The sequence below is a fragment of the Aeromonas sp. genome (genome assembly GCF_051657805.1).
GTDB lineage: Bacteria > Pseudomonadota > Gammaproteobacteria > Enterobacterales > Aeromonadaceae > Aeromonas.
Map to the genome: position 1 here is coordinate 1 of NZ_JBOFLJ010000061.1, position 55,529 is coordinate 55,529.

Genomic DNA, 55,529 nt, shown 5'->3' on the forward strand with positions numbered 1-55,529 from the left:
AGCCTCGATGCTGGCATGCAGAAGAAATTTGCCGAACAGGCCCAGACCATCACCGAGCTGACCAGCAAGCTGGACGCCACAGCCAAGGCGCTGGCAGACATCACCACCCAACTGGAAGGCCAGGAAGATTTCAGCCACAAGCGCCAGCCCGCCACCGGCGCCCAAGGCACCACCATCGAAACCGACTGCTAAGGACCCCATTCATGCGTAACGAAACCCGCCAGAAGTTCAACGAGTTCACCGGCAAGGTGGCAAAGCTCAACGCCATCACCAGCGCCATGGTGCAGTTCAACGTGCAGCCCAGCGTCCAACAGACCCTGGAAACCAAGATGCAGGAGTCGGTCGCCTTCCTCTCCATGATCAACATGGTGCCGGTAGATGAACTCAAGGGGCAAAAAGTCGGCATCGGCATCAGCAGCACCATCGCGGGCCGTACCAATACCGATAACAAGGACCGTCAGCCCAACAACCCCGCCGCCCTGTATGACCACAACTACGAGTGCGCCCAAACCAACTACGACACCATGATCGGCTACGCCCAGCTCGATTCGTGGGCCAAGTTCCCTGACTTCCAGACCCGGATCCGCGACGCCATCATCACCCGGCAGGGGCTGGACCGGATCATGATCGGCTGGCACGGCACCAGCGCGGCGCCCGACACCGATCGCAATGCCAACCCCTTGCTGCAAGACGTCAACATCGGCTGGCTACAGCACATCCGCACCGATGCCCCGGCCCAGGTCATGAGCGAAGGCACCGATGGAAGCGGCAAGATCTACGTGGATGCCGCCGACGGCGACTACAAGAACCTCGACGCGCTGGTGTTCGACGCCGTCAACGAGCTGATCAAGCCCTGGTTCCAGGACGACACCGAACTGGTGGTCATCTGCGGCCGCAAACTGCTGTCCGACAAGTATTTCCCCATCATCAACGACGCGGGCGACAACCAGAACAAATTGGCCGGGCAGGTACTTGTGAGCCAGAAGCAAATTGGCGGCCTCAAGGCCGTGCGCGTCCCCTTCTTCCCCGACAATGCCCTGCTGATCACCAAGCTCAGTAACCTCTCCATCTACTGGCAAGACGGTGCCCGCCGTCGCCACATCGAGGAAGAACCCAAGCGCAACCGCATCGTCAACTACGAAAGCTCCAACGACGCCTACGTGGTGGAGGATTACGACTGTGTCGCCCTGGTCGAAAACATCGTCATGGGGCCGAACCCGGCCCCCGGCGCATAAGGGGGTGACATGACTCCCGCTCGTCGCCACCGGGAAAAAGCACTGGCCGCCCTGCAAGGGGCGGCCTCTCCCCAATTCGACCAGGTACGCGCCAACGCCTACGAGCTGCAGCTGATGCAGCTGGCCGAACACCGCCGCACCCTCAAAGGCATCCAAAGCATCGAGCGCAAGATCGACGCCAAACGCCCCATGCTGGCCGTCTACCGACCTTGGATTGATGGCGTACTAGCCGCCGACCGGGGCGGTCAGGATGACGTCCTGGTGACCGTCATGCTCTGGCACCTCGACACCGGCGATCTCGAGGGAGCCCTCCCCATGGCGGACTACGTGATCCGCCACGGCCTCAGCACCCCCGATCGCTACGAGCGCACCGCCGCCACCATGATCGCCGAAGAGGTGGCCGACACCGCTATCAAGCAGCAAGAAGCCGGCGCGGGCCCCTCCCTGCACCTGCTCAATAGCTACCAGGCCCTGTTGGCCGACTCCGACATCTTCGACCAGGTGCGCGCCAAGCTGCACAAGGCGCTGGGCCGTGCCTGCCTCGCCGATGGGCTCAAGCAGCAGGCCGCTGAGCACTACCGGCGCGCCATAGAACTACACGACAAGGTGGGCATCAAGAAAGAGCTCGAAGTGCTCGAGCGTGCCCTGAAAAACGAACAGCAGCCCGACGCCAAAGGCGGCGGTAGCTAACCGAGCGAACCCCGCACCCTGGGCGGCTCGGGCCTGACGAATGCCAACGGCATACCAGACGGCCCGACCACCGCCCAACAAGCGGAGAAGGAACAACATGACCACCGGATTCATTGCCAATGCACCAACGTCGCCAGCCGAAGGGGAGATAACCTCCAGCCCCTTCTGGCCGGCGATCTCGCTGACTGACCTGCGCGAGACCGTCCGGCTGGATGGCACCGTCACCACCGCGCGCCTCACCCATACCGTGATCGACGCCATCACCAGCGTCAACCGAGATCTGGCCGAATGGCGCAGCGCCCGCCAGGCAGAAGGCCACGCCACCCTGACCGCCGTGCCGGGCGAACTCATCAACAACGAATCGGCGCACCTTCACAGCTACCGGCGCGCCGTCTATGCCATGACCCGCGCCAACCTGCTGGAACGCTACACCGACTACAGCGCCACCGGTGACGGCGTCAAAGGGGCCGATGCCAAGGTCATGAGCTCTGACGACCTCTACCGCGACGCTCGTTTTGCCATCCGCGATGTCCTCGGCACCACCCACAACACCGTGGAGCTGATCTGATGCAACTGCGCAGCCAACAGGGCGACACCCTCGATCTCATCCTGTTTCGGCATTACGGCTACACCGCAGGCATCACCGAGCAGGTGCTCGAACTCAACCCCGGTTTGGCCGAGCTCGGCCCCATCCTCCCGACCGGAACCCTCATCACAATGCCAGCGGCCCCGACTCAGGCCGAGCAGCCGCTGATCCAGCTATGGGACTGACCATGAGCCGCCTCGACGACGAACTCGAACGACTGGCCGACATCAGCGAGCAGCAGCTCGCTGCCCGTATCCACGCCGCCCGTATCAGTGGCACCGGCCCGCACTATTGCATCGACTGCGAAAACCCCATCCCGCAGGCGCGCCGTGAAGCTATCCGGGGCTGCGAACGCTGCGCAGAGTGCCAGACCATCCACGAATTCCAAACCGCTCGCCACTACGGCAGCAAACGATAAAAACAGGAGAGCACGATGCCAGAACCGATCTCATCCAGTGCAGCAACCAGCACCCTCACCGGTCTGGCGCTGCTGTCCCTCTTCCCGGGCGTTGATCCCGGCGTCCTGCTAGGTGCATTCGCCGGGGCGCTGGTGTTCATCGCCACCACCGCCGAGCTTGGCAACCTGCGCAAGGTGGGCCTGTTCGTTGCCGCCTTCGTGGCGGGCGCGCTGGCGGCGCCGCTGGTTGCCGCCATGCTGGCCAGCGTGCTGCCGCTCAATGTCGAAGTCCCCAGGGCTGTCGGCGCAATGCTGGCCTCGGCACTGGCCGTCCACCTGCTGCAGTGGGTCCTGCGCAAAACGCCAGAAGACCTGCTCAAACTCCGCAAAGGGGGCTGACATGCTGACCATCCTCTACGCCATGATCTGCGCCGCGATCGCCATGCGCATCGCCACCTTCAACCGCAACGGGGGTGACTATCGCCCCCTGCCGGCCCTGCTGGCATGGGTCATCACCGTCGCCGCCGGGTCTGTGCCGCTGCGCGTCCTGCTCGGTGTCATGCCCGCGCCCGATCCAGCCGCTGTGCTGCTGGCCGCCGTGCTGCTCACCGCCCTGATCGGCTCTCGCGGATCCGTCATGCGCCTGCTGCCACGCCGCCGCCAGCAGGCGACCACCGCCAGCCACCTGAACGGGAGGTTTCAACCATGAGCCTGAAAAAGGGGGATACCGGCACCGCCGTCGCCGATCTGCAGCGTCGCCTGACCAATGCCGGCTATCCGGTCGAGCCTGACGGCTGGTTTGGCGCTGACACCGAGCGCGCCCTGCTCGCCTTTCAGCAGGACTACATGATCGCCGCCATCGGCCAGGCAGGCCCCCGCACCATGACCGCCCTGCTCGGCAGCGAACGCGGTAACCAGCTGACCATCAACCACATGCAGAGCGGGGCTGACATGCTGGGCCTGCCGCTCGCCACCATGGCCACCGTTGCCCAGGTCGAGAGCATCGGCGAAGGCTTCACCAATGCCATGCGCCCAGTGGTGCTGTTCGAGCGCCATGTGTTCTACAAGCAGCTCACCAAGCACCAGGGCAAAGCCGTCGCCGACCAGATGGCCGCCAATTACCCCAATCTGGTCAACCCCAAACGCGGCGGCTATGCGGGCGGGGCGGCAGAGTGGGAGCGGCTGCAACTGGCCATCAGCCTGCATCGAGATGCCGCCATCGAGTCAGCCAGCTGGGGCATGTTTCAGGTCATGGGTTACCACTGGCAGGCCCTGGGCTTTGCCTCCGCCAGCGACTGGCAGGAGGCTATGCAACGCAGCGAGGTCGAACACCTCACCACCCTGTGCCGCTTCATCCAGCAAGACCCAGCCATGCACAAGGCCCTGCTGGGGCGTAAATGGGCCGACTTCGCCCGCCGCTACAACGGCCCGGCGTTCAAGGAAAACGACTACGACACCAAGTTGGCCAAGGCATATGACCACTTTGCCAAGGTTTATCCGGTGCAGGAGGTGGCAGATGCCTCGGCCTAAGTGCGGTCACTTGTCAGGGAAAACCTGCATCAAGCTGGATGCGAAGTGTCTGGAATTACGTTGGCTTGGTGGCTGCGTGGTCTGCCCGTTCAGGGGATGTAGCCAGAATCAGCCGCAACTCACACCTCCACCGAGGAAACCGTAATGGCATTACTGCGCTCCCCCCTCACCTGGTTGTTGCTGGCCCTGGCCATCGCCTTGGGCGGCTGGGGCTGGGCGGCCACCTCGGCGGCGGCCGCCAAGGGTAAGGTCACTACCCTACAACGTGACCTCAAGGCTGCCGACGACAAGGCCAACGAAGCCGAGCGGCGGGAAAAGCTCAAAGACGGGACCATCAGCACCCTCAACAGTGAGCTGGACATCCAGGCAACCGCTGCCGCACAGCTGCAGCGCCAGCTTGGCGATCTGACCATCACGGCCGCCACCCGGGCCGACACCATCAAGAGGCTCAAACGTGAAAATGCCGAGCTCCAAGCCTGGGCTGATAGCCCTCTGCCTAACCCTGTTATCCGGCTGCTCCAGCGCCCCGCCCTCACCGGCGCCGCAGATTATCAGGCTCACCTGTCAAAGCCTGACACCCTGCCAGCTGCCACCGGCCAGCCCGGCCAATAACGGCGATCTGCTCGACCAACTGACCCAGACCGAGGCCGCTTGGGCCAGCTGCGCCGCTCAGGTCAATATTCTCATCACCTGCCAACAACGGCAGAAGCAACAAGGGAGTGAAGATGGAAAAGCCAAAACAGATCCGTGAGGTGCTGCAGCAATGCGTCCCGCTACTGCGCCAGAACCCGGATCACATGATGATATTCGTCGACAAGGGCAAGCTGGTTGCCACCGGCGCCGCCAGCCTGTCGTTTGAATACCAGTACGAACTGACCATCATCGTGGCCGACTTTGCTCAGAACGTGAACACTGTCATGGTGCCACTGTTGGCATGGATCAGGCAGAACCAGCCGGAACTGATGATGAACAACGACAAGCGTGAAAACGCCATGCGGTTCGAAGTAGAGATCCAGAACAACGAAACCTGCGACATCGAAATCAAACTGACGCTGACCGAACGGGTCAAGGTCTGGAAGGATGAGCAGGGCATGCACTACGAACACCTGCCAGAGCCGCCAGAAGACCCCTACGACGGCATCACCTGGGAACTGGCTATCAGCGGAGAATAATTACCATGGCCGCCGATCTCGACCGACTGACCCACTTTGCCGCTAGGGTAGAATTGATCCGGGCCAACCTGTCACAGCAGGAGCTGGCCCGCTTTGCCGATCAGATGGCAAAAGAGATGCGCGAGAGCAACGCCCAGCGCATCAAGGCCAACGTCACCACGGAAGGTGACCAGATGGATCCGCGCAAGCCGCAACATGGCAACCGCGAAATCAAATTCATCTACACCACCAGTGACAACGAAGTCCGCCACCTGAAAAGCTGGCGCGGTACCCGCAGCTACATCATCGGATTTGACATCATGCGGGGCGGGATCCGCACCTTCAAACGCTCCCGTATCAAACGCTTCATCAAGGTCGATGCCAGCAAGGCTGACACCATCAACAAGAGCAAGATTAAGCGCAAAATGTTCTCCCGCCTGATCAAGTCAAAATGGCTCAAGGCCAAGGGCTACAGCGATCGCGCCGAGGTCTACTTTGCCAGCACCGCCGAAAAGGTGGCCCATATCCATCACTACGGCCTGAAAGACAAAGGCAGCAAGGGACAAGATATCCAGTACCCGGAACGGCCCCTGTTGGGCATGGATGCCAAAGACATCGACAAGGTCGAAGACCTGTTGCTCGTTCAACTCACCAAAGGCCTATAACCACCAATGCCATTGTGAAACAGCATTACACAATGGCGCCTGCTCGCCTTCTCGGCCATTGCCCAAAACAATGGCCCCATGCAACCGACCCTGACCGAGCTCCAACGCCTGATCGACAACCTGATCCGCATCGGTACTGTAACCGAAGTGCGATCCAAGGCATGTCGCGTCAAAACCGGCGACATCATCACCAACTGGCGGCCCTACACCACAGGAAGGGCCGGGGCTAACCGTACCCGTCACCGCCTGAGCATCGGTGAACAGGTCATCTTGTTGTCAGTCAGTGGCGATCTGCGCAATGCGTACGTCATCGCCTCCCTCAATGCCACCGCCGCAGACGAGCCACTGGCTGACGATGACAACCCAAATCTCGATCGCACCGAATACAGCGATGGCGCCGTCATCGAATACAACCCGCAAACCGGCGAGCTCAATGCCACCGGCATCATGGCGGCCAGGATCAAGGCCAGCGTCAGCGTGACGTTCGACTCCCCCAAAGTAATCTGCACCAACCTGCTGCAGGCCAAGCGCGTGATCAGCGAAACAGCCAAAGTCGGCGCAGTCGAGGTCACTACCCACGGCCATGAAAAGGTACAACCAGGCAGTGGTCAGTCAGGGGGGCCGGTATGAACTGGTTTGGCATGAATGCCGCCACTGGCCGCGCCATCAGCGCCACCGACCACATCATCCAGTCGGTGCGCGACATCCTGATCACCCCGGTGGGTTCCCGGGTCATGCGCCGCGACTACGGCAGCGAGCTGTTCTACCTCATCGACCAGCCCCAGCATCAGGCCACCCGCCTGCGTCTGATGGCTGCCACCGTGCAGGCCCTCATCAACTGGGAACCCCGCATCACCATCACCCGGGTCGATGTGCTAGGCGGCGGCATGAATGGCGCCCTCACCGTCGAGCTCACCTGGCAGCGCAAAGATGGCGGCGCGCCGGAGTCTGCCTCAATCACCATCCCAACCGGAGCCGCCCAGTGAGCACCATCACCCTCTCCCAACTACCCCAGCCCGATGTGATTGAGTTGCTGGATTACGAAGCCATCCTGGCCGAGCGCAAGGCGTATCTCATCAGCCTCTACCCGGCAGACCAGCAAGCCACCATCGCCGCGACCCTGGCGCTCGAGTCCGAGCCCATCACCAAGCTGCTGCAAGAGAATGCCTACCGGGAGCTGATCCTGCGTCAACGCATCAACGATGCGGCAGTGGCCAACATGCTGGCGTGGGCCAAGGGGAGCGACCTCGACAACCTGGTGGCCAACTGGAATGTGCAGCGCCTCATCATCCAACCGGGTGACCCCACCGCCAGCCCGCCGGTACCGGAAATCCAAGAAGATGACGAAGCCCTGACCCTGCGAGCTCTGATGGCGTGGGATGGCCTCAGCGTAGCGGGTCCGACTGGCGCCTATGAGTATTTTGCCCTCTCGGCAGACGGCAAGGTGGCTGACGCCAAAGGATCCAGCCCTGCGCCAGCAGAAGCACTGGTCACCATCCTCAGCACTGAGGGGGACGGCACTGCCGACGCGGCGCTGATCGCCAAGGTCACCCAAGCCCTGAGCCATGAAGACAAGCGGCCGGTAGCCGACCGGCTCACAGTGCAGAGCGCCGGCATCATCCACTACACCATCACCGCCATGCTGCACATCAGCAGCCAGGGGGCAGAGGGTGACGTGATCCTGCAGGCTGCCCGCGACAAGCTCGCCACCTTCATCAACCCACGCCGCCGCATCGGGATCGAAGTGCCCCGCTCTGCCATTGATGCCGCCCTGCACGTGCAGGGGGTGAGCAAGGTTGACCTGATCGGCTGGGCGGACATCACCCCTAGCGCCACCCAAGCCGCCTACTGCACCGGCTTCACGGTTGAGCGAGCCCTATGAATACCATGCTGCCACCCAGCACCAGCCTCACCGAACGCAACCTGGCCACGGCGGGCGTAACCGCCCAGCAGTTGCCGATCCCGTTTCGCACACTCTGGTCCCCCTGGACTTGCCCAGCCCACCTGCTGCCCTATCTGGCTGCCAGTTGGAGTGTCGATCGCTGGGATGACAAATGGTCAGAAGCCACCAAGCGCCAGGTCATCGCCAACAGCTACTTTGTGCATAGCCGCAAAGGTACCATCGGTGCCATTCGTCGGGTGGTGGAACCCCTCGGCTTTCTGATCAAGGTGCTGGAGTGGTGGCAAGAAACCCCACAAGCAACGCCAGGCACTTTCAAGCTCGACATCGGCGTACTCGACACCGGTATCACCGAAGCCATGTATCAGGAGCTGGAGCGGCTGATTGCCGACGCCAAGCCCATGACCCGCCAGCTGACCGGCCTTGCCATCAGCATGGAAACCCGTGGCCAGCTCTATCTGGGGGCCGCCTGCTACCTGGGGGACGAGCTAACCATCTACCCCTACAGCCCCGAATCCATCGAAATCCACGGCCAGCAGTGGCACGGCGGCATTCTGCACAGCATCGACACCATGACCATTCACCCGCAACCGACAGGAGGTGCTGCTTGAGCGCCATCTATTTCGCCATCCCCACCCATGCGGGGCAGGCCAAAATTGCCAACGCCATCGCGCTGGGTATCCCGCTGAAAATCACCCACATGGCAGTGGGCGACGGTAACGGCCAGCCGGTCACCCCCAACCCAGCACAGCTCTCACTGGTTCGGGAGCAACGCCGCGCCCCGCTCAACACCTTGTTTCAAGACCCGCTCAACCCGGCGCAACTGGTCGCGGAACAGATCATCCCTGAGACCGTTGGCGGGTGGTGGATCCGTGAAGTGGGTCTGTTCGATGACAGTGGCACCCTGATCGCCATTGCCAACAGCCCGGACACCTACAAGCCTCAGCTGTCGGAAGGTTCAGGCCGCACCCAGACCATCCGCATGGTGCTGATCGTCAGCGACACCAGCGCGGTAGAGCTCAAGATTGACCCGTCCGTGGTGCTGGCCACCCGCAAATATGTCGATGATGTGATGGCGGCCCACAAACTGAGCCGTGACCACCCTGCTGGAACCAAAGCCGAGAAGGGCATGTTGCGATTAGCCACAACGGAAGAGGCTGTGGCTGGAGTAAAAGATGATGTTGCCGTGGCACCAAAACAGATGCGAGAAGCAATGGAGGCGCTGTTCGACATAATTTGCCCGATTGGACAGCTCATCTACTACGACGGACCAACCGTGCCGAATGAGCGATTCATCGTCTACAAAGCCCAGTCGTTTGACCCCGCTCGTTACCCAAAACTGGCAAAAAAGTGGCCTACAGGGCGTTTGCCTGCGGACTTGCGAAGCGAATTTATCCGGGGGGCTGACGAGGGGCGCGGCATTGTGGCCGGTTTGTTTCCTATGATGAGCAAACCAGATCAGCTTCGCTCACACTCTCACTTGGTACGAAAGGGCTATGACAGAACAAACCCAGGTGGCGGTAACTACATACAGAAAGACGAGGAATGCCTCATTTTCGGCAAGGGGTTTTCATCAGCAACCCCTGATTATGACCACTCAGCTGGCAACGGATTTCATAGTGATGTCACTCCCACCGGTGGGTCGGAGACAAACCCACGTTACGTTGGTGCACTCATCCTCTGCCGCTGCGAATAGGTGATTTATGACAATCGAGTTTGATAAAAACGGATATGCGCTATCGTCTGGTTATATGTCCGTTCACCGCAGTGATCCTGAGACAAAGCGCTGGCTCGGGGCACACAATGAGTTTATGAGCGTTGGCACTGGACTTGCACCAAACAGCTATTTGGACGGCCCGAAAGGTGACTCAGGTGATAGCTATGCCTGGTGCCGAGATAGCGACGATGCAGATTGGTGCAGAGTGGAAGACCATTGCGGTAAAACCGCCTATGGCAAGGCAACTCGAGCCAAGATGGAAATCACCGAGCTTGGCCCGATACCTGACACTCACACACTGTTGGCGCCGATATCCCCATTTGACAGCTGGAATGAACAAGCTCAAATATGGGAACCTGACTCGACAGCAGAGCAACAAGCTAAGCTGAAAGCAGCCAAGACTGAACAATCAACACGACTTGCTAATGCCAACCAGCAAATAGCCATCCTCAAACCCGCTGTCGATGGCGGCTACGCCAAGCCGGAGCACAAGCAATTATTGGCCGACTGGCAGCGCTGCCGCTACGAGCTGACGCTGGTGCCGGAGCAACTCGGCTGGCCAGCGGAGCCGCAGTGGCCCGCCGAACCGGAGAAGGTCATCTAACCAACCACCCCGCCCCGTGCGGGGTGTTTCGTTACTGCCGCCGTCAGTCACCTTGTCACCGCCGGGCCATTGTGTAACGCCAATACACAATGGTGGCCGCTCGCCTGCCATCCCCGCCCCCTGCATCCTGACCCTGCTCACATCACCTTGCAAAAGCTCCGTCCGGACAACAGGAGAACCTATGGCACTGGACCAATTTCACCACGGCGTGCGCGTCGTGGAAATCAACGAGGGCACCCGCACCATCCGCACCGTCGCCACGGCGGTGATCGGCATTGTCTGTACCAGCGAAGACGCGGACGCCACCTACTTTCCCCTCGACAAACCCGTGCTGATCGCCAACCTGCCGGTTGCCATCGCCAAAGCGGGCAGCGAGGGCAACCTCAAGAAGTCGCTGCAAACCATCTATGACACCGTCAACACCATCGTCATTGCCGTGCGCGTGGCCAAGGGGGCCGACGCCGCCGCCCTGACCAGCAATATCATCGGCACCATCAAGCCGGATGGCAGCTACACCGGCCTCAAAGCGCTGGAACGAGCCGCCCCAATGACCGGCGTCAAGCCGCGTATCCTCAGCGTGCCGGACAACTGCACCCTGCCGGTATCCACAGCTCTGGGCGGTGTGGCCAAGAAGCTGCGCGCCTTCGCCTACGTGCCGACCATCGCCGACACCATCGAAGCCGCCCTGGCCTTCCGCGAAAACTTCTCCAGCCGTGAGCTGATGCTGATCCATGGTGACTGGACGGCGTGGGATGTTGCCACCAATGCCAGCGTAAAACTCGATGCCTGCCTCAAGGCAGCCGCCATGCGGGCGCTCATCGACAAGGAGATCGGCTGGCACAAGACCCTGTCGAACGTCGGCGTGACCGGGGTGGACGGCATGACCAAGGCCCTGTTCTGGGATCTGCAAGACCCCGACACCGAGGTCGGCCTGCTCAACGCCAACGAGATCACCGCCCAGATCCGGGCCGATGGCTTCCGCTACTGGGGCAACCGCACCTGCTCCGATAACCCGCTGTTCGCCTTCGAGAACTACACCCGCACCGCCCAGATCCTGGCCGACACCATGGCCGAGGCGCACATGTGGGCCAACGACAAGCCCATGACCCCCACCCTGGTGAAAGACATCATCGAGGGTATCAAGGCCAAGGGTCGCGAACTGGTAACCGGCGGATACCTGCTCGGCTTTGACTGCTGGTACAACGAGGAGCTCAACGACAAAGACACCCTCAAGGCTGGCAAGCTGCGCATCGATTACAACTACACCCCGGTGCCACCGCTTGAAGACCTCGGCTTCCAGCAGCGCATCACCGACCACTACCTGATCGACTTCGGCGCCCGCGTCGCGGCCGCAGCATAAGGAGCCACCATGGCACTGCCTAAAAAACTCAAGCACCTGAACGTGTTTCTCGATGGCGGCAACTGGCTCGGCGTCGCCGAAGACTTCACCCCGCCCAAATTGAGCCAGAAATTCGAAGCCTACCGTGGCGGCGGCATGATAGGCGCCGCCAACATCCACATGGGGCTGGAAGATGGCGCCCTCGACACCTCCTTCACCTTCGGCGGCCTTGAGGCCGATCTGGTCAAGCGTATGGGAACGCCGAAGATTGACGGGGTCTCCCTCCGCTTTGCCGGCTCAGTCCAGCGCGACGACACCAGTGAGGTGGTTGCTGTCGAAATCGTCCAGCGCGGCCGCTTCAAAGAGCTCGACCGGGGCACCCTCAAGAGTGGCGACAACTCCCAGAGCAAAGTCAGCATGGTCAACACCTACTACAAAGAGACCATGAACGGCCTCGACCTGGTCGAAATCGACCTGCTCAACATGGTCTGGATAGTCGATGGCGTCGACCTGATGGCCGAGCACCGCAAAGCCATCGGCCTCTAACCCACCCAACAACCCAATGGGTGGCGAACCGCCGCCCTCACCACATCAACGTCAGGAACAAACACCATGGAAAACAAGACCGTTACCCTCGACCAAGCCATCCAGCGCGGCGACACCACCATCACCGAGATCCAGCTGCGCAAGCCCAAGGCGGGCGAAATGCGCGGCCTCAATATGACCGATGTAGTGCAGATGGACGTCAACGCCCTCACCAAACTGCTGCCCCGCATCACCACTCCCATCTTGACCGAAGCCGAGATTGGCAACCTGGACCCTGCTGACCTGATGCAGCTGGGCAGCGAGGTAAGCGCTTTTTTGGTACCGAAGAAAATGGCCTACCTCATTGCGTAGACGAGGTGATGGCCGATCTGGCCATCATCGCCCACTGGCCGCCGTCCGAGATGGCGGTCATGGGAATCAGCGAGCTGATGGGCTGGCACCAAAACCTCGTTGAGACTCACAACCGCATCAACGGGGCAACAGAACAATGAACCCTCTCAAACTTCAAATCCTGCTCGGGGCGGTCGACAAGCTCACCGCCCCACTCAAGGCAGCCAGCGGCCAGAGCCGTATCACCGCCAAAGACCTGGTCGAAACGAAAAAGCGCATCAAGGAGCTGGAAGCCCAGAGCAGCCAGATTGATGGCTATCGCACCCTCGGCCAGCAAATCGGTGCAACCCGCGCCCAGCTAACCGCTGCCCAGCGCGAAGCCCAGCAGATGGCCCAGCAGTTCGCCAAGGTCGAACAACCAACCAAGGCCATGACCCGCGCCATGGAGCAAGCCAAGCAGAAAGTACGCGACCTCTCCCAACAAGAGAGGGAAATGGTCGCCCGTCACAGCAGCCTGAAACGGGCCATGGGCGAGGCAGGCATCAACACCAAACAGCTGGGCCAGCACCAGCGCCAGCTCAAGAGCGATCTGGCCGCAGCCAACAGCCAGCTCGACCAGCAGCGGGCCAAGCTGGGCCAGCTGGCCGACCAGCAAAAGCGCCTTAACCAGATCAAAGCCAACTACGACAAAACCATGTCGATGCGCAGTTCTATGGCGGGCTATGGCGCTGCCAGTATGGCCACCGGGGCCGCCGCCATCTACAAGGGGACCAATATTGCAGGCAAGGCGATGGGCTTTGATGTCGATATGTCCAAGGTGCAGGCGATCACCCGGCTGGACAAAGGAAGCGGCGAACTGGCCGCCCTGCGGGCCCAGGCACGAGAACTCGGCGCCAATACCGCCTTTACTGCGGGTGAAGCGGCGCAGGGCCAGGGCTTTCTGGCCATGGCAGGTTTCACCCCCAAGGCGATCCGTGACGCCATGCCAGGGGTGCTCGATATCGCCAAAGCGGGCGGCGTCGAGATTGCCGCCGCTGCCGATATCGGATCCAACATCCTGACCGGCTTCAAGCTGCCGGCCAACCAGATGAACCGCTTGGGGGATGTGATGGTCGGCACCTTCACCCGAGCCAACGTCGACTTGCAGATGCTGGGTGAAACCATGAAATACGTGGGGCCGGTGGCGGCAGGGCTCGGGGTCGACCTTGAAACCGCCTCCGCCATGGCAGGCAAGCTGGGGGATGCGGGTATTCAGGGCAGCATGGGCGGTACCGCGATCCGCGCCATTCTCGGCCGCTTGGCCTCCCCGCCCAAGGCGGCGCACGATGCGCTGGCCGCCCTCAACGTCAAGACCGCCGATGCGGCGGGCAACCTGCGCTCGTTGCCGGATATCCTGGACGAGCTCTACAAGAAAACCAACAAGATGGGGGACGCCACCCGCTCGGGCTACTTCAAGGCCATCGCGGGCGAAGAGGCATTTGCCGCCCTGACCGTGCTGACCGAACAGGCAGGTTCCGGCAAACTGCAGGAGCTGATCGCCACGTTGAAGCAAACTCAGGGGGAAGCGGGCAAGGTCGCCAAAGTGATGGCCGATAACGCCATCGGCGATCTGGACAACCTCACCTCTGCCTGGGATGACGTAGGAATCCAGATGATGGAGACCGAGAACGGCCCACTGCGCGGCATTATCCAGCGCGTCACCGAGATCATTCAGGTCACTGGCGACTGGATGCGGGCCAACCCAGAGCTGACCTCTACCCTGACCCGTATCGCGGCGGTCACCGCCGTAGCGGCTGCCGCTGGCGGGTCACTGCTGCTGATTGTGGCGGGTCTGCTGGGGCCGCTGGCCGCCATCAAAATGGGGCTTTCAACCCTGCTGGTTTATAGCGGCCCGCTGCTGACCTTCATCAAGGCGCTGACCATGGGCATGGTCAGGCTCGGGATTGCCATGCTCACCACCCCGCTCGGCTGGTTCATCATGGGGATTGCGGCAATCGCTGCCGGGGCCTTCCTGCTCTACAAAAATTGGGATGGGGTCACCAAGTGGTTCAGCGAACTCTGGGCACAGTGCAAGGCCCCTGCTCTCGCCTTCTGGGATCTGTTAAAGGAGCTCTTCTCATGGACCCCCATCGGCATGCTGATCATGCACTGGAACGAGATCTGGGCCTTCTTCGATACCCTGCCAGCAGGGGCCGCCAACAAGGGTAAGGCTATCATCGACGGCCTGATTGGTGGCATCAGTGCCAAGTGGGAGAGCTTGAAGAACAAGATCAAGGCCCTCACCGACCTGCTGCCGGACTGGATGAAGGGGGGCGGCTCGGTCACCGCCAATGTCAATCCGTCAGGCTACCTCACCGGTAACTACAACCCCCCGGCCACGGCGGGCGGGTCGGGCTATGGCCCGCGCATCGTCACCCCGGTGCGACCAGTGGCCAGAGGCAACAGCACCACCCAGATCCAAGCCCCGATCTATATCACCCAGCAGCCGGGACAGTCAGCCACCGATGTGGCGCAAGAGGTGCGCCGCGAACTGGACCGACGCGAACGCCAGGCGGCCGCAAGTGGCCGTGCTTCCCTGACCGACCGCAACTAAGGAGCAACCACCATGATGATGACCCTGGGCTGGTTCGTGTTTATGCGCTCGACTGTGGCCCCCCAATCCCAACAAGACGAAAAATCATGGCGCCACCCGGGCAATAACCGGATCGGCGCCCGCCCCTCATATCAGTACCTCGGGCCTGATGACGAGCTCAGCACCCTAAGCGGTGTGCTCTATCCAGAGCTCACCGGTGGGCCAGTCTCCCTCGACATGCTCAATAGCATGGGCGACAGCGGCCAAGCCTTCCCCCTGATCCAGGGCGATGGCGTGATGCGCGGTTCGTTCGTGATAGAGGGGATCAGTACCACCCGCAGCGAGTTCTTTCAGGATGGCAGCGCCCGAAAAATCGAGTTCAGCATCAAGCTCAAGCGTGTCGATGACAACGACAACTCCCTCGGCAATACCTTGTTCGGTCGCACCGCGGGCAACCTGCTCGGTCGATTGGGCGTTGGCAAGCTGCTGAACACGGTGGGCGGCAAACTCGGGGGGCTGCTCTGATGGGGGCATTCGACCAGTTCGGTACCCGCTTGGCTGAAAACCTTGGTATCACCAGCCAGCTGGATGCCCTGCGCCAGCAGCATCCGGCGCCTGCCTATCAGGTGCGGGTCGATGGTTCTGACATCTCGGGAACCCTGCGCCAGCGCCTGATGCACATGACCATTACCGATAACCGGGGCTTTTCTGCCGATACCATCGAGATCGCCCTCGATGACAGCGACGGCAAGCTGGCCATGCCGCGCCGTGGGGCCACCCTGCAAGCCAGCATCGGCTGGCAAGGCGGCTCACTGGTCGATAAAGGCACCTTCAACATTGACGAGGTGGAACACGGCGGCGCCCCGGATGTACTCACCATCCGGGGCAAGTCGGCTGATCTACGCGGGGGCATGAACAAACTGCGCGAGCGCAGCTGGCACCAGACCACCGTCAGCAGCATTGTCGAGCAGGTGGCCGCCAACTACCAGCTCACCCCCTGCGTGGGTGACTCGCTCAAGGGGCAACTGATCGACCACATCGACCAGGCCAACGAAAGTGATCTGGCCTTTCTCACCCGCCTGGCGGGCCAGTGCGATGCCATCGCCACCGTCAAATCTGGCCGCCTGATGTTCATCAAGGCAGGCCAGGGCACCACCGCCAGCGGCCAGCCGCTGCCGGCCATCACCATCACCCGCCAAGATGGCGATCAGCACCGTTTCTCAGTGGCAGACCGCGACGCCTACACCGGCGTGACGGCCTACTGGCAAGACAACAAGGCCGCAGAGAAAAAGAAAGTCGAGGTGAAGCGCAAGAGAAAGACCAAGCCGAAAACAGAACGGCCAGTGCCACCAGGCGTCGTGGTCAACAAGAAAGAGAACGAGCTGCTGGTCGGCAGCAGCGAGAACGTCAAGGAGCTGCGCCACGTCTACGCCAACCAGGCCAACGCCATGCGGGCGGCCAGGGCAGAGTGGGAACGGATCCAGCGCGGGGTTGCCGAGTTTGACATCACCCTGGCCAAGGGCCGGCCAGAGCTCTACCCGGAACAACCAACCACGGTCAGGGGCTTCAAACCACAAATCGACGAGGCCGACTGGCTACTTACCCAGGTGGTACACGACCTCACCGATCAGGGCTACACCAACCGCCTGCAACTCGAAGTGAAACTGGAAGAACTACCGGAGTGACAACCGGATGCGAAAAAGGCCCCACAATGTGGGGCCTTCCTCATTCTGACTGACAACGCACCGAGACATGGCCAGGGAAAGGCGCCGCATGAAGTGCGCCATCAGGCAGAGCGGCATCATACAAGAGGGTGCTATCAGCACCAAAAACAAGAGAGTGGCTTATCCGGCTTAAATTTCTGCCGCCATTTTGCCGCCACTTGGGACCAGAAAAACTTAAGGCCACCCGCTTGGGTGGCCTTAAGTCATTGAATTCTAAATGGTGCCCGGGGTCGGACTCGAACCGACACGTCTTGCAACGGCGGATTTTGAATCCGCTGCGTCTACCGATTTCGCCACCCGGGCAACTGCGAGGGATTATACGAATGGCGTTTTGGCATGCAAGGTGTTTTTCTCTCGCCCACTGTTGTTTGCTCATTTATTCAACGCCTTGCCGACGCTTGGCCAGTTACATAGAATGCCCCCATCGTATTAATGGAATAAACACCATGGCCAAGCGCAAGACAGTTCCCCCTCTCCAGCCTCCCCCCCAGCACAAGTACCCCTCGGCCGGCTTGCTGCGCCGCCTCGGCGCCCTGCTCTATGACTATCTGGTGGTCATCTCCCTGCTCATCATCGCGGGCTTCATCGGCATGGGGGTGGCACACCTGTTGCTGGCCACCGGCATGGCGACCGTGCCCGAGGGCAAGGATGCGTCCTGGCTGCTCACCAGCCCGCTCTACAGCGCCTGGCTGGCCCTGGTGATCTGCGGCTTCTACACCTGGTTCTGGACCCGCGCCGGCCAGACCATCGGCATGCGCGCCTGGCGCCTGCGCATCCAGAACGTGGATGGCAGCAACATCCGCATCACCCAGGCCCTGATCCGGCTCGGCACAGCTGCCTTCGGGCTCGGCAACCTGTTGTGCGTCTTCAACCGCGAGCGGCCCCGCGCCTTCCAGGACATCTGGGCAGAGTGCGAGGTGGTGGTACTCGGCAAGCAGGACAACCTGGATCAGCTGAACAAATAAGGCAGCCGGTTTAAAGAGCCGAGGCGGCAAGCAGTCCATGCACATACAGAAAAAAAGGGCCCATCGGGCCCTTTTTCTCGTCTGAGGCGCCAGCGCCACTTGTCGCAACGCCCAATAAAAAAAGGACCCGTCGGATCCTTTCGATTTCCATTCAGTGCTCGCCGCTTGCGGGGCAGGATGAGGGGAGGCATCGCCCCCGCCTCATATCGCTACTGCTTGCGGCTCAGGATATAGAAGGAGATACCGCCAAACAGCAGGCTGGGGGCGATGGCCGCCAGGATAGGCGGCACCGCATAGACCAGGCTCACCGGGCCGAACACCCGATCGCTCACATAGACGGCAAAGCCGGTCATGATCCCCATCAGCATCCGCGCCCCCATGCTCACCGAGCGCAGGGGCCCGAAGATGAAGGAGGAAGCGAGCAGTATCATGGCCACCACGGAGAGCGGCGACAGCAGCTTGCGCCACATCTCCAGCTTGTAGCGGCCGGCATCCTGCTTGTTCGCATCCAGATAGCCGATGTAGTCCCTCAGCCCGGAGATGGGCAGGTTTTCCGGATCCACGCTGACCACCCCGAGCTGCTTGGGAGTCAGTTCAGAGCTCCACTCCATCTGGGCGTGCTGCTCGTCCTGGATCTGTTTGGGATCGTCGAAGCGGGTGATGTGCACCCCCTTGAGCAGCCAGTGATGCTGCTCGAACACCCCCTCCTGCGCCTGGATCACGTCGATGAGGTTGCGGGACGGGGTGAACCGGTACAGGGTGATGCCGGTCAGGGCACCGTCGTTGCGCACCCCGTTGATGTTGACGAAGTTGTTGCCATCCCGGGCCCAGACCCCGTAGGCCGAGACCGTCAGCCGGCCTTCGGACATGGCGCCCGCCTTGATATCATCCGCCATCCGCTTGGCGACGGGGGCCACATACTCCCCCATCAGCCCCACCAGCAGCATCAGGGGGATCGCCGTCTTGAGGGCCGCCATGACGATGCTGATCTTGGAGCGGCCCGCCGCCTGCATCACCACCAGTTCCGAGGTGGTCGCCAGCTGGCCGAGGCCGATGAGGCCGCCGAGCAGGGCCGCCAGCGGGAAGAAGAGCACCGCCTCTTTCGGCATGGAGAGCACCACGAAATAGAGGGCGTTGATCATGTCATAGTTGCCCTCCCCGACCGCCTTGAGCTGCTCCACATACTTGATGAGCGCCGCCAGCCCGACCAGGGTCAGCTCGCACAGCAGGATCGACATGAAGATGACCCGGCCGATGTATCTATCGAGAATGCCAAACATCAGCAGTAATTCCTATGTTGCAGCATCATGCTGATTTGCCTTTGAAAAAGTGGCCTTTCACCCCGTTCCACCAGCTGGTCCCCTGCAGGTTCAAAGGCAGACCGATGAACAGCAGATAGGCCAGGGGCACCAGGAACATGCCGGGCCAATGGGGCAGACGACCGCTGTCGATGGCCGAGCGGGCGGCACTGAGCAACAGGAAGTAGGAGAGATAGAGCAGGATGGCCGGCAGCAGCTTGGCGTAACGACCCTGACGCGGGTTGACCCGGGCCAGGGGCACCACCAGGAAGGTAAGCACCAGGATGGAGAGCGGCAGCGACAGGCGCCACTGCAACTCGGCCATCAGCTGATTGTCCTGGGTGCCGAGCAGTTCCATGGTCGGCTTGGCCGCCGCCTTGCGGTTGGAGCGCTCCATCTCCTGCTGGCGGATCACCAGGCTGTACTCGCTGAACTCGGAGACCTGGAATTTCTTGCCGGTGAACTGCCCCTCGTAGCGGGAGCCGTCGATCAGGGTCAACCACTGCAGGCCGTTGCTGTCGGCGGTCACATGGCCTTCGCTGGCCACCACCACGGAAGGAGGGGAGGTCCCTTCGGCCCGCTGCAGCACGAAGATCTTCTGCAGCTCTGAACCCTTGTCATTGAGGTCCTGGATGTAGGCGACCAGCCGGCCCTTGTCGAGCTCCATGAAGCGGCCCGCCTGCAGGAAGGATATGCCGGGATCCGCCTTGAATTCGTCGATCACCTGGTATTCGCGCTCCTTGGCCTGGGGGGCGACCCAACCCGTGTTGAAGGCCGCCACGGCGGCGGTCAACAGGGCCAGCACCAGGGCGCTGCGCATCACGAAGCGGTGGCTGAAGCCCACCGCATGCATCACCGTCATCTCGCTTTCGGCATACAGGCGACCGTGAGCAAACAAAATGGCTAAAAACAGGCTGATGGGCAGCATCAACAGCGCCATGTTCGGCAGGTTGAGCAGCAGCAGGGTGGAGACCAGGCGCGTCGGCACCTCGCCATCGGCGGCATCGCCGATGATCTGGATAAATTGCTGGCTGACGAAGATAAGCAGCAGGACGAATAACACCGCCAGCTGGGTTTTCAGGGTTTCCCTGAACAAATATCGGAAAACGATCACAGTCATTCCCAAGTAAACTTGTGTTTTTAGTCGAATGCCTGAAAAATAGGGCCCTATATTGGATTTTTACCAGTTTGAACTGCGGAGCCTGTGGCTGTTCGCTCCGCCTCTGATACCCCAACAAGCACCGCATTATTCAATAATTGGTGCCTTTTGTCTTTAGGATGTAGGAGATTCCATGGAGTTCAGTGTAAAGAGTGGCAGTCCTGAGAAGCAACGCAGTGCCTGCGTCGTGGTCGGCGTGTTTGAACCCCGTCGCCTCTCTCCGGTTGCCGAACAACTGGACAAGATCAGCGACGGCTACCTCAGCTCGCTGCTGCGCCGCGGCGATCTGGAAGGCAAACCAGGCCAGATGCTGTTGCTGCATCAAGTACCGGGCGTGCTCAGCGAGCGCGTGCTGCTGGTGGGTTGTGGCAAGGAGCGGGAACTCGACGAACGCCAGTACAAGCAGATCATCAACAAGACCATCACCACCCTGAACGAGACCGGGTCCATGGAAGCCGTCTGCTTCCTGACCGAGCTGCACGTCAAGGGTCGTGACACCTACTGGAAGGTGCGTCAGGCGGTGGAAACCACCAAGGCGGGCCTCTACAGCTTCGATCAGTTCAAGACCAACAAGGCCGAGCCCCGTCGTCCCCTGCGCAAGCTGGTGTTCAACGTGCCGACACGTCGGGAATTGACCATAGGCGAGCGCGCCATCACCCACGGCCTGGCCGTGGCGAAAGGGGTGCGCGTCTGCCGCGACGTGGCGAACATGCCGCCCAACGTCTGCAACCCGGCCTACCTGGCCTCCCAGGCCCGTCGTCTGGCGGATGCCTATGACAACATCACCACCAAGGTGATCGGCGAGCAGGAGATGGCCGAGCTCGGCATGAACTCCTACCTGGCGGTGGCCCGCGGCTCCGAGAATGAAGCCATGATGGCCATCATCGAGTACAAGGGCAACGGCGACGCCAAGCCCGTGGTCCTGGTGGGCAAGGGTCTGACCTTCGACTCCGGCGGCATCTCCATCAAGCCGGCCGAGGGCATGGACGAGATGAAGTACGACATGGGTGGCGCCGCCTCCGTGCTCGGCACCATGCACGCCCTGGCCCAGTTGCAGCTACCCATCAACGTCATCGGCGTGCTGGCGGGCTGCGAGAACATGCCGGGTGGCAACGCCTATCGTCCCGGTGACATCCTCACCACCATGTCAGGCCAAACCGTCGAGGTGCTCAACACCGACGCAGAGGGTCGCCTGGTGCTGTGCGATGCCCTCACCTACGTGGACCGCTACGATCCCGAGACCGTCATCGACGTGGCCACCCTGACCGGCGCCTGCATCATAGCCCTAGGTCACCACACCTCCGGGCTGCTGGCGAACCACAACCCCTTGGCCCACGAACTGCTGAACGCCTCCGAGCAGGCCGGCGATCGCGCCTGGCGCCTGCCCCTGTTCGAGGAGTATCAGGAGCAGCTGGAGAGTCCGTTCGCCGACATGGCCAACATCGGTGGTCGTCCGGCCGGCACCATCACGGCCGCCGCCTTCCTGTCGCGCTTCACCAAGAAGTACAACTGGGCCCACCTGGATATCGCCGGGACCGCCTGGAAGAGCGGCAAGGAGAAGGGCTCCACCGGTCGCCCCGTGCCCCTGCTGACCCAGTTCCTGCTCAATCGAGCCGGTGTGGCGGACGTCGAAGACAAGGAATAAACCTTCTCTTCTACGCCCCGTCAGGAGAGTGGTATCACAAGGAAGAGGCTCGCCTCTTCCTTGTTTCATTGAGAACATTGGGAAACCGCGCACCGCACGGCGCCCCAGAAGACGGCCAATCGCTGTCCGTCACAGCCAAACGGGACTGACCTGATGAGCCAAGTGACCTTTTATCTGATGAACAAACAGGATGACGAACGCGGCAGCGCCTGTGAGCGCCTCGCCTGTCAGCTGGCAGCCGACAGCTGGAGTTCGGGCCATCTCTACCTGTTCTGCGCCGATGACGCCCAAGCACAGCGCCTCGACGAACTGCTCTGGCAGTTGCCGCCGGATCGCTTCGTGCCCCATCAGCTGCAGGGGGAAACCGGCCAGGCGCCGGTGGAGATAGGCCATCAGCCGCCGAAGCGGCGCTACGCCCGCCTCATCAACCTGACCGAGCAGACACCTTTGTTTGCAGGACACTTCGCTCAAGTGGTAGATTTTGTCCCCACTGAGGAAACGCAGAAGCAGCAAGCCCGCGAGCGCTACAAGCAGTATCGCCAGGCGGGGCACACCCTCGAGATGAGGGATCAGCCCGCTGCCGCACCGGATCCGGCGCAGCCCTGACGGCCGCCCCCGCGTATCCCGAATCCATTCACACCAGCATCCATCCAGAATACGGCGAGACCATGGAAAAGACCTTCAATCACAACGCCATCGAACAGGCGCTCTACCAGCACTGGGAATCCCAGGGTTACTTCAAGCCCCACGGTGACACCAGCAAAGACTCCTTCTGCATCATGATCCCGCCGCCGAACGTCACCGGCAGCCTGCACATGGGCCACGCCTTCCAGCAGACCCTGATGGACACCTTGATCCGCTACAACCGCATGCAGGGCAAGAACACCCTGTGGCAGGCGGGCTGTGACCACGCCGGTATCGCCACCCAGATGGTGGTGGAGCGCAAGATCGCCGCCGAAGAGGGCAAGACCCGTCACGACTACGGCCGCGACGCCTTCATCGACAAGATCTGGCAGTGGAAGGAAGAGTCCGGTGGCACCATCACCCGCCAGATGCGCCGCCTCGGCGACTCCGTGGACTGGGAGCGCGAGCGCTTCACCATGGATCCGGGCCTCTCCGAAGCCGTGCAGGAAGTGTTCGTGCGCCTGTACGAAGATGGCCTGATGTACCGTGGCAAGCGCCTGGTGAACTGGGATCCCAAGCTCAACACCGCCATATCCGATCTGGAAGTGGAGAACCGCGAGATCAAGGGCCACATGTGGCACCTGCGTTACCCGCTGGCGAACGGCGCCAAGACCGCCGAGGGTCAGGATCACCTGATCGTCGCCACCACCCGCCCGGAGACCATGCTGGGTGACACCGCCGTCGCCGTGAACCCGGAAGATCCGCGCTACAAGGCACTGATCGGCCAGCACATCCTGCTGCCGCTGACCAACCGTCTGATCCCCATCGTCGCCGACGAGCACGCCGACATGGAGAAGGGCACCGGCTGCGTGAAGATCACCCCGGCCCACGACTTCAACGACAACGAAGTGGGCAAGCGCCACAACCTGCCGATGATCAACATCTTCACCCTGGACGCCCACGTGCGCGCCGAGGCCGAAGTGGTCGACACCAACGGCAACCCGAGCACCGCCTACGATGCGGCCCTGCCGAGCGAGTTCGCGGGGCTTGAGCGCTTCGCCGCCCGCAAGGCCATCCTGGCCAAGCTGGACGAGCTGGGCTTGCTGGCCGAGACCAAGGATCACGTGCTGCAACAGCCCTACGGCGATCGTGGCGGCGTGCCCATCGAGCCCATGCTGACCGACCAGTGGTATGTGCGTGTGGCCCCCATGGCCAAGACCGCCATCGAGGCGGTGGAAGATGGCCGCATCCAGTTCGTGCCCAAGCAATACGAGAACATGTACTTCTCCTGGATGCGCGACATTCAGGACTGGTGTGTCTCCCGTCAGCTGTGGTGGGGTCACCGCATCCCGGCCTGGTATGACGAGGCCGGCAAGGTCTATGTCGGCCGCGACGAGGCCGAGGTGCGCGCCAAGCACAATATCCCGTCCGTGACCGTGCTGCGTCAGGACGAAGACGTGCTGGACACCTGGTTCAGCTCCGCCCTGTGGACCTTCTCCACCCTGGGCTGGCCGAACAACACAGAGGCGCTCAAGACCTTCCACCCCACCGACGTGCTGATGAGCGGCTTCGACATCATCTTCTTCTGGATCGCCCGGATGATCATGATGACCATGCACTTCATCAAAAACGAAGATGGCACTCCGCAGGTACCGTTCAAGACCGTCTACATCACCGGCCTCATCCGGGATGAAGAGGGCCAGAAGATGTCCAAGTCCAAGGGCAACGTGCTGGATCCCCTCGACATGATCGATGGCATCTCCCTGCCGGACCTGCTTGAGAAGCGCACCGGCAACATGATGCAGCCGCAGATGGCCGAGAAGATCGCCAAGCGTACCGCCAAGCAGTTCCCGGAAGGGATCGACGCCCACGGTACCGACGCCCTGCGCTTCACCCTGGCGGCGCTGGCCTCTACCGGTCGTGACATCAACTGGGACATGAAGCGCCTGGATGGCTACAACAACTTCTGCAACAAGCTGTGGAACGCCTCCCGCTACGTGCTGATGAACACCGAAGAGCAGGATTGCGGCCTGAACGGCGGCGAGATGCAGTTCAGCCTGGCGGATCGCTGGATCCAGTCCCAGCTGCAGGTCGCCATCCGCGACTTCCGCACCGCCCTCGACACCTATCGCTTCGACATGGCCGCCGGCGTGCTGTACGAGTTTATCTGGAACCAGTTCTGCGACTGGTATCTGGAGCTGACCAAGCCGGTGCTGGGCAAGGGCTCTGCGCCTGAGCAGCGCGCCACCCGCCACACCCTGGTGAACGTGCTGGAAACCCTGCTGCGCCTCGCGCACCCCATCATCCCCTTCATCACAGAGACCATCTGGAAGTCGGTGGCCCCGCTGGCCGGCGTGCATGCCGATACCATCATGCTGCAGGCCTTCCCGGAGTTCGACGGCGCCAAGCTGGACGAAACCGCCATGGCGGATCAGGAGTGGGTGAAGGAATTCATCGTCGGCATCCGCAACATCCGTGCCGAGATGAACGTGGCGCCGAGCGTGGGGCTGAACGTGCTGCTCAAGTGCGACGCCAAGGATGCCGGCCGTGCCGCGGACAACGAGGCCTTCCTGAAGTCTCTGGCCCGTCTGGAGTCCATCCGCGTGCTGGGCGAAGGTGAAGCCGCCCCCCTGTCGGTGAAGAAGCTGATCGGCGCCACCGAGTTGATGATCCCCATGGCGGGCCTCATCGACAAGGAGGCCGAGCTGGCCCGTCTGGCGAAAGAGCTCGCCAAGCTCACCGGCGAGTGCGCCCGCATCGAAGGCAAGCTCGGCAACGAGGCCTTCGTGGCCAAGGCGCCGGATGCCGTCATCGCCAAGGAGCGCGAGAAGCTGGAAGACTACCGCCTCCAGCTGGTCAAGCTGGAAGCCCAGCAGGCCGAGATCGCCGCCCTCTAAGCGACGCCATCACCAGCCAAAAGCCCCCGCCTTGCGGGGGCTTTTTTATTTACCACCCTCCCCTGCGCCGAGTTGGTCCGCCTCCACACCTGCTTCTATTCTCGTCTCCAGCCCCTGCCCCAGCACGGCTGGGCCGAGCCGATCCCCCCTCTCTTCTGCCCATGCCACGCATGAAATTCAAAAATTCACGAGCCGGATCCCCTGCTTTCACAAGCGTATCGCCCGCAAATTCATTACACTGCCAGCGACCTTTTCTATCAGGAGTGCTGTCGCAGTATGGAAATATTGATCCTGCTTGGATTGATTTTGCTCAATGGCGTCTTCGCCATGTCGGAAATCGCCATCGTCACCGCCCGCAAGGCGCGCCTTGGCAAAATGGCCAGCGAGGGGAGCCGCTCCGCCGCCATCGCCCTCAAACTGGGGGAGAATCCGACCCATTTCCTCTCTGCCGTCCAGATCGGCATCACCAGCATAGGCCTGCTCAACGGTATCTACGGAGAATCCCTGCTGGCCCAGCCGTTCGCGCTCTGGCTGCAGGAGTGGGGGCTCTCCCCCAAGAGCAGCAGCCTGATCTCCACCGTCGTCGTCGTGGTGCTGGTGACCTATCTCTCCATCGTGGTGGGGGAACTGGTGCCCAAGCGTCTCGGTCAGCTCAGCGCCGAGCGCATCGCCTGCCTGGTGGCCCGCCCCATGCTGTGGCTGGCGACCCTGACCCGTCCCTTCGTCTGGCTGCTCTCCGCCTCCACCCATGCCAGCCTGCGCTTACTACGGGTGGATCAGAGCAACAGCAACAACGTCACCCAGGAGGAGATCCACGCCATGCTGGTGGAGGGCTCCGAGGCCGGCATCATCGAAGACCACGAGCACACTATGCTGCGCAACGTGTTCCGCCTTGACGAACGCAGCCTGGCCTCCCTCATGGTGCCCCGCAGCGACATCCGCTACATCGACCTCTCCCTGCCGCTGGAGGTCAACCTGCAGCGTCTGGTGGAGTATCGCCACGGCTTCTTCCCGGTCTGCGACGGCAGCCTGTCGGATCTGGTGGGCATCCTCAACGTCAGCCGGGTGCTGCACGCCTACATCAAGGGGGAACCCATCGATCTGGCGGCCCTGACCCAGGACGGCAGCCTGCTGCCGGAGACCCTCAACGGCCTGGAACTGCTCAACCATTTCAGAACCCACTCGGAGCACATGGTGCTGGTGGTGGACGAATACGGGGAGCTGCAGGGGCTGGTGACCCAGCAGGATCTGCTGGAGACCCTGGCCGGAGACTTCCAGCAGGAGGGGGCCGAAGACAACTGGGCCTTCCAGCGCGCGGACGGCAGCTGGCTGCTGGATGGCCTCATCCCCCTGCCCGAATTGAAGGACTGTCTGGAGCTGGTTCGCCTGCCGGAAGAAGAAAAACATCACTATCACACCCTCGGAGGGCTTATCATGCTGCTCCTTGGCCGCCTGCCCCAGACCGGAGACATCGTCACCCTGGAGCAGTGGCAACTGGAAATCGTGGATATGGACGGCCTGCGCATCGACAAGGTGCTCGCCATGCCGCTGACCGACCAACCCAGCTAACCTGCGGAGTTTGCTTGTATGGAGCAGTTTTACCACCTGGCTCACGCCTTCATTAATCAGGATCTGGCGGCCCTGTCCGATCCCAAGATGGTCTTCATGGTCTATGTCGTCCTGCTGACCTTCCTGGTGCTGGAGAATGGCTTCATCCCGACCGCCTTCCTGCCAGGGGATACCCTGCTGATCCTGACCGGCGTGCTGATCTATCAGGGGGTACTACCGCTCGCGGTGATCCCGCTGCTGATCCTGGCCACCTTCGTCGGTACCTGGCTCGGCTACATGCAGGGGCGCTTCCTCGGCCATACCCAGATGTACCACAGGCTGATGTCTCATCTGGAAGAGCGGCACAAGGAGAAGGTCTACTACCTGCTGAACAAGTACGGCATCATCACCCTGATCACCGCCCGCTACATCGCCTTCGTGCGCACCGCCTACCCCTACATCGTCGGGGCCAACGAGATCCCCCAGGGCCGCTTCCTGGTGGTGAACCTCATCAGCTCCATCATGTGGATCTGCCCCCTGGTGGGCCTGGGCTACTACCTGAGCCACACCAAGCTGGCCGCGCAGTACGAGTCCCAGTTCCTCAGCATCATCCTCTGCCTGCCGCTGGTGCTGCTGGTCGGCGGCCTGATCGCCCTGGTCTGGCGCTGGTGGAGCAAACGCAAGGCCACCGTCTCCAAGCCGTGAGGCTACGAAAAGGGGTCGCCAGAGGGCGGCCCTTTTTTATGGAAATAAATAACGAATTCCCCCCTCGCGCTCTTGTAAAGCAAGGGCAAAAATGAGTGAATCTAGCGCCTTTTTTTCGCCGTGGATGGAGTCGTTGTATGGGGTGTCGGATTCGCGCAATCGCGCTGGTGTGTGGCCTGATGGGCATGCTGGGGCTGCCCGCAGCCATGGCGGCCCCCAACCCGGCCAAGCTGCAACTGAAATCGGGCAGCGCCCTGGTGATGGACGTCAACACGGGCAAGACCCTCTACCAGAAGAACCCCACTCAGGTGCGCCCCATCGCCTCCCTCACCAAGCTGATGACGGCCCTGGTGGTGCTGGATGCCAAGCAGAACCTGAGCCAGACCCTGACGGTGGATCATAACGACAGGGACAACCTCAAGCACACCTACTCCCGGGTGCGCTTCGGCACCAAGGTGAGCCGCCGGGATGCCCTGCACCTGGCCCTGATGTCCTCCGAAAATCGCATGGCCTCGGCGCTCGCCCGCCACTATCCCGGTGGCCGCGCCGCCTTCGTGCGGGCCATGAACAACAAGGCCAGGCAGCTTGGCATGCGCAACACCCGCTACTATGACTCCACCGGCCTGTCGACCCGCAACGTCTCCACCGCCCAGGATCTGGCCAAACTCATCTCGGTGGCCTATCGCCAGCCGCTGATCCGCCAGTTCACCCAGAACGACAGCATGGAGATGCGCTTCTCCAACCCCTCCTACAGCCTGATGTTCAACAACACCAACCCCCTGGTGAAGAACCCGGACTGGGACGTGCGCCTCTCCAAGACCGGCTACACCGACGAGGCGGGCCGCTGCCTGCTGATGCGCGCCAAGCCGGATCGCCAGGAGCTGGCCATAGTGCTGCTCAACTCGGTGGGCAAGCGCACCCCCATCGGCGATGCGAACCGCATTCGCAAGTGGCTCAAGAGCTGAGCGGACGCTGAAACGTAAAAAAGGATGCCAAGGCATCCTTTTTTATTGCGCGGACGCCCTCATCGACCATCCAGACCCGCACAGATGATGGGAGGGTCAAGAGATGAAGTACACTCGGCCCCTGTCCAAACCTACCTTGAGGCATGACAGACCCTGCCAGCGTACGGGAGGCGGGGCGCACAGGCCTCCCCAGCCTGTCTGGGTCGCGATCAGGGGATGGGGACGGCATGGGGGGCGTGGGCAGTGAGAATGCGCTCAGCGCTGTGGTGGGCGTCTTAGGCGGCATGGGAAACACCGGGAGATCGTGACCAGACGGCAGCGCTGCTCGCAGAGCGGAGGAAAATAGGGACGAGCAGGCAGATAGCTGCATGCCAGGGGGAGAATTTTGACACATAAAAAAACAGCCCCGACCTGAGTCGGGGCTGTCTATATGGTGCGCCCGAGAGGATTCGAACCTCTGACCACCTGGTTCGTAGCCAGGTACTCTATCCAGCTGAGCTACGGGCGCTCATAAATCATTGATTTCACTTTAAATGGTGCGCCCGAGAGGATTCGAACCTCTGACCACCTGGTTCGTAGCCAGGTACTCTATCCAGCTGAGCTACGGGCGCCCTGATTTAAAGCGATAAAAAAAGCTTACTCAACAGTAAGCCTTTTATAGCGTACCGACGTGCTGAAGGTCGATACATGACTCATCGTGAGTCTAATATGGTGCGCCCGAGAGGATTCGAACCTCTGACCACCTGGTTCGTAGCCAGGTACTCTATCCAGCTGAGCTACGGGCGCAAATGGCGGAGAAGGGGGGATTCGAACCCCCGATGCGGGTATAAGCCGCATACTCCCTTAGCAGGGGAGCGCCTTCAGCCTCTCGGCCACCTCTCCGTTTGCGGGGCTGATAATACTTCACAGGGATTTTTAGTCAAACACTTTTTTGGAGAAAACAGAGCGTTCGCTCAGCATTTGGCCAAAGAGTGGAATATTCAAGCAATATGGGCACTTACCCACGACTTTCGCGCCCTGCAAGCCGTTTGCAAAGCCCGGAAAAACAAAAGGCGACACATGATATGTCGCCTTATAGCAGCTTGGGGATGCGGCTTAGAAGTTCGGTTGACCCGGCACTTTCTCGGCCTGTATCCGCATGTAGATCTCTTCGCGGTGCACGGAGACCTCTTTCGGTGCGTTCACACCGATACGTACCTGATTGCCTTTCACACCCAGTACGGTCACGGTCACTTCGTCACCGATCATCAGGGTTTCCCCTACTCGACGAGTCAAAATAAGCATTCGCTTGCTCCTGTATCCTGTTTTGTATTTATATCGATATGGCCATTATCTTACAAAGATACCGATATGGTAAATGGTTGAAACTAAATCAATCAGGGATTGTTGCCCAAGGGCTGCTCATGGGGCTCTTGATCCAACCCGAATGCGGCGTGCAACGAGCGCACCGCCAGCTCCAGGTACTTCTCGTCAATCACCACGGATATCTTGATTTCAGAGGTGGAGATCAGCTGCATGTTGATCCCCTCCTCACCCAATACCTTGAACATGGTGCGCGCGACGCCCGGGTGATTCCACATGCCGACCCCGACGATGGAGACCTTGGCGATCTCCCCGTTGCCCTGTACGCAGGCAGCCCCCAGTTCGGTGGCGGTCTGCTCCAGCAGGGCACGGGCCCGACGGTAGTCATCGCGATTCACCGTGAAGGTGAAGTCGGCGGTGCCATCCCCCAGGGTGTTCTGCACTATCATGTCGACATCTATGTTGGCATCGCTGATCGGATTCAGGATCTGCGCCGCCACCGTGGGTCTGTCCGGCACACCCAGAATGGTCAGGCTCGCCTCGTTGCGGTTGAACGCAATGCCGGAAACCAGGGGTGCTTCCATCCTCTCATCTCCATATGTGATTAAGGTTCCCTCTCCGTCGACGAAACTCGACAGCACCCGCAGCGGTACGCGGTACTTGCCCGCGAATTCCACCGAACGGATCTGTAGCACCTTGGCCCCCAGACTAGCCATCTCCAGCATCTCCTCGAAGGTGATGGTAGAGAGGCGTCTGGCCTTGGGCTCGATGCGCGGATCCGTGGTATAGACCCCATCCACATCGGTAAAGATCTGGCATTCATCGGCCTTGATGGCCGCCGCCACCGCCACCGCAGTGGTATCCGACCCACCCCGGCCCAGGGTGGTGATGGCATTATGCTCATCACGCCCCTGGAAACCGGCGATCACCACCACCTTGCCCTCACCCAGTGCGGCCTGCACCTGCTCGGTATCGATGTGGGTGATACGCGCCTTGCCATAGGCGGAATCGGTGTGAATGCGCACCTGATCACCGGTCATTGAGACCGCGGGGCAACCCCGTTGGTTCAATGCGATGGCCAGCAACGCTATGGTGACCTGCTCACCGGTGGAGACCAGCACGTCCATCTCGCGCCGGTTGGCATCCGGATCCAGCTGCTGGGCCATGCCCAGCAACCGGTTGGTCTCACCCGACATGGCGGAGACGACCACCACCACATCATGTCCCTGGGCGCGGGTCAGGGCCACCCGTTCGGCGACAGCCGCTATTCGTTCCAGCGTGCCGACCGAGGTGCCGCCGTACTTCTGTACATAGAGTGCCACAGATCACCTCGCCCGTTTACAGGCGCTCTTCCAGCCAGGAGTGTACGGATTGCAGTGCCGCCGGCACGGCCTCGGGCTGGGTACCCCCCGCCTGCGCCATGTCGGGACGACCACCGCCCTTGCCACCCACCTGCTGGGCCACCAGGTTGACCAGCTCGCCGGCCTTCACCTTGGCGATCAGATCGTTGGTGACACCGGCGATCAGATTGACCTTGTCATCGCTGCTGGTCGCCAGCAGCACGACACCGGATTTCATCTTGTTCTTCAGCTCGTCCAGCATGCCGCGCAGGGACTTGGGATCCGCGCCGTCCAGGGCCGCAACCAGCACCTTCTGGCCGTTGATCTCGATCACCTGGCTCAGCAGGTCGCTGCCCGCCTGGGCCGCCAGCTTGGCCTTGAGCTGTTCCAGCTCGCGCTCCATCAGCTTGGCCTTGTCCATCAGCTGGCGTACCTTGTCGGCGATGGAGAACTGATCCCCCTTCACCAGAGCGGCCGCCTCTTCGATCTGCTCACCCAGCTGGTGCATGAAGTCGATGGCACCCTTGCCGGTCACCGCCTCGATGCGACGCACCCCGGCGGCGATGCCGCTCTCGGCGATGATCTTGAAGAAGCCGATATCACCGGTGCGCTTGGCGTGGGTACCGCCACACAGCTCGGTGGAGTAGTCACCCATGCGCACCACGCGCACGTCGTCTTCGTACTTCTCGCCAAACAGCGCCATGGCGCCGGCGGACTTGGCCTCCTCCAGATCCATGACCTGGGTAGTGACGTCGTGGTTCGCGCGGATCTGGGCGTTGACCAGCTCCTCGATGCGGCGAATGGTCGCCATGGTCAGGCCTTCGAAGTGAGAGAAGTCGAAGCGCATGCGCTCGGCCCCCACCAGAGAACCCTTCTGGGTCACGTGATCCCCCAGCGCCTGGCGCAGGGCTGCGTGCAACAGGTGAGTGACCGAGTGGTTCAGGGCCACGGCCTGACGGCGTTCCCCATCGACCTCGGCTTCCACCTCGGCGCCCTTCTCCAGGGTACCCAGTTCCAGGTAGCCCTTGTGGATGATGGCCTTGCCCGCCTTCTGGGTATCTGTCACGGCGAAGATGCCGTCGTCCACCTTGAGCACACCGCTGTCACCCACCTGACCGCCGGACTCGGCGTAGAAGGGGGTCTCTGCCAGCACCACCACAGCCTCTTCGCCGGCGATCAGGCCATTCACCTCGACGCCATCCTTGTAGATGCCGACGACAGTGGTTTTTTCGCTGAGCTGCTTGTAACCGGTAAATGGTGTCTCGAAGTCGAGTTTCAAGACATCGTTGTAGTTTACGCCGAAGCTGGAGGCCTCTTTGGCACGGGCACGCTGCTTGGCCATCTCGACGTGGAAGCCTTCCTCGTCGATGCCGATCTCGCGCTCGCGCACCACGTCTGCGGTCAGATCGGCCGGGAAGCCGTAAGTGTCATACAGCTTGAACACCACCTCGCCCGGGATCACCTTGGCATCCCCCAAGTTGGCCAGCACGTCTTCCAGCAGCAGCAGACCACGGTCCAAGGTGCGGACGAACTGCTCTTCCTCGATGCGCAGCACGCGCTCCACCAGGGGCAGCTGGGCGATGAGCTCGGCGGCCACGTCCTTCATCTGCACCGCCAGTTCGGCGGCCAGCTTGTAGAAGAACACCTCGGTGGCGCCCAGCTTGCGACCGTGACGCACGGCACGGCGAATGATGCGGCGCAGCACATAGCCACGGCCTTCGTTGGAGGGCATGACACCGTCAGCCACCAGGAAGGCGCAGGAGCGGATGTGGTCGGCGATGACGCGCAGGGATTGATTGCTCAGATCTTCGGTGCCGACGATCTCGGCGGCCTTCTTGATCAGCGCCTGGAAGATGTCGATCTCGTAGTTGGAGTGCACCCCCTGCAGGATGGCGGAGATACGCTCAAGGCCCATGCCGGTATCCACGGACGGGCGGGGCAGCGGCTCCATGGTGCCGTCGGCCTGGCGGTTGAACTGCATGAAGACCACGTTCCAGATCTCGATGAAGCGGTCGCCGTCCTCATCCGGGGAGCCGGGAGGGCCACCCTGGATGTGATCGCCGTGGTCGTAGAAGATCTCGGTGCAGGGGCCGCAGGGGCCGGTGTCACCCATCTGCCAGAAGTTATCGGAGGCAAAGGCCGCGCCCTTGTTGTCACCGATGCGCACGATGCGATCGGTGGGTACGCCGATTTCGTTGGCCCAGATGTTGAATGCTTCGTCGTCCGTCTCGTACACGGTCACCAGCAGACGCTCTTTGGGCAGCTTGAGGGTACCGGTCAGGAATTCCCAGGCAAAACGGATGGCGTCCTGCTTGAAGTAGTCACCGAAGCTGAAGTTGCCCAGCATCTCGAAGAAGGTGTGGTGACGGGCGGTATAGCCCACGTTTTCCAGGTCATTGTGCTTGCCGCCGGCCCGTACGCAGCGCTGGGCCGTGGTGGCACGATGATAGGCACGCTTGTCTGCGCCAAGGAACACGTCCTTGAACTGGTTCATCCCTGCGTTGGTGAACAGCAGAGTCGGGTCGTTGTGGGGGACCAGGGAGCTGGAGGAGACAACCTGATGCCCCTGGGAGCGGAAATACTCGAGAAACGCGGCGCGTAACTCTGACGTGGACATATACATGGAAAATCCTGCTTGATTCGGATACGGACTTTTAATCGCAATAATGTAAGTTTTCTGCGGGGTAAAGTAAAACGTGCCGGCCCCTGATGGGTGAAAAAGCCCCGTTCGGGAAGGATGCTGACAGGCCCTCGTGAATGGCGGGGCGAGAAAGAGGAAAATTGGGGGCAAAAACCGCGGTCGCAGGCCACGACAACCGCTGCAGGCGGCGACTCTATATGGATTGCGAGCGCCCTGTGACGGCAAGGGCGCTGGGCAGATCACTCTGGCGATAGCTGGTGATAGAGAGACGGCCAAGGCACCAAGCCAGAGGCCGTCACTGACTCGCCCTCAGGGGCTACTCTTCCTGCTCCTGCATCTGGGCGATGGCATACCGGGCCTGCTCCTGATTGAAGCCCCGCCTCAGCAGGTTTTTGAGCCACTTCATGCGCAACTTGAAGTCCGCGAGATCGGCCACCCTGGCGCGCCGCTGCAGCAGCTCGGCCGCCAGTTCGAACCAATCCAGCTCGGGTTGCTCGAACGCCGCCTCTATCTGGCCGTCGTCCAGCCCCTTGCGGCGCAGGTCGAAGCGGATCTTGATGGGGCCGTGCCCCTTGGCGGCACCGGCCCGCACCGCCATGGCACCGTAGCGTTCGTCATCGACCCAGCGATGGCCGCGACAGTAGTCGAGGACGGCCTCCACCACGGTCTCATCGAAGCCCTGCTTGCGCAGCCGGTTCGCCAGCTCGGACTCGGCGCTCTCCCGCCGCGCCAGACTGCGCATGGCAAAGGCGCGAGCCGCGGCAAACTGCTCCTCAAACGAGAGTTCGGGGAGTGGGGGATCTACGGGTTCTGACATGGATGCACCGACCATAAATGAGAAGGCCGGGTATCAACCCGGCCTCTTTGTTACTCGTATTCTTGCTCGTTTTCAGGCTCGAACTCATCGGCCTCGACCACCTCGGCCTTGCCTTCCTGCGGGATGGCTCCCGACAGCAGCAGCTCGCGCAAACGGGCTTCCACTTCCGCCGCCATCGCCTTGTTCTCGGAGAACAGCTTCATCACGTTGGCCTTGCCCTGACCAATTTTCTCGCCGCTGTAGCTGTACCAGGCACCGGCCTTGTCGATCAGCTTGTGCTTGACGCCCAAGTCCACCAGCTCGCCTTCCTTGGAGATACCGGCCCCGTAGAAGATCTGGAACTCTGCCTGCTTGAAGGGAGGCGCCACCTTGTTCTTGACGACCTTAACTCGGGTCTCGTTACCGACCACTTCGTCCCCTTCCTTGATGGCGCCGGTGCGACGGATGTCGAGGCGTACGGAGGCGTAGAACTTCAGGGCGTTACCACCCGTGGTGGTTTCCGGGCTGCCGAACATGACGCCGATCTTCATCCGGATCTGGTTGATGAAGATGCACAAGCAGTTCGCGTTCTTGATGTTCGCGGTCAGCTTGCGCAGGGCCTGGGACATCAGGCGGGCCTGCAGGCCGACGTGGGAATCCCCCATCTCGCCTTCGATTTCCGCCTTCGGAGTCAGGGCGGCCACGGAGTCGACGATGATGACGTCAACGGCGTTAGAGCGCACCAGCATGTCGCAGATCTCGAGAGCCTGCTCACCGGTGTCCGGCTGGGAGATCAGCAGATCATCGACGTTGACCCCGAGCTTGGCAGCATAGATGGGGTCCAGCGCGTGCTCCGCATCGACGAAGGCACAGGTCTTGCCCTTCTTCTGGGCCTCGGCGATCACCTGCAGGGTCAGGGTGGTCTTGCCGGAAGACTCCGGACCGTAGATCTCGACGATACGGCCGCAGGGCAGACCACCGATCCCCAGCGCCACGTCCAGGGAGAGGGAGCCGGTGGAGATGGCTTCGATGTCCATGGTCTTGCTGTCGCCCAGACGCATAATGGAACCCTTGCCGAACTGCTTCTCGATCTGCCCCAGCGCAGCCGCCAGTGCCTTCTGTTTGTTCTGATCCATGCCAATCTCCGCTGGGAATCGTGATAAAGAAATGAAGTTGGGCTAAGTATACTGTTTATGCATACAGTATCAAGCCCAAATTATCTGAGCAGGGCCAACAAACCGGAGAGGGCCTGTCTAACGGCCTGTTGCCGCACCTGCTGCCGGTCGCCGTCGAAGCGGGCCAGCAGGGAGTGCTGGCGACCGCTCTTGTCCGCCCAGGCGAACCAGACGGTTCCGACCGGCTTATCGTCGCTGCCGCCCCCGGGGCCGGCGATGCCACTGATGGCCACGCTGATGCCCGCATCGGAGCGTGCCAGGGCGCCCCTGGCCATCTCCAGCACCACGGCCTCGCTGACGGCACCGTGGCGCAGCAGGCTGTCGATGCTGACCCCCAGCATCTGCTGCTTGGCCTCGTTGGTGTAGGTGACGAATCCTCGATCGAACCAACCCGAACTGCCGGCGATGTCGGTGATGGCGGTGGCCACGCCGCCGCCGGTACAGGACTCCGCCGTGGCGGCCAGCCAGCCCCGCGCGGTCAGCGCCTCTCCCAGATCCCGGGATAGGCGGGCGATCTCTGCATCAAGCCCCATCATCATGCCCTCGTTGGCCCGTTCGGGCGAAATATGGGCCTCATTATGCAATTGCCCCCACCCGTGGACAACCCGCCAGGCCATCGCTGCGTCAGCCTGGTTCAGGTGCCCCCCGTGGCCACTATCCGGATGAGCCTGGTGAACGCCTCGGCAAATGACCGGCGCTTAAGCTCCAGTACATGGGGGGCTCTCTATAATCAACAGGCACCGCCTCGTTGGCGGTATCCATTTGATGAATACATGCCTATGAAAACATGGAGAAAGACAGATGAAGCATCAGTTTAAAGTTGCCATGGCCGCGCTGGCGATCTGTGTGAGCACCCAGACCTTCGCCGCGGAGAACGCCCCCGAGTTGCAGACCGAAACCACCCTGGCCCAGGAGCTGAACCTCTCCAGCGCCCAGGTTGAACAGATCAAGGGGCTGCGGGAGCAGGCGGCCAAGGAACTGGGCTCGGTCAAGCTCGATGCCATCGGTCAGGACGTCATCATCAACATGATCAAGAGCGGCAAGTGGGACGAGGCGGCGGCCAAGAAGCAGCTGCAGACCATCAGCAACGTCCAGGCCGAGGCTCGCTACTACCGTGCCCACTACCTGTTCGAGGTGAGCAAGGTGCTGACCGCCGAGCAGAAGGCCAAGCTGCACGAGATGCTGAGCGGCGGCGAGGCCATGTACTAAGGGCGGCTCTCCCCCGTTTCCCCCATCCCCGCATCCGTGCGGGGATCTTATTTCCCCTCCCCCACGACTCTCTCGACCTGACGCCGGCCCAGGCCCACTCAGGTCAGCTTCTCCGGATGCACAAATCCGCGACGGGACGCCACTTTGCCCCCAAGACGGAGATTCCCCCTCACCATCCGCCCCCGAGCATGTAGAATGGCTGCCAGATTCAGACCCAAGATGGCAGACGCTTCCCTGCCAGAGCACCTTCTGGAATAGCACATGACAGCACAGCACCCAGTCAGCGGCGCCACCCTCAGCGCCCATACCCCCATGATGCAGCAGTACCTGACCCTCAAGGCCGAGAACCCGGAGATACTGCTGTTCTACCGGATGGGCGACTTCTACGAGCTCTTCTACGACGATGCCCGCAAGGCCTCCCAGCTGCTCGACATCTCCCTGACCAAGCGCGGCCAGTCCGCCGGCAGCCCCATCCCCATGGCCGGGGTGCCCTATCACGCCATCGAGGGATATCTGGCCAAGCTGGTGCAGCTCGGCGAGTCTGCCGCCATCTGCGAGCAGGTAGGGGATCCCGCCACCAGCAAGGGGCCGGTGGAGCGCAAGGTGGTGCGCATCATCACCCCAGGTACCGTCTCCGACGAGGCGCTGCTCAGTGAACGTCAGGACAACCTGATCGCCGCCGTCTATCACGACGGCCGTCGCTTCGGCTACGGCACCCTGGACATCGGCTCCGGCCGCTTCTTCATCAACCAGTTCGACAAGGAAGAGACCCTGCTGGCTGAGCTGCAGCGCACCAACCCGGCGGAGCTGCTCTACCCGGAATCCTTCGAGTTCCTGCGCCACGTGGAGGGCCGCCGCGGCCTGCGCCGCCGTCCGGAGTGGGAGTTCGAACTGGGGACTGCCCGCAAGCTCTTGTGCCAGCAGTTCGGCACCCAGGATCTGGTGGGGTTCGGCGTCGAGCAGAGCGAGACCGCCCTGTGCGCCGCCGGCTGCCTGATGCAGTACGTGAAAGACACCCAGCGCACCGCCCTGCCCCACATCCGCGGTGTGCGCCTCGAGCAGCCGGATCACGCCGTCATCATGGACGCCGCCACCCGCCGCAACCTGGAGCTGACCCAGAACCTGGCGGGCGGTTACGACAATACCCTGGCCGAGGTGCTGGACAGGACCGCCACCCCTATGGGCAGCCGGTTGCTCAAGCGCTGGATCCACCAGCCGATCCGGGATCGGGTGATCCTCAAGGGGCGCCAGAGCACCATAGCCGAGCTCATCGAGCAGAACCTCTACGACGACCTGGGGGGTCTGCTGCGCCAAGTCGGCGACGTGGAGCGAGTGCTGGCGCGCCTTGCCCTGCGCAGTGCCCGTCCCCGCGATCTCACCCGGCTGCGCCAGGCCTTCGGCCAGTTGCCCGAGCTGCAACGGCTGCTGGCGGACAGCGAGCACGAGGCGGTGCAACAGCTTGCTGAGCGTGCCAGCACCTTCCCCGAGCTGCTGGAGCTGCTGGAGCGGGCCGTGATGGAGGTGCCGCCTGTGCTGATCCGCGATGGTGGCGTCATCCGCGACGGCTTCAACCAAGAGCTGGACGAGCTGCGGGATCTCGCCAACGGCGCCACCGCGAGCCTCGCCCGTATCGAGGAGCGGGAGAAGGCGCTCACCGGCATCAATACCCTCAAGGTCGGCTACAACAAGGTGCACGGCTTCTACATCGAGGTGAGCCGCGCCAACAGCCACCTGGTGCCGGCCCACTACATCCGCCGTCAGACCCTCAAGAACAACGAGCGCTACATCATCGATGAGCTCAAGAAGTACGAAGACAAGGTGCTCACCGCCCAGGCCCAGGCGCTGGCGCTGGAGAAACGGCTCTACGAGGAGCTGCTCGACAGCCTCTTGCCCCACCTCGGCGAACTGCAGGAGTCCGCCGCCGCCCTCGCCGAGCTGGACGTGCTGGCGAACCTGGCGGAGCGGGCCGAGACCCTGGACTACCGCTGCCCCACCCTGATCGAGGAGGATCAGATCCTGATCGAGGCGGGTCGCCACCCCGTGGTAGAGCAGGTGATGACGGATCCCTTTATCGCCAACCCGATAAACCTGCAACGCAGTCGTCGCATGCTGATCATCACGGGCCCGAACATGGGGGGTAAGTCCACCTACATGCGCCAGACTGCCCTCATCGTGCTGCTGGCCCACATCGGTGCCTATGTGCCGGCGAGCAGCGCCCGCATCGGCCCCATCGATCGCATCTTCACCCGCATCGGCGCGTCGGACGATCTGGCATCGGGCCGCTCCACCTTTATGGTGGAGATGACCGAGACCGCCAACATCCTCAACAACGCCACCGCCCGCAGCCTGGTGCTGATGGACGAGATCGGCCGCGGCACCAGCACCTACGACGGGCTGTCGCTCGCCTGGGCCTGCGCCGAGCAGCTGGCGAGCAAGATAGGCGCCTACACACTGTTCGCCACCCACTACTTCGAGCTGACCCAGCTGCCGGCACTCATGGAGGGATTGGCCAACGTCCATCTGGACGCCGTTGAACACGGGGATACCATCGCCTTCATGCATGCGGTGCAGGAGGGAGCGGCCAGCCGCTCCTATGGCCTGCAGGTGGCGGCCCTGGCAGGGGTGCCGAAAGCGGTGATCCATCAGGCGCGCCACAAGCTGGCGGAGCTGGAGAGCGCCACCCCGGCCCCCGCCGGCGAAGCGCGCCCGTTCCCCGTGACGTTGGCCCCCCAGCCCCACCCTGTGGTGGAGGAGCTGGCGGCAGTGCGTCCGGATGAGCTGAGCCCCCGCCAGGCGCTGGATCTGCTCTATCGCCTCAAGCAGTTGCTCTGACAGGCAGGCTGCGGAATGCAAAAAGGGGAACCTCGCGGTTCCCCTTTTTTATTGCATCTCTTGCCGCTTGCCCGTCAGGCCGGTCCAATCCGGTCAATCAGGCTCATATGGGTTGAGCCGTCGTGACGCTTGAGGTTCTGCCTGTACTCGAACTGGCGTTGGCTCTCCTGCTTGAGCCCCAGCATCAGGGAGTAGCACATGGCCAGCATGATCAGGGAGAAGGGCAGCGCCGCTATGATGCTGGCCGCCTGCAGGGCCGCCAGACCACCGGAGACCAGCAGTATGGCCGCCACCAATCCCTGACCCAGCCCCCAGATGGCGCGGTGTAGCACGGGGGGATCCTGATCGCCGATGGAGAGCAGCGTCGTAATCACGAGCGTGCCCGAGTCGCTGGAGGTGATGAAGTAGGTGCAGATGAGCAGGGTCAGCACCCCCTTGGCGATCCAGCCGAAGGTCTCCCAGTGCAGCAGCTCCACCGTCTTGTAGAGCGCCAGGGTCACGTCCTGGTTGACCGCCTCCACCACGCCGCCACTGCCGAACAGCTCGAGGTTCATGGCGGTGCCGCCGAACACGGTGAGCCAGAGCATGCCGAGCAGGGAGGGCACCAGCAAGACGCCGAGCACGAACTCGCGGATGGTACGGCCCTTGGAGATGCGGGCGATGAACATGCCGACAAAGGGTGCCCAGGCGATCCACCAGCCCCAGTAGAAGGCGGTCCAGCTCGACTGCCAGGCCGAGGTGCCGTTGGCCTCGGTGTTCGTCCAGAAGCTCAACTTGACGATGTTCTGCAGGTAGTCGCCGATGTTCTGCACATAGGCGTTGAGCAGGTAGGTGGTCGGCCCCAGCGCCAGGAAGAGGGCGAGCACGAAGACGCTGAGCCAGATGTTGAGCTCGGAGAGGATCTTCACCCCGCGCCCCACCCCCGAGATGGCCGACAGGGTCGCGATCACGCTGATGACCCCGATGAGCCAGAGCTGGTTGGTCTGGGAGACCCCCATGCCGAACATCTGGTTCAGGCCCGTGTTCATCTGGGAGACCCCGAGCCCCAGGGAGGTTGCCACCCCGAATACTGTGCCAAACACCGCCAGCACGTCGGCCGCGTGGCCCCAGAAGCCGTAGATGCGCTCACCGAGGATGGGATAGAGCACGGAGCGGATCGCCAGCGGCAGCTTGCGGCGATAGCTGAAGAACGCGAGCGACAGGCCGACGATCACATAGATGGCCCAGGGATGCAGGCCCCAGTGGAAGAAGGTGAGGCGCATGGCGATCTGGGCCGCCTCCGGCGTCATCCCCTCGGTGATGAAGGGATTGCTCTGCAGGTGGTACATGGGCTCGGCGATGCTCCAGAACACCAGGCCTATGCCCATGCCGGCGCTGAACAGCATGGAGAACCAGGCGAAGTAGCCAAATTCCGGTACCTGGTCGTCGTCGCCCAGCCGGATGCTGCCGAAGCGACTGAACATCAGGTAGACGGCGAAGAACAGGAACAGGGCAACCACCAGAATGTAGTACCACTTGAAGCCGGCGATGATGGTGTCCTTGGCGCCGGTAAACCAGGTTCCTGCGGTATCGGGATCGAAGACGCCGAACAGCAGGAACAGGGTCACGACGGTCAGGGCCGTCATGGCCATGGTGGGATTGAGGCCTTTCAACAGCCCTTTGGTTGCTCTCATCTGGCCTCCTTAGTCGTGGTTGAAAAAGTCTTCGCCGACGTGATCGCCCGCCCCGCCGATGGCGCGGTAGACCAGGCGACCCGCCACCTGCTCGCGGTGATCCACCAGACTGACGGACGGCTGGCCGTTCACCGCGTGGCGCTTGCCGAGGAAGATGGCCATGGGGACCCCCAGGCTGGAGACGCCGCTGGTGATCCAGAGCCGGTTGAAGTCGTAGGAGCCGCCGATGAATTCGAGCTGGGCCAGGCCGTTGTCGAGACCCGCCAGGTAAAAGTTCATGGCGCTCTCGTCGGGGAAGAGGTGTACCAGTACATAGGCGTAGCGCAGTTCGTTCACCAACTCCTTTAAGCTAAAAGCACCAGTGTTGCTGCAGGAGAGGGGCAATTCACCATCGTAGTGATGCACCTTGAGGTTGTTCGGGTCTTCGTCATAGGCGGGCTGGTAACGCACGAATGCCGAGGTATCTGGCAGTTCATAGCGAACTCTGACTACCCGTAGCTCGCTCACAAGGGACTTGATATCCAGGTCGTTCTGCATCATTTCGCTCCTCAAAGATCGGATTAAATTTCGAAAACAGCGGGACAACCTAACACAAAAATGATTAGAGCAGAAATCATTAGACCAAAAACCATATTGACCTTGTGTGGAATTAGGCGGAAAATCTTGCGCCTCTCAACTACCAGGCCATGAGCCGGACCCCTGTGGAAAAACATGATGAAGTGCTGGTCGCCCTGCGCCAGATCATCCGTGCCATCGACATGCACTCCAAACGCTTGATCAAGGAAGCCGGGCTGACCTCACCGCAGCTCCTGCTACTCAAGGGGATCGACGAACTGGGGCAGATCTCCATGCGCCAGCTGGCGGATCACACCAACATGAGCCAGGCCACCGCCACCACCATCATGGACCGGCTCGAGAGCCGCCAGCTGGTGCAACGGATCCGCAGCGAGACCGACAAGCGCAAGGTGCACGCGACGCTGACTGACGCAGGGCGCGCCCTGCTGGAGCAGGCGCCGACCCCGCTGCAAGAGAGCTTCATCCAACGCTTCCAGGCCCTGGAAATCTGGGAGCAGACCCTGCTGCTCTCCTCCCTGCAGCGGATCTCCTCCATGATGAATGCCGATGGCATAGACGCCGCCCCTGTGTTGAGCGTCAGGCCCCTCACCGAAGAGCGGGCATAAAAAAAGCTCCCAAACGGGAGCTTTTTTTATGGGCAAGAGCCGGGATGTCGCCGCGAGGGCATCACTCTTCCAAGCTGATGCCGATGTTGGAGACCCCGCCCTGGGCCGCAAACTCCCGGATAGCCAGGATGCGGTCGCTGTCGCGCTCGAAGGCCACGCGCTTGAGCAGCTCGACCTGAAACTCCAGCTCCGCCTCGATGTACTCGTGCTCGTAGAGCTCCTCATCGGTCAGATCGCGCTCTTCCAGCATCTCGATAAAGCCGGCCACTGTCCCCACGGAGGCATGGCTGGCATCCATGGCCTCTTCCCCGACCCGGCAGATCACCGAGTTGTAGGCACAGCCCAATGCGACGCAGGCATCCAGCGCCGGATAGGCGCCGTAGGATTCGAACTTGCTGGGTTCGGGAATGTAGACCTCGAACGCCTCCAGGATGGCCCCCAGATTGACCCGAGAACCCTTCACCGTGAGGTAGTTCCACATCTGATCCAGCGCGTGACGAAATGCCCTGGCATCGCCGAAACCGGACGCCTGGGTAAACAGCACATAGTTGGGGTACATGCGCTCTGCCAGCGCCAGGGTGTAGACGGTCTGCTGCCAAGGCTGCAGCTCGGCCAGTCGCTTATAAAACTTGTCACCAAACACTGGAGTCTGATCCTTTGCAAAATGTGGGGCAGATTGTAGCCCACGAGGGGGCCGGCGAAAACGAAAAAGCGCCCTGGTCGGCTATCTTGCCCGATCAACTGGGGTAAGATGGGGACAGACACCCCTTCGCCGTGCCATAAACATGATAAGGAACAAGAGTATGAGCCAACGTACCCTGCTTCTGCTCAGCCAGGACAACGCCCACTACGAACGTCTGCTCAAGGCGGCTCACCTCCCCCATCTGCGCATTCTGCGGGCCGACAACCAGAGCGATGCCGAGAAGCTGATCGGCGAGGCTCACATCCTGATGGCCGAACCGGCTCGCGCCAAACCCTTGCTCCCCAAGGCCGGCAAGCTCGGCTGGTTGCAATCCACCTATGCCGGGGTCGACGTGCTGCTGGATGCCAGCTGCCGGCGCGACTACCTGCTCACCAATGTGCGCGGCATCTTCGGCCCCCTGATGAGCGAATATGTGTTTGGCCATCTCCTGAGCCTGACCCGCCAGCTGCCGCTCTATCGCGAACAGCAACAGCAACAGCTGTGGCAGAGTCACCCCTATCAGGGACTCAAGGGCAAGACCCTGCTGCTGCTCGGCACCGGCAGCATAGGCCAGCACATCGCCCACACCGGCAAACACTTCGGCATGCGCGTGCTCGGCATCAGCCACAGCGGCCGCGAGCGGGCGGGCTTCGATCAGGTGTATCAGTTGCCGGCCCTGAACAAGATGCTGGCCCAGGCCGACGTCATCGTCAGCGTGCTGCCGGCGACCCGGGAGACCCGCCACCTGTTCACCGCCGATCGTTTCAACCACTGCAAGCCGGGCGCCATCTTCTTCAACGTCGGCCGGGGCAATGCGGTGCACGAGGAGGAGCTGCTGGCGGCGCTGCAAAGCGGCAGGCTCGCCACCGCCGTGCTGGATGTGTTCGAGCAGGAGCCCCTGGCTCCCACCAGCCCCCTCTGGCATCAGCCCAATCTCATCGTCACCCCCCACAACAGCGCCTACAGCTTCCCGGAGGATGTGGCCCAGATCTTCATCCGCAACTACATCCGCTTCATCGACGGCCAGCAGCTCGATGGCCGCATCGACTTCGACAAGGGTTACTGAAGCCCGCCAACGAAAAAGGCCCCGCCATGATGGCGGGGCCTTTTTCTATCAGGGAAAGAGAGGGGGTCAACCCGCCTCCATCTCCTGGCGATAGCTCTTCACCTTGGCGAGGAACTGGCGTTTCTCCTTGCCACTCAGGGGCTCGGCCATCGGCAGCTTGACCGTCATGGGGTTCACCGGGCGGTTGTTGATCCGCACCTCGTAGTGCAGGTGGGCCCCCGTGGAACGCCCGGTGTTGCCGGAAAGCGCAATCTTGTCACCCATTTTCACCTTCTGACCGGGTTTCACCAGCAACTTACTCAGGTGCAGATAGCGGGTCATCAGGGTGCGGCCATGCTTGATCACCACATAGGTGCCGGCCAGCGGGTGGCGGGTCGCCTTGAGCACGACGCCGTCGCCGGTCGCCATGACGGCGGTACCCACCGGCAGGGCGAAGTCGGTGCCCTCGTGGGGACGAACCTGCCCCGTGATGGGGTGACGTCTGGCGGGGTTGAAGTTCGAGCTGATCCGGTAGCGGCTATGGGTCGGATAGCGGCGGAAACCGCGCTCCAGGCTGTTCGCCTGACCGTCATAGTAGTTGCCATCCTCCGACAGCCAGGCAGACACCGTCTTGCCCTGGCTGAACACCTCGACCCCCAGCAGCTGGGTGTTGCCCGTGCTCTTGCCCTCGACCGTCTCCTGGCGCACCAGCACCTTGAACTTGTCACCCTTCTGCAGATCTTTCGCGAAGTTCATCCGCCACTGGAACAGGTTGGCAATCTTCTGGATATGGTTCGCCGGGATGCCGGCGTTGCGGGCGCTGACGTAGAAGCTGCCGTTGATGACACCGTCATAACTCTTCTTCTGCCACTCCACCTTCTCGTTGAGCATGTTGGCACTGTAAGTGTCGTCGGTACGCTCCAGCACCAGGGTCTGCTTGATGTTCAGGCGGATCTTGAGCTGCTGCAGTATGTTGTCCTGATCGATCAGCAACTCTATGGTCTGGCCGGGCTTGAGGCGGGCCAGATGATTCTTGGCATCCGCATCCAGCACCTTGTAGAGGGTGGTGGTGGAGAGCCCCAGATTGTTGAAGATGGCCGTCAGGTTTTCACCGTTGCGCACCCGGTAGTCCTGCCACTGGGGGGTCACATCCGCCGGGATGTCATCCTCCGGGGCAGCCGCCTCCACCAGTTCGTGGTCCGGGATATCGTTAAAATCGGTGTTGTCTTCGTTGGTCGCGGTACCCGGGGTGGCGATGGGCAACTCGAGACGCAGTGGCCGCTCCAGGATGTCACCTGGTGCTGGCAATACGGCTACCGCAGACAGCGTCATGGCCGTGAGCAGTAACATGGCATAAAAATGCTTGCGGGGAACCGGGGGTTCCCAGTTGGCAGCCTGTGCTACCAAGGGACGGAGACGTTTCATCCGCTATCCTGTCATTAGATCTAAGGGTGGTAGTTGAGTGTCTGTCTTTATGATTTTTTATTATGAAAACCGAGCATCTGGCAGTTAGACCTAAATACTTACAAAAAGTTCATAGCTATATGCACGAACCTCACATTTTATGCATAACCTTCCTTCATGGGCAGAAATGATCGCCTCTTTTAGCCATTTTTTTCTATTTTTAAGAACCAAGTCCGGTTGTTCTGGCTCCTGAACGGCCAAATGTTGCAAGAACATTTCCATGGAGTGGATATGTCATTAGCAAGATTGTTAAATGTAATCATCCTGATCTTGTTCACCATTGGCGCCATCCTGCTGTTCATGCTGGAGATCACCACGGTGCGGCAATCCATCCTCGACCAGATGTCCGCCAATCTTGAGACGGCCATCACAGCCCTCGGCCTGGTGCTGCAAGGCACCCTGCTCAACGACGACAAGGTGCTGGCGGAGACCATAGTCAACGCCATGTTCGACGGCGGTTTCGTCAGCTCGGTCACCCTGCTGGATCCGGATGGCCAGCTGTTGTTCCAGAAGGCCTTCCACACGGCGCAGCAGAACATCCCCGGCTGGCTGCCGAGCGTCATCTCCATGCCGCCGGTCAAGGTGGAGCAGGAACTCACCGACGGCTGGCGCATCCTCGGCACCCTCACTCTGGTGGGGCATGAAGGCTATGCCTACCAGCATCTGTGGAACGCCATCAGCCGTACCGGGCTGGCCCTACTCGGTGGCCTGCTGGTGCTGACCCTAATCATTCACTGGGTATGCAACCGGCTGCTGCGCCCCCTCGAGCAGGTGAGTCTGCAACTGTTGCAGGTGCGCCAGCGCCAGTTCAGTGGCAACTTGCCCACCCCCTGGCTGCGAGAGCTGCGGGAGGTAGTCTCCTCCATCAACCAGCTGGTCTCCGAGCGCAAACGGGATCTGCTGCAACAGCGGCTCAAGATCACCCAGCTCGGCAAGCAGCACGAGACCAAGACCGGCCAACCCCTGATGGGGCTGACGGAGACCGCGAGCGGCATGCACCTGCAACACTTCGTCTCCACCCAGGGAGATATCCGGCTCTACAGCCGCCTGCTCCCCCAAACCCCGCCGAGTACGGACAGTTCACCGGACGAGATCCGGGCCCTGCTCAACGACTGGCTGGCCCACAAGGCAGAGGGGATACAGCTCCCCCTCAGCCTGCTCACCCACCCTGACTGGGGGCAGTTTGCGGCGACGCTGACCAGCGGCAAGGGCAAGACCCTCGACTGGCGCTGGGATCAGCCGGCCTTCCCTCCCCTTGCCGAGGAGCGATTGTCGGCCCTGTCAGCTCAGGGAGTCGAGATGGCGTTCAGCAATGTCCCCATGAACAACGACAACCTGACCCGGCTCGACCCAGTCAAACCCGTGTTCATCAGCTGCCAGCTCACCGAGGCCCCTCTTTACTGGAATCTGCTCTCCCAGTGCCTCCACGCCTCCGGCTACACCCTGTTGGCGGAAGCCAGCGAGGTGAGCGACATCAGCATCTTGCGCAGCTGGGGCATAGATGGCTATGCCAGCCAGGAGGCAGTATGAGACTCCCCTTGCTGTTGCTGCCCCTGCTCTGGGCCTCGGCCTCCCATGCCAGCACCATTCCCATCGGCACCGGGGGTGAGCAGGGTATCTATTATCAGGTCATCAAGGAGTTCTGCCGACTGGCCAACAAGAGCGACCCCGACCTCCAATGCAAGCCGCAGGCCAGCTCTGGTTCCATCGAGAATCTGCGTCAGTTGCAGGCTGGGGAGCTCCCCTATGCGCTGGTGCAGTCCGACTGGCTCTATCAGGCCAGCCATGGCAGCGGTCCCTTCGCCAAACAGCCCCAACCCGAATTGCGAGCGCTGTTCGCCACCCATGCCGAACCTTTCACCATAGTGGTGCGAGCCGATGGCGATATCACCAGGCTGGATCAACTCAAGCTGGCCCCCATCGACATGGGTCTGAAGCATTCTGGCACCCGCCAGACGGCGTTGGCATTGTTCGCCGTGCTGGGCGCCACCGAGCAAGATCTCGATCTCAAAAGCGTGGCCAACCAGGCCGAGGCCCTGTGCAGCAAGCAGATAGATGCCTTCGGGCTGGTGATGGGCCACCCCAATCGCATCGTACTTGACACCTCGAAGCGCTGTGCCATCCGGTTCTTGCCCATCGAGGGAGAGGTCCGCGATCGCCTGCTGCAGGGGGTGAAGTATTACCAGCGCAGCCAGGTACCGGCCCGCATCTATACGGGCAACCTCAAGGCCACCCCCACCTTCGCCATCGCCGCGACCCTGGTAACCAATGCCAGCGCAGCCGATGCCGATGTCTATCGCCTGACCAAAGCCATGCTGAGCCAGCAGACCAGCTTCAACGAACAGACCTATGGCTACGCCAACCTGTTTCACAAGGCGCGCAACAAGGTCGGCCCGGTGCTGAGCATCGATCAGCATCCGGGGGCAGCAAGGTACTTCGAGGAGTTGAAGGCGGCGGGCAAGCTATAACTGACGACGGGGGGAGCGCAGATGCTCGCTGGAGAAGCGGCTCTGCATCGAGGTCCACTGGGTCAGACGATCGGCACTCCCCGCCAGGGTACCCTCACGCCGTGACTTCATCACCCAGATGCTCTTGGCATCGAAGCTGTAGACAGGCTGCAGGTCATTGCGCTTGCTGCCCGGCAGGATGCGTCCATTGATGTTGTCGAGCACCAGGGGATCGGACTTGGCGGTCGGGAAGTAAAGCGTCACCATGTGAAACTGGTTGTATCTAATGGCCTTCACATAGGCCAGCCGCAGCTTCTTCTCATCCACCCCGAGCTCCATCAGGGTGTAGTACTTGGAGATGCTGTAGTCCTCGCAATCCCCACCCCGAGCCCCGATGAATTCCAGCGGGTTGGCCCAGTAGTCTTCCTCTCCCCATAATCTGGGATCATCGCTGTAGGTCAGGTTGTTGAAGTAGTTGTTGACCAGATCCAGTTTCTGCTGGTCCGTGGTGCCGGCCCTCGGGGTGAGCAGACGGGCAAACGCCTCCGCCCGCTGCAACGCTCGCGGGCCGTAGACCTCCTGCAACTTGGACTTGAGCTCAGGGCTGGCGATATAGCTGGAGAGCTGGGAAGCCTGCAATGGGACACTGGCCAGTGCCACCATGCAGGCGGGGACAATCCATTTCATACTGGACACTCCATGGCATGCGCTGGAGGTCAGTATAGTCAGCCCTGATGGTCACATCGGGCCCTTAGCGGCACTCGGCAAAGGCATCGGCCAGTTGCTGCATGAATTGCGGATAGCCATCGGGCCCGAGCGGCACTTTTTCACCCACCTCATCCAGCAAGAGCACCCTGGCCCCGGTGTTGCGGGCGACGGACTCGATCACCGCAGGAGAGAACTGCGGCTCGGCATAGATGCAGCTCGCCTGCTTCTCTTCCAGCGCCTTGCGGATCTCCACCAGAGTCCTGGCACCGGGACGGCGCTCCGGGCTCACGGTGAAGTGGCCCCTGGAGCTCATGCCGTAGTGGCGCTCCCAATAGCCATAGGCCTCGTGGAAGACGAAGTAGCCCTTCTGGTTGACCACCTTCATCTGCTCGGCGATGACCTTGTCCTTGGCATCGACCTTGTCTGTAAAGGCCTTCAGATTGGCACCGTAACGGGCGGCATTGGCCGGATCCTGGGTGCTCAGCGTGTCACTCAACGCCTTGGCGATCACCAACGCCTGGGTCGGCCCCAACCAGATGTGAGGATCAATACCCTCATGGTGATGTCCCTCGTGGCCGTCATGATCATGACCCTCGTGCTCCTCATCGCCATCCTCCTCGTGCCCAGCCTGCTTGCGGTAGTCGAACAGCGGCATGCCCGGTACCTGAGTCAGAGTCAGCACATGAGGATGCTGGGCCAGGGGCTTGGCCATGAAGCCTTCCAGCTCGGGGCCGACCCAGACCACCAGATCGGCCTCATTGATGCTGCGAATGTCGGAGGGGCGCAGGGCGAAGTCGTGGGGAGAGGCGCCGGTCGGCAGCAACACCCTGGGCTCGCTCACCCCGTCGGTGATGGCAGCCGCGATGAAGCCCAGGGGTTTGATGGTGGTCAGCACCTCGAGGGCACGAACAGGCAGGCTCACCGCCAGCAAGGCAGTGATCAGGGCAAGAATGCGCATAGGGGTCTCGTCAGGAAGTATGTGTGTGATAATATAACAGCCAATGCTGTTGTTATATTATAACTCTCACAGGCTGTAAACCCCGGAGCTGTCATGACCCAACTGGTGGAGCTAAAAGATGTCTGTCTCTCGTTTGACGGACGCTCAGTGCTCGACAAGGTCTCCTTTACCCTGAACAAAGGCAAAATCACTACCCTGGTCGGCCCCAACGGGGCGGGCAAGAGTACCCTGAGCAAGCTGGTGCTGGGCCTGCTCAGCCCGGACTCCGGCGAGATCCTGCGCCGCCGGGATCTGAGGGTCGGTTACGTGCCCCAGCGCCTCTACCTGGATCCCACCCTGCCGCTGACGGTGCGCCGCTTCCTGCAGCTCGGCAAGAATGGTCGCCTCTCCATCGAAGAGGCGCTCAATCGGGTCGGTGCCCAGGAGCTGCTGGACAACCGGATGCAGAAGCTCTCCGGCGGCGAGATGCAGCGGGTGTTGCTGGCCCGCGCCCTGCTGGTCAAACCCGAGCTGCTGGTGCTGGACGAGCCGGTACAGGGGGTGGACATCAACGGCCAGATCGAGCTCTACGCCCTCATCAGTAAACTCGCCGCCGAGCTGCACTGCGCCGTGCTCATGGTCTCCCACGACCTGCACCTGGTGATGGCCAGCACTCACGAGGTGATCTGCCTCAATCGCCACGTCTGCTGTCACGGCGAACCGGAGAGCGTGGCCCGCCACCCGGAATTCGCCCGCCTGTTCGGGCGCCCGGAGCAGGAGGTGCTGGCGGTCTACACCCACCATCACCACTGCGACGGCGAACACCATCATCACGAACCGCAGGCCCCGATCATCCGCCTGCCTTCTCGCAACAAATAGCCAAGCAATAGGACATTCCAGTGGACAGCTTTCTGTTATACGCCCTCGCAGCCGGCCTCGGCATCGCCCTGCTGGCCGGCCCCCTCGGCAGCTTCGTGGTGTGGCGCAAGATGGCCTATTTTGGCGACACCCTCTCCCACGCCTGCCTGTTCGGCATAGCGCTCGGCATACTGCTGCAGGTGGATCTCACCCTGGCGGTGGTGGTCTGCTGCCTCGCCATGGCCATGCTGCTGGTCATCATGAGCCGTAACCAGCAGGTAGCCACCGACACCCTGCTCGGCATCCTGGCCCACAGCGCCCTGTCGCTGGGTCTGGTGACCCTGAGCTTTATGGACAACGTGCGGGTGGATCTGATGGCCTACCTGTTCGGCGACCTGCTCTCGGTGCAGCCCATGGATCTGCTCTGGATCTACGGCGGCGGCGCCCTGGTGCTGCTCACCCTGTGGCGGCTGTGGGATCCCCTGCTCTCCATGACCATCTCCGAGGAGCTGGCACGGGTAGAAGGGGTGCGGGTCGATGTGCTGCGCTGCGTACTGATGCTGCTGATCGGCCTGGTGATCGCCGTGGCCATGAAGTTCGTAGGGGCCCTTATCATCACCTCCCTGCTGATCATCCCCGCCGCCACCGCCCGGCGCTTCAGCCAGACGCCGGAGCAGATGGCCGGCCTGGCCGCGCTCATCGGCTGCCTGGCAGTGCTGGGAGGGCTCTCGCTCTCCTGGTATCAGGATACTCCGGCCGGTCCGTCCGTCGTGGTCTGCGCCACCAGCCTGTTTGTGCTGAGCCAGTTCAAGAAAGCCTGAATCTCGGGTGGCCTGATCGTTGCTATCAGGCCACTTCAAATCTCGCCCCCAGTCGTGGTCTGTACAACGAGCCTTTTTGTACTGAATCAGTTCAAACGAGCCTAGATAGCAAAGGGCCGGATAGGGGTAATCACCACCTCTATCCGGCCCTATAGCCACATTGCGAAACCACCCCACCTAAAGCAGTCCATTCGAACTGTTTTTCTACAATTATGCAGTGAAACTCTCTTATCAAACCTGGCTGATGCTCTGCCTCGTCTCCATCATCAGCCACTGGCGCAATCGACTGATGGCGGGCTCGTGGGCCCGCGAGCGCTTGCAGGTAAAGTAGAACGCATCTCCCGTCACCAACTGATGCACCGGCAGGGCCACCAGCTGGGGATCGTCCGGCCGCAGCATGTAGTCATTCACGAACGCCACCCCCTGATCCCAGGCCGCCGCCTCCATGGCCAGCAGCACGTGGCTGAAGTGGTGCATGCGCGCCTCCTCCGGGATCACCAGATCCCCCGCCTTGGCCCAGCGCTGCCAGTCCTCCCCCCGCGCCTTGTAGATGGACTGCACCGACAACAACGGCAACTGCCAGATGGCTGCCGGCCACTCCCCTTCCACCTGTTGCAGCAGACGGCGGCTGCACACCGGAAACAGTCGCTCCAGATAGATGAGATCGTGGCTGTAGCCACGCCCATGGGGGGAGACGGTGATGAAGCAGTCCGCCACCCGATCGGAGAGTTCGGGATCCTCCGCCACCATCTCCAGGCTGAGATCCAGCTCGGGGTAGAGCTGGCGCAGGCCGGCCAGGCGCGGGATCAGCCACTTCACCGCGAAGGAGCTGTAGACCGCGAGCCGCAGCCGCATCTCTCCTCCGCCGCGCAGCTGCTCGCTGCTCTGGGCGATCTGGCCGAGCCCGGCAGAAATTCCCTCGAAGTAGAGCTCCCCCTGCTGGGTCAAGGAGAGCAACCGGCCCTGGCGCAGCAGCAACCGCTCACCCAGAAAGTCTTCGAGCAGGCGGATCTGATGGCTGACCGCGCTCTGGCTGACGTTCAGCTCGAGGGCCGCGCGAGAGAAACTGAGCAGACGGGCGACCGCCTCGAAGTATTGGACGGCACGCAGGGGAGGCAGCTTCATTATCCAAAATTCTCATGGGTGGTGACTTTTTATCATTTTACTGGATAACGAACGGAGGGCTACCCTTCCCTCATCAAACATGGGAGGCGGTATGAACGCAGTAGGAATAGGCATCCTCTATCTGGTGCTCGGCAACATGGTGGCGGTCTTCTCCGATGCGCTGGTCAAGGTGCTGGAGCCGGATCAGCCGGTGTTCCAGTTCGTCTTCTTTCGCCAACTCTCCGCCGCCCTCCTGCTGGCCCCTTGGCTGCTCTGGTCCTGGCGCCGTCACCCGCCGGTCGCTATCAGGTGGCACCTGCTGCGGGCCCATATCTGGGCCATCGGCGTCTGCCTGATGGTGGTCGCCCTCACCCGCTTGCCGCTCGCCACCGCCAACGCGCTCTTCTACGCAGCACCCTTGCTGATGGTGCCGCTCGCGGTCTGGCTGGCGGGGGAGGCGCTCTCGCGCCAGAAGGTGCTGACGGCCCTGGTGGGCTTCATCGGGGTGCTGATCGTGCTGCGACCGACCGAGGTGAACTGGGCGGCGCTGGCAGCGCTCGGGGTGGCACTCTCCATGGCGGTCAACAACCTGCTGATCAAGCGGATCCCGCTCAAGCAGCCCATCGCCCAGACCCTCTTCTTCACCAATGTACTGAGCATGCCCATCATACTAGCCCTGGCCTGGTGGGAGGGGGGCGATTGGCAGTGGCAGATGTGGTGGCCCGCCTTCGGCTCCTCGGCGCTGATCATGGTCTACGCCGGGCTCTGCGTGGTGGCCTATCGCAAGGCGGAGGCGAGCAAGATCGCCTCGGCGGAGTACACGGGTCTCTTGATGGCGGTCGCCATCGGGGTCTGGCTGTTCGACGAGCAGCCCGGTCTGCCGCTGCTGCTGGGCTGCCTGTGCATAGTGCTGCCCCTGGTCGCCATGGCCCGCAACAAGCCCAAGCCGCTGGCCGAGCCCGCCACCTGATCCCGATGATCATAGGGTCACCCCAGCAGTGGGGTGACCCTCTGTCTCAGGTGCGGGACCACATCCTGTTCGAACCAGGGATTCTTCTTGAGCCAGAGGGTGTTGCGCGGCGAGGGATGGGGCACTGGCAGCCAGGCGGGGCCGTAGTCGGCCCAGTGTCTGACCGTCTCGGTGAGGGTCCCCTTGCCTGCCTTGCCCAGATAATGATGCTGGGAATATTGGCCGATGAGTAGGGTCAGCTCGATATTGGGCAGCAGCATCAACACCTTGTCGTGCCAGGTGGGCGCGCACTCGGGACGGGGCGGCAGATCCCCCGACTTGCCCCGGCCCGGATAGCAGAGCCCCATGGGCATGATGGCGATGCGGGACTCGTCGTAGAAGGTGGCCTTGTCCACCCCGAGCCAGTGGCGCAGCCGATCGCCAGAGGGATCGTCCCAGGGAATGCCGCTGGCATGAACCCGGGTGCCCGGGGCCTGGCCGATGATAAGCAGGCGGGCAGATGCCGATCCGCGGATCACCGGCCGCGGCCCGAGCGGCAAGTGGGCCTCGCACAGGTGGCAGGCCCGGATCTGTTCAAACAGGACGTCGAGTCGATTCATGGGGGCCATGGTAGCAGAGTTTTCATCCCGATCCCGCTTGTGAAACCGACGACGGATACCTATCATGCGCGCACATTTGTTTAATTTAATAAACGGAATTCGATGAAGAACTGGATGGGCCCTGGCAGTGCGGCCCTCTCCTTCGTGCTCTGGGGCATGCTGCCGCTCTATTACCAGTTCATGCCCGAGGTCAACATGTGGGAGCTGCTCTCCCACCGGGTGCTCTGGTCCGTCGTCCTGCTCGGCGGGCTCTTCCTGCTGCTCGGAGTACGGGTACCTTGGGCGCGCCTGCGCAGCGAGCCGCGCCAGCTCGGCCTCATCCTGCTGGCGGGCCCCATCATGTCCATCAGCTGGTGCATGTTCACCTGGTGTCTGACCACGGGCCAGGTGCTGGCCACCAGCCTCGCCTTCTTCATGACGCCCCTGTTCAACATCGTCTTCGCCGTCCTCTTCCTCAAAGAAAGGCTCACCCCCCAGAAGCACCTGGCGGTGGCCCTGGCGCTGGCGGGGCTCGCCTATATGCTGTTCTCCTACGGTGAGCTGCCCTGGTTCTCCCTCATCATGGGGGCCAACTTCGCCTTCTACGGCCTCATCAAGAAGAAGGTGCGCTATGACGCCGGGGTCAGCCTCTATCTCGAATCTCTGGTACAACTCCCCATCGCCCTGCTGGTCATCGGCTATCTGACCCTGCAGGGAAGCAGCCTGTTCGCGGCCGGCGACTGGAGCGAGCGCCTGCTCTTGATGGGCAGCGCCCCCGCCACTCTGCTGCCGGTTGGGCTGTTCTGCTACGCGGTGGCCCGCACCCGCATGAGCACTGTGGGGCTGTTGCAATATATCGAGCCGAGCCTCGCCTTCCTGCTCGCCATCTTCTGGTTCGGGGAGACGCCGGATCCGGTGAAATCCGTGGGCTTCGCCTTCGTCTGGGCGGGCCTGCTGGTCAGCCTGCTGCCCCT

At 61.8% G+C, this 55,529-nt stretch carries 58 protein-coding genes, 5 tRNA genes and 1 pseudogene (1 of these 64 running past the window's edge); 43 read left to right on the forward strand and 21 right to left on the reverse strand.

Annotated features, from left to right (window positions below; translation table 11 throughout):
- The 26 genes and pseudogenes from ACRCYW_RS18670 to ACRCYW_RS18795 form a co-directional block, all read left to right on the forward strand.
- Window positions 1–192: pseudogene (locus ACRCYW_RS18670) on the forward strand (GPO family capsid scaffolding protein); the annotation flags it as partial.
- 11 nt (window positions 193–203) lie between these two features.
- Window positions 204–1,235 carry a phage major capsid protein, P2 family gene (locus ACRCYW_RS18675; protein ID WP_438551511.1) on the forward strand — a complete coding sequence of 344 codons (1,032 nt, stop codon included), beginning with the start codon at window positions 204–206 and terminating at the stop codon, window positions 1,233–1,235.
- A 9-nt stretch (window positions 1,236–1,244) separates the two neighbouring features.
- Window positions 1,245–1,925 (forward strand): phage terminase small subunit, encoded by a 681-nt coding sequence (gene gpM, locus ACRCYW_RS18680; protein ID WP_438551512.1) that lies wholly within the window; start codon window positions 1,245–1,247, stop codon window positions 1,923–1,925.
- 97 nt (window positions 1,926–2,022) lie between these two features.
- A complete protein-coding gene (locus ACRCYW_RS18685; RefSeq protein ID WP_438551513.1) occupies window positions 2,023–2,493 on the forward strand; it encodes a head completion/stabilization protein in 471 nt (156 codons plus the stop codon).
- Window positions 2,493–2,696, forward strand: coding sequence for a tail protein X (locus ACRCYW_RS18690; protein WP_017765313.1), 204 nt, complete (start codon window positions 2,493–2,495; stop codon window positions 2,694–2,696). Before ACRCYW_RS18685 ends, ACRCYW_RS18690 begins: the two co-directional genes overlap by 1 nt.
- 2 nt (window positions 2,697–2,698) lie before the next feature.
- Window positions 2,699–2,929, forward strand: coding sequence for a TraR/DksA C4-type zinc finger protein (locus tag ACRCYW_RS18695; RefSeq protein WP_025327453.1), 231 nt, complete (start codon window positions 2,699–2,701; stop codon window positions 2,927–2,929).
- 15 nt (window positions 2,930–2,944) lie between these two features.
- Window positions 2,945–3,307: a putative holin gene (locus tag ACRCYW_RS18700; protein ID WP_438551514.1), complete on the forward strand. Its 363-nt coding sequence runs from the start codon at window positions 2,945–2,947 to the stop codon at window positions 3,305–3,307.
- Window position 3,308: 1 nt separating this feature from the next.
- Window positions 3,309–3,617 (forward strand): phage holin family protein, encoded by a 309-nt coding sequence (locus ACRCYW_RS18705; RefSeq protein ID WP_438551515.1) that lies wholly within the window; start codon window positions 3,309–3,311, stop codon window positions 3,615–3,617.
- Window positions 3,614–4,438, forward strand: a complete 825-nt coding sequence (locus ACRCYW_RS18710) for an N-acetylmuramidase domain-containing protein (protein ID WP_438551516.1) — start codon at window positions 3,614–3,616, stop codon at window positions 4,436–4,438. Before ACRCYW_RS18705 ends, ACRCYW_RS18710 begins: the two co-directional genes overlap by 4 nt.
- A 144-nt stretch (window positions 4,439–4,582) precedes the next feature.
- Window positions 4,583–5,050 carry an Rz-like lysis system protein LysB gene (gene lysB / locus ACRCYW_RS18715; RefSeq protein ID WP_438551517.1) on the forward strand — a complete coding sequence of 156 codons (468 nt, stop codon included), beginning with the start codon at window positions 4,583–4,585 and terminating at the stop codon, window positions 5,048–5,050.
- A complete protein-coding gene (gene lysC / locus ACRCYW_RS18720) occupies window positions 4,941–5,189 on the forward strand; it encodes an Rz1-like lysis system protein LysC (RefSeq protein ID WP_438551767.1) in 249 nt (82 codons plus the stop codon). The genes lysB and lysC overlap by 110 nt, the downstream gene beginning before the upstream one ends.
- A complete protein-coding gene (locus ACRCYW_RS18725) occupies window positions 5,164–5,610 on the forward strand; it encodes a phage tail protein (protein WP_438551518.1) in 447 nt (148 codons plus the stop codon). The genes lysC and ACRCYW_RS18725 overlap by 26 nt, the downstream gene beginning before the upstream one ends.
- A 5-nt stretch (window positions 5,611–5,615) precedes the next feature.
- Window positions 5,616–6,254, forward strand: a complete 639-nt coding sequence (locus ACRCYW_RS18730) for a phage virion morphogenesis protein (RefSeq protein ID WP_438551519.1) — start codon at window positions 5,616–5,618, stop codon at window positions 6,252–6,254.
- A gap of 78 nt (window positions 6,255–6,332) precedes the next feature.
- Complete coding sequence (locus tag ACRCYW_RS18735; RefSeq protein ID WP_438551520.1) at window positions 6,333–6,884, forward strand: phage baseplate assembly protein V; 552 nt, start codon at window positions 6,333–6,335, stop codon at window positions 6,882–6,884.
- Window positions 6,881–7,240, forward strand: coding sequence for a GPW/gp25 family protein (locus ACRCYW_RS18740; protein ID WP_438551521.1), 360 nt, complete (start codon window positions 6,881–6,883; stop codon window positions 7,238–7,240). Before ACRCYW_RS18735 ends, ACRCYW_RS18740 begins: the two co-directional genes overlap by 4 nt.
- Window positions 7,237–8,136, forward strand: coding sequence for a baseplate J/gp47 family protein (locus tag ACRCYW_RS18745; protein WP_438551522.1), 900 nt, complete (start codon window positions 7,237–7,239; stop codon window positions 8,134–8,136). Before ACRCYW_RS18740 ends, ACRCYW_RS18745 begins: the two co-directional genes overlap by 4 nt.
- On the forward strand, window positions 8,133–8,765 hold the full coding sequence (locus ACRCYW_RS18750) for a phage tail protein I (RefSeq protein ID WP_438551523.1): 633 nt from the start codon (window positions 8,133–8,135) through the stop codon (window positions 8,763–8,765). The genes ACRCYW_RS18745 and ACRCYW_RS18750 overlap by 4 nt, the downstream gene beginning before the upstream one ends.
- Window positions 8,762–9,850 (forward strand): phage tail protein, encoded by a 1,089-nt coding sequence (locus ACRCYW_RS18755; protein ID WP_438551524.1) that lies wholly within the window; start codon window positions 8,762–8,764, stop codon window positions 9,848–9,850. Before ACRCYW_RS18750 ends, ACRCYW_RS18755 begins: the two co-directional genes overlap by 4 nt.
- A 7-nt stretch (window positions 9,851–9,857) precedes the next feature.
- A complete protein-coding gene (locus tag ACRCYW_RS18760; protein ID WP_438551525.1) occupies window positions 9,858–10,475 on the forward strand; it encodes a tail fiber assembly protein in 618 nt (205 codons plus the stop codon).
- 181 nt (window positions 10,476–10,656) lie between these two features.
- The gene (locus tag ACRCYW_RS18765; RefSeq protein ID WP_438551526.1) at window positions 10,657–11,835 is read left to right on the forward strand and encodes a phage tail sheath protein; all 1,179 of its coding nucleotides are present in this window, start codon (window positions 10,657–10,659) and stop codon (window positions 11,833–11,835) included.
- 9 nt (window positions 11,836–11,844) lie between these two features.
- Window positions 11,845–12,360, forward strand: a complete 516-nt coding sequence (locus ACRCYW_RS18770; RefSeq protein ID WP_438551527.1) for a phage major tail tube protein — start codon at window positions 11,845–11,847, stop codon at window positions 12,358–12,360.
- Window positions 12,361–12,426: 66 nt separating this feature from the next.
- Window positions 12,427–12,711, forward strand: a complete 285-nt coding sequence (locus tag ACRCYW_RS18775; protein ID WP_438551528.1) for a phage tail assembly protein — start codon at window positions 12,427–12,429, stop codon at window positions 12,709–12,711.
- Between the two features lie 8 nt (window positions 12,712–12,719).
- Window positions 12,720–12,851, forward strand: coding sequence for a GpE family phage tail protein (locus ACRCYW_RS18780; protein ID WP_438551529.1), 132 nt, complete (start codon window positions 12,720–12,722; stop codon window positions 12,849–12,851).
- Window positions 12,848–15,283: a phage tail tape measure protein gene (locus tag ACRCYW_RS18785; protein WP_438551530.1), complete on the forward strand. Its 2,436-nt coding sequence runs from the start codon at window positions 12,848–12,850 to the stop codon at window positions 15,281–15,283. Before ACRCYW_RS18780 ends, ACRCYW_RS18785 begins: the two co-directional genes overlap by 4 nt.
- A gap of 12 nt (window positions 15,284–15,295) precedes the next feature.
- The gene (locus ACRCYW_RS18790; RefSeq protein ID WP_438551531.1) at window positions 15,296–15,787 is read left to right on the forward strand and encodes a phage tail protein; all 492 of its coding nucleotides are present in this window, start codon (window positions 15,296–15,298) and stop codon (window positions 15,785–15,787) included.
- Window positions 15,787–16,947, forward strand: a complete 1,161-nt coding sequence (locus tag ACRCYW_RS18795) for a phage late control D family protein (RefSeq protein WP_438551532.1) — start codon at window positions 15,787–15,789, stop codon at window positions 16,945–16,947. Before ACRCYW_RS18790 ends, ACRCYW_RS18795 begins: the two co-directional genes overlap by 1 nt.
- A 257-nt stretch (window positions 16,948–17,204) precedes the next feature.
- Here the strand turns inward: ACRCYW_RS18795 and ACRCYW_RS18800 are convergent.
- A tRNA-Leu gene (locus tag ACRCYW_RS18800) sits at window positions 17,205–17,289 on the reverse strand.
- A 143-nt stretch (window positions 17,290–17,432) separates the two neighbouring features.
- Between ACRCYW_RS18800 and ACRCYW_RS18805 the strand changes: the two genes are divergently transcribed.
- A complete protein-coding gene (locus tag ACRCYW_RS18805) occupies window positions 17,433–17,951 on the forward strand; it encodes an RDD family protein (protein ID WP_438551533.1) in 519 nt (172 codons plus the stop codon).
- A 209-nt stretch (window positions 17,952–18,160) separates the two neighbouring features.
- On the opposite strand, the gene lptG is transcribed toward ACRCYW_RS18805, so the two are convergent.
- Together lptG and lptF are read right to left on the reverse strand one after the other, a co-directional pair.
- Window positions 18,161–19,231, reverse strand: coding sequence for an LPS export ABC transporter permease LptG (lptG, locus tag ACRCYW_RS18810; protein WP_438551534.1), 1,071 nt, complete (start codon window positions 19,229–19,231; stop codon window positions 18,161–18,163).
- 25 nt (window positions 19,232–19,256) lie between these two features.
- Window positions 19,257–20,369, reverse strand: a complete 1,113-nt coding sequence (lptF, locus tag ACRCYW_RS18815) for an LPS export ABC transporter permease LptF (RefSeq protein WP_438551535.1) — start codon at window positions 20,367–20,369, stop codon at window positions 19,257–19,259.
- A gap of 172 nt (window positions 20,370–20,541) precedes the next feature.
- Here lptF and pepA point away from each other — a divergent pair, with 172 nt between their 5' ends.
- From pepA to pbpG, 6 genes are all read left to right on the forward strand, one after another.
- Window positions 20,542–22,053, forward strand: coding sequence for a leucyl aminopeptidase (gene pepA / locus ACRCYW_RS18820; protein ID WP_438551536.1), 1,512 nt, complete (start codon window positions 20,542–20,544; stop codon window positions 22,051–22,053).
- Between the two features lie 153 nt (window positions 22,054–22,206).
- Window positions 22,207–22,659, forward strand: a complete 453-nt coding sequence (locus ACRCYW_RS18825; RefSeq protein WP_438551537.1) for a DNA polymerase III subunit chi — start codon at window positions 22,207–22,209, stop codon at window positions 22,657–22,659.
- Between the two features lie 62 nt (window positions 22,660–22,721).
- The gene (locus ACRCYW_RS18830; RefSeq protein ID WP_438551538.1) at window positions 22,722–25,574 is read left to right on the forward strand and encodes a valine--tRNA ligase; all 2,853 of its coding nucleotides are present in this window, start codon (window positions 22,722–22,724) and stop codon (window positions 25,572–25,574) included.
- A gap of 276 nt (window positions 25,575–25,850) precedes the next feature.
- On the forward strand, window positions 25,851–27,143 hold the full coding sequence (locus ACRCYW_RS18835; protein ID WP_438551539.1) for a hemolysin family protein: 1,293 nt from the start codon (window positions 25,851–25,853) through the stop codon (window positions 27,141–27,143).
- Window positions 27,144–27,161: 18 nt separating this feature from the next.
- Entirely contained in the window at window positions 27,162–27,827 is a 666-nt protein-coding gene (locus ACRCYW_RS18840) for a DedA family protein (RefSeq protein ID WP_438551540.1), read from the forward strand.
- 137 nt (window positions 27,828–27,964) lie between these two features.
- A complete protein-coding gene (pbpG, locus tag ACRCYW_RS18845; protein WP_438551541.1) occupies window positions 27,965–28,792 on the forward strand; it encodes a D-alanyl-D-alanine endopeptidase in 828 nt (275 codons plus the stop codon).
- Between the two features lie 431 nt (window positions 28,793–29,223).
- Here the strand turns inward: pbpG and ACRCYW_RS18850 are convergent.
- The 10 genes from ACRCYW_RS18850 to pncC form a co-directional block, all read right to left on the reverse strand.
- A tRNA-Arg gene (locus ACRCYW_RS18850) sits at window positions 29,224–29,300 on the reverse strand.
- Between the two features lie 26 nt (window positions 29,301–29,326).
- Window positions 29,327–29,403, reverse strand: a tRNA-Arg gene (locus ACRCYW_RS18855).
- 98 nt (window positions 29,404–29,501) lie between these two features.
- Window positions 29,502–29,578, reverse strand: a tRNA-Arg gene (locus ACRCYW_RS18860).
- Window positions 29,579–29,581: 3 nt separating this feature from the next.
- Window positions 29,582–29,674: transfer RNA gene (locus ACRCYW_RS18865), tRNA-Ser, on the reverse strand.
- Between the two features lie 213 nt (window positions 29,675–29,887).
- A complete protein-coding gene (gene csrA, locus ACRCYW_RS18870) occupies window positions 29,888–30,076 on the reverse strand; it encodes a carbon storage regulator CsrA (protein ID WP_005315760.1) in 189 nt (62 codons plus the stop codon).
- A gap of 92 nt (window positions 30,077–30,168) precedes the next feature.
- Window positions 30,169–31,416 carry an aspartate kinase gene (locus tag ACRCYW_RS18875; protein ID WP_438551542.1) on the reverse strand — a complete coding sequence of 416 codons (1,248 nt, stop codon included), beginning with the start codon at window positions 31,414–31,416 and terminating at the stop codon, window positions 30,169–30,171.
- A 16-nt stretch (window positions 31,417–31,432) separates the two neighbouring features.
- Complete coding sequence (gene alaS / locus ACRCYW_RS18880; protein WP_438551543.1) at window positions 31,433–34,057, reverse strand: alanine--tRNA ligase; 2,625 nt, start codon at window positions 34,055–34,057, stop codon at window positions 31,433–31,435.
- A gap of 334 nt (window positions 34,058–34,391) precedes the next feature.
- Window positions 34,392–34,907: a regulatory protein RecX gene (locus ACRCYW_RS18885; protein WP_438551544.1), complete on the reverse strand. Its 516-nt coding sequence runs from the start codon at window positions 34,905–34,907 to the stop codon at window positions 34,392–34,394.
- A gap of 35 nt (window positions 34,908–34,942) precedes the next feature.
- Window positions 34,943–36,007 carry a recombinase RecA gene (gene recA, locus ACRCYW_RS18890; protein ID WP_438551545.1) on the reverse strand — a complete coding sequence of 355 codons (1,065 nt, stop codon included), beginning with the start codon at window positions 36,005–36,007 and terminating at the stop codon, window positions 34,943–34,945.
- 80 nt (window positions 36,008–36,087) lie between these two features.
- Window positions 36,088–36,579 carry a nicotinamide-nucleotide amidase gene (gene pncC, locus ACRCYW_RS18895; protein WP_438551768.1) on the reverse strand — a complete coding sequence of 164 codons (492 nt, stop codon included), beginning with the start codon at window positions 36,577–36,579 and terminating at the stop codon, window positions 36,088–36,090.
- A gap of 268 nt (window positions 36,580–36,847) precedes the next feature.
- On the opposite strand from pncC, the gene ACRCYW_RS18900 reads away from it, so the two are divergent.
- Together ACRCYW_RS18900 and mutS are read left to right on the forward strand one after the other, a co-directional pair.
- Window positions 36,848–37,255, forward strand: coding sequence for a Spy/CpxP family protein refolding chaperone (locus ACRCYW_RS18900; RefSeq protein ID WP_438551546.1), 408 nt, complete (start codon window positions 36,848–36,850; stop codon window positions 37,253–37,255).
- Window positions 37,256–37,516: 261 nt separating this feature from the next.
- Window positions 37,517–40,087, forward strand: a complete 2,571-nt coding sequence (gene mutS, locus ACRCYW_RS18905) for a DNA mismatch repair protein MutS (RefSeq protein WP_438551547.1) — start codon at window positions 37,517–37,519, stop codon at window positions 40,085–40,087.
- 74 nt (window positions 40,088–40,161) lie between these two features.
- Here the strand turns inward: mutS and ACRCYW_RS18910 are convergent, their stop codons facing one another.
- Both ACRCYW_RS18910 and ACRCYW_RS18915 read right to left on the reverse strand, forming a co-directional pair.
- The gene (locus ACRCYW_RS18910; protein ID WP_438551548.1) at window positions 40,162–41,760 is read right to left on the reverse strand and encodes a BCCT family transporter; all 1,599 of its coding nucleotides are present in this window, start codon (window positions 41,758–41,760) and stop codon (window positions 40,162–40,164) included.
- 9 nt (window positions 41,761–41,769) lie between these two features.
- Window positions 41,770–42,297, reverse strand: coding sequence for a hypothetical protein (locus ACRCYW_RS18915; RefSeq protein WP_438551769.1), 528 nt, complete (start codon window positions 42,295–42,297; stop codon window positions 41,770–41,772).
- A gap of 164 nt (window positions 42,298–42,461) precedes the next feature.
- On the opposite strand from ACRCYW_RS18915, the gene ACRCYW_RS18920 reads away from it, so the two are divergent.
- Window positions 42,462–42,941: a MarR family winged helix-turn-helix transcriptional regulator gene (locus tag ACRCYW_RS18920; protein WP_438551549.1), complete on the forward strand. Its 480-nt coding sequence runs from the start codon at window positions 42,462–42,464 to the stop codon at window positions 42,939–42,941.
- Between the two features lie 61 nt (window positions 42,942–43,002).
- On the opposite strand, the gene ACRCYW_RS18925 is transcribed toward ACRCYW_RS18920, so the two are convergent.
- The gene (locus ACRCYW_RS18925; protein ID WP_438551550.1) at window positions 43,003–43,584 is read right to left on the reverse strand and encodes a YjaG family protein; all 582 of its coding nucleotides are present in this window, start codon (window positions 43,582–43,584) and stop codon (window positions 43,003–43,005) included.
- Window positions 43,585–43,744: 160 nt separating this feature from the next.
- Between ACRCYW_RS18925 and ACRCYW_RS18930 the strand changes: the two genes are divergently transcribed.
- A complete protein-coding gene (locus ACRCYW_RS18930) occupies window positions 43,745–44,689 on the forward strand; it encodes a D-2-hydroxyacid dehydrogenase (RefSeq protein WP_438551551.1) in 945 nt (314 codons plus the stop codon).
- Between the two features lie 66 nt (window positions 44,690–44,755).
- Here ACRCYW_RS18930 and mepM read toward each other — a convergent pair whose 3' ends face one another.
- Window positions 44,756–46,093, reverse strand: a complete 1,338-nt coding sequence (mepM, locus tag ACRCYW_RS18935; RefSeq protein ID WP_438551552.1) for a murein DD-endopeptidase MepM — start codon at window positions 46,091–46,093, stop codon at window positions 44,756–44,758.
- Between the two features lie 270 nt (window positions 46,094–46,363).
- Here mepM and ACRCYW_RS18940 point away from each other — a divergent pair, with 270 nt between their 5' ends.
- Both ACRCYW_RS18940 and ACRCYW_RS18945 read left to right on the forward strand, forming a co-directional pair.
- Complete coding sequence (locus ACRCYW_RS18940; protein ID WP_438551553.1) at window positions 46,364–47,662, forward strand: LapD/MoxY N-terminal periplasmic domain-containing protein; 1,299 nt, start codon at window positions 46,364–46,366, stop codon at window positions 47,660–47,662.
- Window positions 47,659–48,600, forward strand: coding sequence for a TAXI family TRAP transporter solute-binding subunit (locus ACRCYW_RS18945; RefSeq protein ID WP_438551554.1), 942 nt, complete (start codon window positions 47,659–47,661; stop codon window positions 48,598–48,600). The genes ACRCYW_RS18940 and ACRCYW_RS18945 overlap by 4 nt, the downstream gene beginning before the upstream one ends.
- On the opposite strand, the gene ACRCYW_RS18950 is transcribed toward ACRCYW_RS18945, so the two are convergent.
- Together ACRCYW_RS18950 and znuA are read right to left on the reverse strand one after the other, a co-directional pair.
- Window positions 48,595–49,266 carry a transglutaminase-like cysteine peptidase gene (locus ACRCYW_RS18950; protein ID WP_438551555.1) on the reverse strand — a complete coding sequence of 224 codons (672 nt, stop codon included), beginning with the start codon at window positions 49,264–49,266 and terminating at the stop codon, window positions 48,595–48,597. The two genes, ACRCYW_RS18945 and ACRCYW_RS18950, sit on opposite strands and share 6 nt — an antisense overlap.
- Before the next feature lie 64 nt (window positions 49,267–49,330).
- On the reverse strand, window positions 49,331–50,245 hold the full coding sequence (gene znuA / locus ACRCYW_RS18955; RefSeq protein ID WP_438551556.1) for a zinc ABC transporter substrate-binding protein ZnuA: 915 nt from the start codon (window positions 50,243–50,245) through the stop codon (window positions 49,331–49,333).
- 93 nt (window positions 50,246–50,338) lie between these two features.
- Between znuA and znuC the strand changes: the two genes are divergently transcribed.
- Both znuC and znuB read left to right on the forward strand, forming a co-directional pair.
- Window positions 50,339–51,103 (forward strand): zinc ABC transporter ATP-binding protein ZnuC, encoded by a 765-nt coding sequence (gene znuC, locus ACRCYW_RS18960; RefSeq protein WP_438551557.1) that lies wholly within the window; start codon window positions 50,339–50,341, stop codon window positions 51,101–51,103.
- A 20-nt stretch (window positions 51,104–51,123) separates the two neighbouring features.
- On the forward strand, window positions 51,124–51,903 hold the full coding sequence (gene znuB / locus ACRCYW_RS18965; RefSeq protein ID WP_033131722.1) for a zinc ABC transporter permease subunit ZnuB: 780 nt from the start codon (window positions 51,124–51,126) through the stop codon (window positions 51,901–51,903).
- 231 nt (window positions 51,904–52,134) lie between these two features.
- Here znuB and ACRCYW_RS18970 read toward each other — a convergent pair whose 3' ends face one another.
- The gene (locus ACRCYW_RS18970) at window positions 52,135–53,028 is read right to left on the reverse strand and encodes a LysR substrate-binding domain-containing protein (RefSeq protein WP_438551558.1); all 894 of its coding nucleotides are present in this window, start codon (window positions 53,026–53,028) and stop codon (window positions 52,135–52,137) included.
- A gap of 91 nt (window positions 53,029–53,119) precedes the next feature.
- Between ACRCYW_RS18970 and ACRCYW_RS18975 the strand changes: the two genes are divergently transcribed.
- Window positions 53,120–53,977, forward strand: coding sequence for a DMT family transporter (locus tag ACRCYW_RS18975; protein ID WP_438551559.1), 858 nt, complete (start codon window positions 53,120–53,122; stop codon window positions 53,975–53,977).
- A gap of 17 nt (window positions 53,978–53,994) precedes the next feature.
- Here ACRCYW_RS18975 and ACRCYW_RS18980 read toward each other — a convergent pair whose 3' ends face one another.
- Window positions 53,995–54,576, reverse strand: coding sequence for a uracil-DNA glycosylase family protein (locus ACRCYW_RS18980; RefSeq protein WP_438551770.1), 582 nt, complete (start codon window positions 54,574–54,576; stop codon window positions 53,995–53,997).
- 102 nt (window positions 54,577–54,678) lie between these two features.
- On the opposite strand from ACRCYW_RS18980, the gene rarD reads away from it, so the two are divergent.
- Window positions 54,679–55,529, forward strand: partial view of an EamA family transporter RarD gene (rarD, locus tag ACRCYW_RS18985; RefSeq protein WP_438551560.1) — the 5' portion only. It continues 43 nt past the right edge of the window; the window shows 851 of its 894 coding nt (coding positions 1–851); it begins with the start codon at window positions 54,679–54,681; its stop codon lies beyond the right edge, outside the window.

Coding starts and splice junctions, on each gene's coding strand:
- ACRCYW_RS18675 (WP_438551511.1), top strand. CDS start 204: ATGCGTAACGAAACCCGCCAGAAGTTCAACGAGTTCACCGGCAAGGTG.
- gpM (WP_438551512.1), top strand. CDS start 1,245: ATGACTCCCGCTCGTCGCCACCGGGAAAAAGCACTGGCCGCCCTGCAA.
- ACRCYW_RS18685 (WP_438551513.1), top strand. CDS start 2,023: ATGACCACCGGATTCATTGCCAATGCACCAACGTCGCCAGCCGAAGGG.
- ACRCYW_RS18690 (WP_017765313.1), top strand. CDS start 2,493: ATGCAACTGCGCAGCCAACAGGGCGACACCCTCGATCTCATCCTGTTT.
- ACRCYW_RS18695 (WP_025327453.1), top strand. CDS start 2,699: ATGAGCCGCCTCGACGACGAACTCGAACGACTGGCCGACATCAGCGAG.
- ACRCYW_RS18700 (WP_438551514.1), top strand. CDS start 2,945: ATGCCAGAACCGATCTCATCCAGTGCAGCAACCAGCACCCTCACCGGT.
- ACRCYW_RS18705 (WP_438551515.1), top strand. CDS start 3,309: ATGCTGACCATCCTCTACGCCATGATCTGCGCCGCGATCGCCATGCGC.
- ACRCYW_RS18710 (WP_438551516.1), top strand. CDS start 3,614: ATGAGCCTGAAAAAGGGGGATACCGGCACCGCCGTCGCCGATCTGCAG.
- lysB (WP_438551517.1), top strand. CDS start 4,583: ATGGCATTACTGCGCTCCCCCCTCACCTGGTTGTTGCTGGCCCTGGCC.
- ACRCYW_RS18725 (WP_438551518.1), top strand. CDS start 5,164: ATGGAAAAGCCAAAACAGATCCGTGAGGTGCTGCAGCAATGCGTCCCG.
- ACRCYW_RS18730 (WP_438551519.1), top strand. CDS start 5,616: ATGGCCGCCGATCTCGACCGACTGACCCACTTTGCCGCTAGGGTAGAA.
- ACRCYW_RS18735 (WP_438551520.1), top strand. CDS start 6,333: ATGCAACCGACCCTGACCGAGCTCCAACGCCTGATCGACAACCTGATC.
- ACRCYW_RS18740 (WP_438551521.1), top strand. CDS start 6,881: ATGAACTGGTTTGGCATGAATGCCGCCACTGGCCGCGCCATCAGCGCC.
- ACRCYW_RS18750 (WP_438551523.1), top strand. CDS start 8,133: ATGAATACCATGCTGCCACCCAGCACCAGCCTCACCGAACGCAACCTG.
- ACRCYW_RS18760 (WP_438551525.1), top strand. CDS start 9,858: ATGACAATCGAGTTTGATAAAAACGGATATGCGCTATCGTCTGGTTAT.
- ACRCYW_RS18765 (WP_438551526.1), top strand. CDS start 10,657: ATGGCACTGGACCAATTTCACCACGGCGTGCGCGTCGTGGAAATCAAC.
- ACRCYW_RS18770 (WP_438551527.1), top strand. CDS start 11,845: ATGGCACTGCCTAAAAAACTCAAGCACCTGAACGTGTTTCTCGATGGC.
- ACRCYW_RS18775 (WP_438551528.1), top strand. CDS start 12,427: ATGGAAAACAAGACCGTTACCCTCGACCAAGCCATCCAGCGCGGCGAC.
- ACRCYW_RS18780 (WP_438551529.1), top strand. CDS start 12,720: ATGGCCGATCTGGCCATCATCGCCCACTGGCCGCCGTCCGAGATGGCG.
- ACRCYW_RS18785 (WP_438551530.1), top strand. CDS start 12,848: ATGAACCCTCTCAAACTTCAAATCCTGCTCGGGGCGGTCGACAAGCTC.
- ACRCYW_RS18790 (WP_438551531.1), top strand. CDS start 15,296: ATGATGATGACCCTGGGCTGGTTCGTGTTTATGCGCTCGACTGTGGCC.
- ACRCYW_RS18795 (WP_438551532.1), top strand. CDS start 15,787: ATGGGGGCATTCGACCAGTTCGGTACCCGCTTGGCTGAAAACCTTGGT.
- ACRCYW_RS18805 (WP_438551533.1), top strand. CDS start 17,433: ATGGCCAAGCGCAAGACAGTTCCCCCTCTCCAGCCTCCCCCCCAGCAC.
- lptG (WP_438551534.1), bottom strand. CDS start 19,231: ATGTTTGGCATTCTCGATAGATACATCGGCCGGGTCATCTTCATGTCG.
- lptF (WP_438551535.1), bottom strand. CDS start 20,369: ATGACTGTGATCGTTTTCCGATATTTGTTCAGGGAAACCCTGAAAACC.
- pepA (WP_438551536.1), top strand. CDS start 20,542: ATGGAGTTCAGTGTAAAGAGTGGCAGTCCTGAGAAGCAACGCAGTGCC.
- ACRCYW_RS18825 (WP_438551537.1), top strand. CDS start 22,207: ATGAGCCAAGTGACCTTTTATCTGATGAACAAACAGGATGACGAACGC.
- ACRCYW_RS18830 (WP_438551538.1), top strand. CDS start 22,722: ATGGAAAAGACCTTCAATCACAACGCCATCGAACAGGCGCTCTACCAG.
- ACRCYW_RS18835 (WP_438551539.1), top strand. CDS start 25,851: ATGGAAATATTGATCCTGCTTGGATTGATTTTGCTCAATGGCGTCTTC.
- ACRCYW_RS18840 (WP_438551540.1), top strand. CDS start 27,162: ATGGAGCAGTTTTACCACCTGGCTCACGCCTTCATTAATCAGGATCTG.
- pbpG (WP_438551541.1), top strand. CDS start 27,965: ATGGGGTGTCGGATTCGCGCAATCGCGCTGGTGTGTGGCCTGATGGGC.
- csrA (WP_005315760.1), bottom strand. CDS start 30,076: ATGCTTATTTTGACTCGTCGAGTAGGGGAAACCCTGATGATCGGTGAC.
- alaS (WP_438551543.1), bottom strand. CDS start 34,057: ATGTATATGTCCACGTCAGAGTTACGCGCCGCGTTTCTCGAGTATTTC.
- ACRCYW_RS18885 (WP_438551544.1), bottom strand. CDS start 34,907: ATGGTCGGTGCATCCATGTCAGAACCCGTAGATCCCCCACTCCCCGAA.
- recA (WP_438551545.1), bottom strand. CDS start 36,007: ATGGATCAGAACAAACAGAAGGCACTGGCGGCTGCGCTGGGGCAGATC.
- pncC (WP_438551768.1), bottom strand. CDS start 36,579: ATGGGGCTTGATGCAGAGATCGCCCGCCTATCCCGGGATCTGGGAGAG.
- ACRCYW_RS18900 (WP_438551546.1), top strand. CDS start 36,848: ATGAAGCATCAGTTTAAAGTTGCCATGGCCGCGCTGGCGATCTGTGTG.
- mutS (WP_438551547.1), top strand. CDS start 37,517: ATGACAGCACAGCACCCAGTCAGCGGCGCCACCCTCAGCGCCCATACC.
- ACRCYW_RS18910 (WP_438551548.1), bottom strand. CDS start 41,760: ATGAGAGCAACCAAAGGGCTGTTGAAAGGCCTCAATCCCACCATGGCC.
- ACRCYW_RS18915 (WP_438551769.1), bottom strand. CDS start 42,297: ATGCAGAACGACCTGGATATCAAGTCCCTTGTGAGCGAGCTACGGGTA.
- ACRCYW_RS18930 (WP_438551551.1), top strand. CDS start 43,745: ATGAGCCAACGTACCCTGCTTCTGCTCAGCCAGGACAACGCCCACTAC.
- mepM (WP_438551552.1), bottom strand. CDS start 46,093: ATGAAACGTCTCCGTCCCTTGGTAGCACAGGCTGCCAACTGGGAACCC.
- ACRCYW_RS18940 (WP_438551553.1), top strand. CDS start 46,364: ATGTCATTAGCAAGATTGTTAAATGTAATCATCCTGATCTTGTTCACC.
- ACRCYW_RS18945 (WP_438551554.1), top strand. CDS start 47,659: ATGAGACTCCCCTTGCTGTTGCTGCCCCTGCTCTGGGCCTCGGCCTCC.
- ACRCYW_RS18950 (WP_438551555.1), bottom strand. CDS start 49,266: ATGAAATGGATTGTCCCCGCCTGCATGGTGGCACTGGCCAGTGTCCCA.
- znuA (WP_438551556.1), bottom strand. CDS start 50,245: ATGCGCATTCTTGCCCTGATCACTGCCTTGCTGGCGGTGAGCCTGCCT.
- znuC (WP_438551557.1), top strand. CDS start 50,339: ATGACCCAACTGGTGGAGCTAAAAGATGTCTGTCTCTCGTTTGACGGA.
- ACRCYW_RS18970 (WP_438551558.1), bottom strand. CDS start 53,028: ATGAAGCTGCCTCCCCTGCGTGCCGTCCAATACTTCGAGGCGGTCGCC.
- ACRCYW_RS18975 (WP_438551559.1), top strand. CDS start 53,120: ATGAACGCAGTAGGAATAGGCATCCTCTATCTGGTGCTCGGCAACATG.
- ACRCYW_RS18980 (WP_438551770.1), bottom strand. CDS start 54,576: ATGAATCGACTCGACGTCCTGTTTGAACAGATCCGGGCCTGCCACCTG.